56 protein-coding genes (1 of these 56 cut by a window edge) are annotated in these 55,006 nt (G+C 69.7%); 21 read left to right on the plus strand and 35 right to left on the minus strand.

The features are described 5' to 3' along the window. Window positions 1–203 precede the first annotated feature (203 nt). From VNJ48_RS19100 to VNJ48_RS19110, 3 genes are read right to left on the minus strand one after another with little or no spacing between them, the layout of a single operon-like run. Window positions 204–2,894 carry an FtsX-like permease family protein gene (locus VNJ48_RS19100; RefSeq protein WP_325605063.1) on the minus strand — a complete coding sequence of 897 codons (2,691 nt, stop codon included), beginning with the start codon at window positions 2,892–2,894 and terminating at the stop codon, window positions 204–206. Continuing rightward, on the minus strand, window positions 2,891–3,619 hold the full coding sequence (locus VNJ48_RS19105; RefSeq protein ID WP_325605065.1) for an ABC transporter ATP-binding protein: 729 nt from the start codon (window positions 3,617–3,619) through the stop codon (window positions 2,891–2,893). The genes VNJ48_RS19100 and VNJ48_RS19105 overlap by 4 nt, the downstream gene beginning before the upstream one ends. Further along, a complete protein-coding gene (locus VNJ48_RS19110; RefSeq protein ID WP_325605067.1) occupies window positions 3,616–4,245 on the minus strand; it encodes a PadR family transcriptional regulator in 630 nt (209 codons plus the stop codon). The genes VNJ48_RS19105 and VNJ48_RS19110 overlap by 4 nt, the downstream gene beginning before the upstream one ends. Before the next feature lie 215 nt (window positions 4,246–4,460). On the opposite strand from VNJ48_RS19110, the gene VNJ48_RS19115 reads away from it, so the two are divergent. Further along, window positions 4,461–5,090, plus strand: coding sequence for an RDD family protein (locus tag VNJ48_RS19115; RefSeq protein WP_325605069.1), 630 nt, complete (start codon window positions 4,461–4,463; stop codon window positions 5,088–5,090). Between the two features lie 4 nt (window positions 5,091–5,094). Continuing rightward, window positions 5,095–5,661 (plus strand): hypothetical protein, encoded by a 567-nt coding sequence (locus VNJ48_RS19120; protein ID WP_325605071.1) that lies wholly within the window; start codon window positions 5,095–5,097, stop codon window positions 5,659–5,661. 20 nt (window positions 5,662–5,681) lie between these two features. Here the strand turns inward: VNJ48_RS19120 and VNJ48_RS19125 are convergent, their stop codons facing one another. From VNJ48_RS19125 to VNJ48_RS19140, 4 genes are all read right to left on the minus strand, one after another. Continuing rightward, window positions 5,682–7,190, minus strand: a complete 1,509-nt coding sequence (locus VNJ48_RS19125; protein WP_325605073.1) for a hypothetical protein — start codon at window positions 7,188–7,190, stop codon at window positions 5,682–5,684. Further along, window positions 7,165–7,869: an ABC transporter ATP-binding protein gene (locus tag VNJ48_RS19130; RefSeq protein ID WP_325605075.1), complete on the minus strand. Its 705-nt coding sequence runs from the start codon at window positions 7,867–7,869 to the stop codon at window positions 7,165–7,167. The genes VNJ48_RS19125 and VNJ48_RS19130 overlap by 26 nt, the downstream gene beginning before the upstream one ends. A 127-nt stretch (window positions 7,870–7,996) precedes the next feature. After that, entirely contained in the window at window positions 7,997–10,216 is a 2,220-nt protein-coding gene (locus VNJ48_RS19135) for a 3-hydroxyacyl-CoA dehydrogenase NAD-binding domain-containing protein (protein WP_325605076.1), read from the minus strand. Between the two features lie 173 nt (window positions 10,217–10,389). After that, window positions 10,390–11,601 carry an acetyl-CoA C-acetyltransferase gene (locus tag VNJ48_RS19140; RefSeq protein ID WP_325605078.1) on the minus strand — a complete coding sequence of 404 codons (1,212 nt, stop codon included), beginning with the start codon at window positions 11,599–11,601 and terminating at the stop codon, window positions 10,390–10,392. Window positions 11,602–11,698: 97 nt separating this feature from the next. Between VNJ48_RS19140 and VNJ48_RS19145 the strand changes: the two genes are divergently transcribed. Further along, window positions 11,699–12,310, plus strand: a complete 612-nt coding sequence (locus tag VNJ48_RS19145) for a MerR family transcriptional regulator (protein WP_325605080.1) — start codon at window positions 11,699–11,701, stop codon at window positions 12,308–12,310. A 133-nt stretch (window positions 12,311–12,443) separates the two neighbouring features. After that, window positions 12,444–13,529 (plus strand): hypothetical protein, encoded by a 1,086-nt coding sequence (locus tag VNJ48_RS19150; RefSeq protein WP_325605082.1) that lies wholly within the window; start codon window positions 12,444–12,446, stop codon window positions 13,527–13,529. Between the two features lie 10 nt (window positions 13,530–13,539). Here the strand turns inward: VNJ48_RS19150 and VNJ48_RS19155 are convergent, their stop codons facing one another. The 7 genes from VNJ48_RS19155 to VNJ48_RS19185 form a co-directional block, all read right to left on the minus strand. Beyond that, complete coding sequence (locus VNJ48_RS19155; protein ID WP_325605084.1) at window positions 13,540–14,229, minus strand: CPBP family intramembrane glutamic endopeptidase; 690 nt, start codon at window positions 14,227–14,229, stop codon at window positions 13,540–13,542. A 117-nt stretch (window positions 14,230–14,346) separates the two neighbouring features. Next, the gene (locus tag VNJ48_RS19160) at window positions 14,347–15,879 is read right to left on the minus strand and encodes a DEAD/DEAH box helicase (protein WP_325605086.1); all 1,533 of its coding nucleotides are present in this window, start codon (window positions 15,877–15,879) and stop codon (window positions 14,347–14,349) included. Window positions 15,880–16,075: 196 nt separating this feature from the next. Then, window positions 16,076–17,107, minus strand: coding sequence for a LacI family DNA-binding transcriptional regulator (locus VNJ48_RS19165; protein WP_325605088.1), 1,032 nt, complete (start codon window positions 17,105–17,107; stop codon window positions 16,076–16,078). Between the two features lie 10 nt (window positions 17,108–17,117). Beyond that, window positions 17,118–18,575, minus strand: a complete 1,458-nt coding sequence (locus VNJ48_RS19170; protein ID WP_325605090.1) for a GH1 family beta-glucosidase — start codon at window positions 18,573–18,575, stop codon at window positions 17,118–17,120. Continuing rightward, the gene (locus tag VNJ48_RS19175; protein WP_325605092.1) at window positions 18,572–19,390 is read right to left on the minus strand and encodes a carbohydrate ABC transporter permease; all 819 of its coding nucleotides are present in this window, start codon (window positions 19,388–19,390) and stop codon (window positions 18,572–18,574) included. Before VNJ48_RS19175 ends, VNJ48_RS19170 begins: the two co-directional genes overlap by 4 nt. Beyond that, on the minus strand, window positions 19,387–20,412 hold the full coding sequence (locus tag VNJ48_RS19180; protein WP_325605094.1) for a sugar ABC transporter permease: 1,026 nt from the start codon (window positions 20,410–20,412) through the stop codon (window positions 19,387–19,389). Before VNJ48_RS19180 ends, VNJ48_RS19175 begins: the two co-directional genes overlap by 4 nt. Window positions 20,413–20,423: 11 nt before the next feature. Continuing rightward, the gene (locus VNJ48_RS19185; RefSeq protein WP_325605096.1) at window positions 20,424–21,737 is read right to left on the minus strand and encodes an ABC transporter substrate-binding protein; all 1,314 of its coding nucleotides are present in this window, start codon (window positions 21,735–21,737) and stop codon (window positions 20,424–20,426) included. Window positions 21,738–22,015: 278 nt separating this feature from the next. On the opposite strand from VNJ48_RS19185, the gene VNJ48_RS19190 reads away from it, so the two are divergent. After that, window positions 22,016–23,134 (plus strand): sn-glycerol-3-phosphate ABC transporter ATP-binding protein UgpC, encoded by a 1,119-nt coding sequence (locus VNJ48_RS19190; protein WP_325605098.1) that lies wholly within the window; start codon window positions 22,016–22,018, stop codon window positions 23,132–23,134. A gap of 159 nt (window positions 23,135–23,293) precedes the next feature. Here the strand turns inward: VNJ48_RS19190 and VNJ48_RS19195 are convergent, their stop codons facing one another. The 3 genes from VNJ48_RS19195 to VNJ48_RS19205 are packed head-to-tail and all read right to left on the minus strand — an operon-like array spanning window position 23,294 to window position 25,716. After that, on the minus strand, window positions 23,294–24,034 hold the full coding sequence (locus VNJ48_RS19195; RefSeq protein ID WP_325605100.1) for a glutamine amidotransferase: 741 nt from the start codon (window positions 24,032–24,034) through the stop codon (window positions 23,294–23,296). Continuing rightward, window positions 24,031–25,179 carry a CaiB/BaiF CoA-transferase family protein gene (locus tag VNJ48_RS19200; protein WP_325605102.1) on the minus strand — a complete coding sequence of 383 codons (1,149 nt, stop codon included), beginning with the start codon at window positions 25,177–25,179 and terminating at the stop codon, window positions 24,031–24,033. The genes VNJ48_RS19195 and VNJ48_RS19200 overlap by 4 nt, the downstream gene beginning before the upstream one ends. 36 nt (window positions 25,180–25,215) lie before the next feature. Then, complete coding sequence (locus VNJ48_RS19205; protein ID WP_325605104.1) at window positions 25,216–25,716, minus strand: Lrp/AsnC family transcriptional regulator; 501 nt, start codon at window positions 25,714–25,716, stop codon at window positions 25,216–25,218. Window positions 25,717–25,854: 138 nt separating this feature from the next. Here VNJ48_RS19205 and ald point away from each other — a divergent pair, with 138 nt between their 5' ends. The 3 genes from ald to VNJ48_RS19220 are packed head-to-tail and all read left to right on the plus strand — an operon-like array spanning window position 25,855 to window position 28,274. Next, on the plus strand, window positions 25,855–27,009 hold the full coding sequence (ald, locus tag VNJ48_RS19210; RefSeq protein WP_325605106.1) for an alanine dehydrogenase: 1,155 nt from the start codon (window positions 25,855–25,857) through the stop codon (window positions 27,007–27,009). Continuing rightward, window positions 27,006–27,353, plus strand: coding sequence for a hypothetical protein (locus tag VNJ48_RS19215; RefSeq protein WP_325605108.1), 348 nt, complete (start codon window positions 27,006–27,008; stop codon window positions 27,351–27,353). Before ald ends, VNJ48_RS19215 begins: the two co-directional genes overlap by 4 nt. Before the next feature lie 12 nt (window positions 27,354–27,365). Then, on the plus strand, window positions 27,366–28,274 hold the full coding sequence (locus VNJ48_RS19220; RefSeq protein WP_325605110.1) for a glutaminase: 909 nt from the start codon (window positions 27,366–27,368) through the stop codon (window positions 28,272–28,274). 23 nt (window positions 28,275–28,297) lie between these two features. Here the strand turns inward: VNJ48_RS19220 and VNJ48_RS19225 are convergent, their stop codons facing one another. Then, window positions 28,298–28,933 carry a hypothetical protein gene (locus tag VNJ48_RS19225; RefSeq protein ID WP_325605112.1) on the minus strand — a complete coding sequence of 212 codons (636 nt, stop codon included), beginning with the start codon at window positions 28,931–28,933 and terminating at the stop codon, window positions 28,298–28,300. 217 nt (window positions 28,934–29,150) lie between these two features. Between VNJ48_RS19225 and VNJ48_RS19230 the strand changes: the two genes are divergently transcribed. Beyond that, on the plus strand, window positions 29,151–29,990 hold the full coding sequence (locus VNJ48_RS19230) for a hypothetical protein (RefSeq protein ID WP_325605114.1): 840 nt from the start codon (window positions 29,151–29,153) through the stop codon (window positions 29,988–29,990). Between the two features lie 22 nt (window positions 29,991–30,012). On the opposite strand, the gene VNJ48_RS19235 is transcribed toward VNJ48_RS19230, so the two are convergent. Then, window positions 30,013–31,182, minus strand: coding sequence for a PLP-dependent aspartate aminotransferase family protein (locus tag VNJ48_RS19235; protein WP_325605116.1), 1,170 nt, complete (start codon window positions 31,180–31,182; stop codon window positions 30,013–30,015). Between the two features lie 95 nt (window positions 31,183–31,277). Here VNJ48_RS19235 and VNJ48_RS19240 point away from each other — a divergent pair, with 95 nt between their 5' ends. From VNJ48_RS19240 to VNJ48_RS19250, 3 genes are read left to right on the plus strand one after another with little or no spacing between them, the layout of a single operon-like run. Next, the gene (locus VNJ48_RS19240; protein WP_325605118.1) at window positions 31,278–31,760 is read left to right on the plus strand and encodes an Lrp/AsnC family transcriptional regulator; all 483 of its coding nucleotides are present in this window, start codon (window positions 31,278–31,280) and stop codon (window positions 31,758–31,760) included. A 47-nt stretch (window positions 31,761–31,807) separates the two neighbouring features. Continuing rightward, the gene (locus tag VNJ48_RS19245; RefSeq protein ID WP_325605120.1) at window positions 31,808–32,350 is read left to right on the plus strand and encodes a PadR family transcriptional regulator; all 543 of its coding nucleotides are present in this window, start codon (window positions 31,808–31,810) and stop codon (window positions 32,348–32,350) included. Beyond that, window positions 32,347–34,410, plus strand: a complete 2,064-nt coding sequence (locus tag VNJ48_RS19250) for an NADPH-dependent 2,4-dienoyl-CoA reductase (RefSeq protein ID WP_325605122.1) — start codon at window positions 32,347–32,349, stop codon at window positions 34,408–34,410. The genes VNJ48_RS19245 and VNJ48_RS19250 overlap by 4 nt, the downstream gene beginning before the upstream one ends. Before the next feature lie 18 nt (window positions 34,411–34,428). Here the strand turns inward: VNJ48_RS19250 and VNJ48_RS19255 are convergent, their stop codons facing one another. Further along, a complete protein-coding gene (locus tag VNJ48_RS19255; RefSeq protein WP_325605124.1) occupies window positions 34,429–35,376 on the minus strand; it encodes an alpha/beta hydrolase in 948 nt (315 codons plus the stop codon). A gap of 81 nt (window positions 35,377–35,457) precedes the next feature. Here VNJ48_RS19255 and VNJ48_RS19260 point away from each other — a divergent pair, with 81 nt between their 5' ends. Beyond that, window positions 35,458–35,853, plus strand: coding sequence for a pyridoxamine 5'-phosphate oxidase family protein (locus VNJ48_RS19260; protein WP_325605126.1), 396 nt, complete (start codon window positions 35,458–35,460; stop codon window positions 35,851–35,853). Window positions 35,854–35,937: 84 nt separating this feature from the next. Here the strand turns inward: VNJ48_RS19260 and VNJ48_RS19265 are convergent, their stop codons facing one another. Further along, window positions 35,938–36,495 carry a GNAT family protein gene (locus VNJ48_RS19265; RefSeq protein WP_325605128.1) on the minus strand — a complete coding sequence of 186 codons (558 nt, stop codon included), beginning with the start codon at window positions 36,493–36,495 and terminating at the stop codon, window positions 35,938–35,940. Window positions 36,496–36,543: 48 nt separating this feature from the next. Beyond that, entirely contained in the window at window positions 36,544–36,717 is a 174-nt protein-coding gene (locus tag VNJ48_RS19270; protein ID WP_325605129.1) for a hypothetical protein, read from the minus strand. Between the two features lie 288 nt (window positions 36,718–37,005). Here VNJ48_RS19270 and VNJ48_RS19275 point away from each other — a divergent pair, with 288 nt between their 5' ends. The 3 genes from VNJ48_RS19275 to VNJ48_RS19285 all read left to right on the plus strand — a co-directional run bounded on the left by VNJ48_RS19275 (window position 37,006) and on the right by VNJ48_RS19285 (window position 39,174). Further along, entirely contained in the window at window positions 37,006–37,509 is a 504-nt protein-coding gene (locus VNJ48_RS19275; protein ID WP_325605131.1) for a SigE family RNA polymerase sigma factor, read from the plus strand. Then, window positions 37,509–38,672: a hypothetical protein gene (locus VNJ48_RS19280; protein ID WP_325605133.1), complete on the plus strand. Its 1,164-nt coding sequence runs from the start codon at window positions 37,509–37,511 to the stop codon at window positions 38,670–38,672. Before VNJ48_RS19275 ends, VNJ48_RS19280 begins: the two co-directional genes overlap by 1 nt. 91 nt (window positions 38,673–38,763) lie before the next feature. After that, on the plus strand, window positions 38,764–39,174 hold the full coding sequence (locus VNJ48_RS19285) for an NUDIX domain-containing protein (protein ID WP_325605135.1): 411 nt from the start codon (window positions 38,764–38,766) through the stop codon (window positions 39,172–39,174). 17 nt (window positions 39,175–39,191) lie between these two features. Here VNJ48_RS19285 and VNJ48_RS19290 read toward each other — a convergent pair whose 3' ends face one another. From VNJ48_RS19290 to VNJ48_RS19315, 6 genes are all read right to left on the minus strand, one after another. Next, window positions 39,192–39,596: a DUF2752 domain-containing protein gene (locus VNJ48_RS19290; RefSeq protein WP_325605137.1), complete on the minus strand. Its 405-nt coding sequence runs from the start codon at window positions 39,594–39,596 to the stop codon at window positions 39,192–39,194. A gap of 5 nt (window positions 39,597–39,601) precedes the next feature. Next, window positions 39,602–40,003: an NINE protein gene (locus VNJ48_RS19295; protein ID WP_325605139.1), complete on the minus strand. Its 402-nt coding sequence runs from the start codon at window positions 40,001–40,003 to the stop codon at window positions 39,602–39,604. An 81-nt stretch (window positions 40,004–40,084) separates the two neighbouring features. Then, a complete protein-coding gene (locus VNJ48_RS19300) occupies window positions 40,085–40,975 on the minus strand; it encodes a hypothetical protein (protein ID WP_325605141.1) in 891 nt (296 codons plus the stop codon). A gap of 15 nt (window positions 40,976–40,990) precedes the next feature. Continuing rightward, on the minus strand, window positions 40,991–41,821 hold the full coding sequence (locus VNJ48_RS19305; RefSeq protein ID WP_325605143.1) for a L,D-transpeptidase: 831 nt from the start codon (window positions 41,819–41,821) through the stop codon (window positions 40,991–40,993). 113 nt (window positions 41,822–41,934) lie between these two features. After that, entirely contained in the window at window positions 41,935–42,921 is a 987-nt protein-coding gene (locus VNJ48_RS19310; protein ID WP_325605145.1) for an alcohol dehydrogenase catalytic domain-containing protein, read from the minus strand. Window positions 42,922–42,988: 67 nt separating this feature from the next. Next, window positions 42,989–44,548, minus strand: coding sequence for a gamma-glutamyltransferase (locus VNJ48_RS19315; protein ID WP_325605147.1), 1,560 nt, complete (start codon window positions 44,546–44,548; stop codon window positions 42,989–42,991). Window positions 44,549–44,661: 113 nt separating this feature from the next. Between VNJ48_RS19315 and VNJ48_RS19320 the strand changes: the two genes are divergently transcribed. Next, complete coding sequence (locus VNJ48_RS19320; RefSeq protein WP_325605149.1) at window positions 44,662–45,663, plus strand: RNA polymerase subunit sigma-70; 1,002 nt, start codon at window positions 44,662–44,664, stop codon at window positions 45,661–45,663. After that, window positions 45,660–46,112, plus strand: coding sequence for a DUF6069 family protein (locus VNJ48_RS19325; protein WP_325605151.1), 453 nt, complete (start codon window positions 45,660–45,662; stop codon window positions 46,110–46,112). Before VNJ48_RS19320 ends, VNJ48_RS19325 begins: the two co-directional genes overlap by 4 nt. Before the next feature lie 33 nt (window positions 46,113–46,145). Here the strand turns inward: VNJ48_RS19325 and VNJ48_RS19330 are convergent, their stop codons facing one another. Continuing rightward, window positions 46,146–46,976 (minus strand): resuscitation-promoting factor, encoded by an 831-nt coding sequence (locus VNJ48_RS19330; protein ID WP_325605153.1) that lies wholly within the window; start codon window positions 46,974–46,976, stop codon window positions 46,146–46,148. 227 nt (window positions 46,977–47,203) lie between these two features. Between VNJ48_RS19330 and VNJ48_RS19335 the strand changes: the two genes are divergently transcribed. The 3 genes from VNJ48_RS19335 (at window position 47,204) to VNJ48_RS19345 (ending at window position 50,020) form a co-directional block, all read left to right on the plus strand. Beyond that, window positions 47,204–47,935, plus strand: coding sequence for a serine hydrolase domain-containing protein (locus tag VNJ48_RS19335; protein ID WP_325605154.1), 732 nt, complete (start codon window positions 47,204–47,206; stop codon window positions 47,933–47,935). A gap of 80 nt (window positions 47,936–48,015) precedes the next feature. Then, window positions 48,016–49,356 carry a TrkH family potassium uptake protein gene (locus VNJ48_RS19340; RefSeq protein ID WP_325605156.1) on the plus strand — a complete coding sequence of 447 codons (1,341 nt, stop codon included), beginning with the start codon at window positions 48,016–48,018 and terminating at the stop codon, window positions 49,354–49,356. A 25-nt stretch (window positions 49,357–49,381) separates the two neighbouring features. Then, window positions 49,382–50,020 carry a TrkA family potassium uptake protein gene (locus tag VNJ48_RS19345; protein ID WP_325605404.1) on the plus strand — a complete coding sequence of 213 codons (639 nt, stop codon included), beginning with the start codon at window positions 49,382–49,384 and terminating at the stop codon, window positions 50,018–50,020. Between the two features lie 50 nt (window positions 50,021–50,070). Here VNJ48_RS19345 and VNJ48_RS19350 read toward each other — a convergent pair whose 3' ends face one another. The 6 genes from VNJ48_RS19350 to VNJ48_RS19370 form a co-directional block, all read right to left on the minus strand. Then, window positions 50,071–50,781, minus strand: a complete 711-nt coding sequence (locus VNJ48_RS19350) for a hypothetical protein (protein WP_325605158.1) — start codon at window positions 50,779–50,781, stop codon at window positions 50,071–50,073. 4 nt (window positions 50,782–50,785) lie between these two features. After that, window positions 50,786–51,292 carry a SigE family RNA polymerase sigma factor gene (locus tag VNJ48_RS19355; protein WP_325605160.1) on the minus strand — a complete coding sequence of 169 codons (507 nt, stop codon included), beginning with the start codon at window positions 51,290–51,292 and terminating at the stop codon, window positions 50,786–50,788. A 141-nt stretch (window positions 51,293–51,433) separates the two neighbouring features. Then, window positions 51,434–53,866, minus strand: coding sequence for an aminopeptidase N (pepN, locus tag VNJ48_RS19360; protein ID WP_325605162.1), 2,433 nt, complete (start codon window positions 53,864–53,866; stop codon window positions 51,434–51,436). A 30-nt stretch (window positions 53,867–53,896) separates the two neighbouring features. Beyond that, entirely contained in the window at window positions 53,897–54,238 is a 342-nt protein-coding gene (locus VNJ48_RS22715; RefSeq protein ID WP_414689970.1) for a TfoX/Sxy family protein, read from the minus strand. A gap of 62 nt (window positions 54,239–54,300) precedes the next feature. Next, window positions 54,301–54,693, minus strand: a complete 393-nt coding sequence (locus VNJ48_RS19365) for a nuclear transport factor 2 family protein (protein ID WP_325605164.1) — start codon at window positions 54,691–54,693, stop codon at window positions 54,301–54,303. Then, window positions 54,683–55,006, minus strand: partial view of a TetR/AcrR family transcriptional regulator gene (locus VNJ48_RS19370; protein ID WP_325605166.1) — the 3' portion only. It continues 279 nt past the right edge of the window; only the last 324 of its 603 coding nucleotides appear in the window; the start codon falls outside the window, past its right edge — the gene reads right to left on this strand; the stop codon is at window positions 54,683–54,685. Before VNJ48_RS19370 ends, VNJ48_RS19365 begins: the two co-directional genes overlap by 11 nt.

Here is a 55,006-nt window from a genome sequence, read left to right on the forward strand (position 1 = left end):
ACGCCAGACCAATCAGCGGCATGCGTGATCGGCGCACCCCCACACACCAGATCGAAGAACTCCTCCTGCATCTCGAACGAGATCCACTTCGGCATCACAACGCTCCTCAGTCAGCGTTGCTTAGACCGATGGACTCCGCCCCGTTGCAAAGGCCATGAAGTGCAGGAGTCCCCGGTTAGCCGGGGACTCCTGCACACCTCCAGTCAGGTCAGGCGCGCCGCCAGCGGCAGGCGCGACCGAGCGGTCGCCCCGACGATCAGGGCCGTGAGCAGCGGCAAGGCGACCACGAGCCCGAGGATCATCGGCCACGGGATGTCCAGGTAGGGACCCTCGAAGTCGCACATCAACGGGCCGCCGTTCCTCCCGATGCACACGTTTTCGCGCACAGAGGTCAACGGGAACGTGATCGCCACGCCCGGGATGAAGCCGACGAGCGCACCGAGCACGGCGCCGACGAAGCCGACCACCAGGGCGTACGACGCAGCGACCCCTCGCCTCGACCGTGGAGCCGCGCCGACCGCGGCCAAGGTGGCGAGGTCCGGCCGCGCGTCTGACAGCGCCAGGAAGGTTGCCGTCAAGGTGCCGCCGAGCATCAGCACTCCCCCGAGGGTGAAGAGGACCAGCAGCAGGATGAAGACATCATCGGGAGCCACATATCCGCGCTCGACGTAGAGCGAGGCTCCTTCGTCGATGCCGGCCAGCGTCTCGGTGAGGTCCTGCTGCACGCCTTCGCCGAGGTCCGCGTCGTCGAGGTAGTAGCCCACCGTGGTGACCGGCGCACTGGTCTCCTCAGCCAGCGTGGAGGGCAGGATGAGCTGCACGGGCACCGGTCCCGATGCCTGGACGAAGACGGCAGGCCAGGTGAACCTGGTGGTCTCGGGCGGACTGCCGTCACCGACGGTCTCGTAGAGCAACTCCTTCACGGTCACTTCGGTCGCGCCGAACGCCTCCTCGGTGAAGACCACGGCCTTGCCGGCCTTCAGCGCCGTCGAGATCCGGGCCCGCTCGGCCTCGCTGACGTCGATCAGGCCGGGAACCGGCCCGTCGCTGACGAAGGTCGGAGCATTGCTGGGGCCGCCGCCCCACGATCCGTAGAACGGCTCGCCGTCTTCGCCCAGCACCTCGGGGTAGAAGCTTCCACCGTCAGGAAGCTCGGAGCGCTGGCCTCGGATCACCTCGGGTTCGGCGTCGGGCAGCCGCTCGGCGATGACGGCGTCGACGCGATCCCACACGTCGTCCGGCGGCAGGATGGCTTCGCCGGAGTTGGGCTCGTACGTCGAGGTCACGCCGACGATGGCTGCCCCCATCGCCAGGGTGGGCGTGTAGCTCTCGCGGTTCTGCTCCTCGTCGCTGCTGGCGCCGATGCCGAGCGCCACGACCCCGGCCACCGTGGCCGCGACGGCGGCAACCGCGGGGACCGTGCGCGTGCGGTGCCGTGCGGCGTCGCGGACGGCGTACCTCATCACCAGCGGCAGCCGGGCGGACCATCGGGCCAGGACCGAGACGACCAGCGGCACGATGAAGATCATCCCGAAGACGGCGACGACGGCCCCCAGGGCGATCGCGGTCTCGCCGCCCTTGACACCGACCACCGAGAGGGCGATCCCGACACCCAGCAGGACGACGCCGATGATCGGCGTGCGCGCCGACGGCGGCGCATCACCACGACGTCCTGCGAGTACGGCGACCACGTCCTGTTTCGACGCCAGCCAGGCCGGCACCACCGCAGCCAGGAACGCGCTCAACAGCCCGAACGCAGCGACGACCGCGACCACCAGCCACCTGACGTCGACCGGCCCGAACCACGCGTCGCTGAACTGCTGGACCACCGGGACCAGCGCCCAACCGATGAGAACACCCAGCACGGCTCCGATGAGAGCGGCGACTGCACCGAGGACGACACCCGAGGCCAACACGACCCGTCTGGCCTGACGAGGCGTGCCGCCACAGGCCGCCATCAGGGCCAGGGTGCGCGCCTGCCGGCGGGCGCCCACGGCGAAGGCCGGGCCGGCCAACAGGACGACCTCAAGCAGAGCCATGGCGATGATCAGCGAGACGATCGTGACGTAGGCGCCGTAGTTGTTGGCCTGGCCCAGCCGCGCGGCCACCTCAGGCGGCAGCGCCGGGGGGTCCTGCACGACGGCGCGGGAGTGGACAAGAGCGCCGATCGCGTTGAGCTCCTGGACGTCGGTCCAGGTCACCGCTTCGCCGCCGATCAGCCATTCGACGCCGTCCGCGTCACCGCCACCACCACCGCCACCGCCACCACCGGCGAAGTCGGTGCCGAAACTGCCGGGCAGCGCCGTGATCGTGGGTGTGTCACGCCAGGCCGCGTCCCGGCCGATGCCGACGACCGTGATCTGCTCGCCGAGCACGTCGATGCTGTCGCCGACCGTGAGTCCGCGGTCGGCAAGGGCTTCGTTGACCACCCCCTCGCCCGGCATCGCCGGCAGGTCCCCCGTGCGCAGCTCGAACAAGCCCTCGGCGAGCGGGTCCCGGAGGTCGACCTCGGAGGGGATCGTCTCGACGCGCCGGTCGCCGATCGCGACATCGGCACGTCCCGCGCGGATCGTGGTGACTGCTCGGTCTCCCAGGACCTCCATCACGTCGTCGAGGGTCGGCGCCCCTCCGCCCGACGTCGTGGTGAACATCCCGTTGGCCGGGTCCGGGGTCTGCAGGACGGTACCGGTCAAGGGCACGATCCGGGCCTCCGCCGCCCCCATGGTGCGCGGGATCGCCTCGACCCCGTCGACGTCGGCCGTGGCCTGCACCACGGCCGCTGCGGTGACCGCGAGGACCGGCAGGGCGATCATCACGAGCACCAGGATGCTTCGAGCCTTGGCCTGCCACGCGTCCCGCCAGGCAAGGCGCAGGGCGGGGCGCCAACCCCTCACGTGGTGGCTCCGAGGAGCACGCTGGCGGAGTCGGCTCCCGACTCGTCGACGATCAGACCGTCGCGGATGAAGACGACCCGATCGGCCCAGGCGGCGTGCCGGGCCTCGTGCGTCACCAGCACGCCGGCCGCGCCCGCGTCGCAGCGGTTGCGCAGCAGCCGCAGGATCTCCTCGCCCGTGTCGGTGTCGAGCGCGCCGGTCGGCTCGTCGGCCAGGATCAGCCGCCGCTCTCCGACGATGGCGCGAGCGATCGCGACCCGCTGCTGCTGTCCACCCGACATCTCGTCGGGGAACCGGTCCGCCAGGTCGACGATGCCGACCTCCTCGAGGGCCGCGAGGGCCAGCACCCGGGCGGCCTTGGTGCGCTCGCCGTCGAGCTCGCGCGGGAGGGCGACGTTCTCCGCAGCGGTGAGGGCAGGGATGAGGTTGAAGTCCTGGAAGACATAGCCGATCGACGTACGCCGCATGCGGGCCCGCCCGGCGTTGCCGAGCTCGCCGAGCACCGCGCCCTCGACGCTGACCGTCCCGCTCGTCGCCTCGTCGAGGCCGCCGGCGATGGTGAGCAAGGTGGACTTGCCGGAGCCGGAGGGACCCATGACGGCGACGAGCTCGCCGGCGCGGGCCGTGAAGCTCACGCCTCGCAGGGCGTGGACCTCGGTGGGACCGTGCCCGTGCACGCGAGTGACGTTGTCGAGGTGGAGCACGGCGTTGTCTGGGAGTGTCATCGGCGGGCTTCCTCGGGGTCGTCCGTGGCCACGCTCGACCGCGTCGGTCGGGCGGGTGTGTGCAGCTGCCCTTCCAGGGCGGCGCGGCGCAGGCGCGCTTCGCAGTGGTCGAGCCAGCGGATCTCGGCCTCGGCGTCGAAGACGAGGGAGTCGAGGACCAGCGACCAGGCGAGGTCCTCGGGTTGGTCGGGCCGCGAGGCGCGGCCGGTTCGCTTGAGGCGGGTGTAGTCCTGGAGCGCCGACATCGTCGCGGTCCGCTGCTGCTGGACCAGCGCCGCGACGTCGACGCCGGGCAGGGTCACGGCGATGGCCAGCTTGATGGCCAGCTCGTCGCGGGGTGGCTGGGTCCGAGGCACCGGAGTGGTGAACCACTCCGACACCTCGACCCGGCCGGAGTCGGTGACGCGATACATCACCTGGCCGTTCTGGTCGGGCGCGTCCTCGGCCCCCGCGCCGCTGACGTGCTCGACCAGTCCGTCGCGCTCGAGCCGGGACAAGGTCGTGTAGACCTGCCCGACGTTGAGCGGCCAGGTGGCCCCGGTGCGTTGCTCGAACTCTGCCCGGAGCTGGTAGCCGTGCATCGGCCCCTGCTCCAGCAGCGCCAGCATTGCTGCTCGGATCGACATCGCGTCCCCGCTCCTCGGCCGCCAGCCCCCGTGACCGGCATGGAAGAAGGTATACCACGTATGCATACCGCGTATCCACCTCCGAAAGGCCCACCCATCGGGGCGCGGAAGACCCTAGGTTTCAGTTCCTCCGGCCAGGGGCAGGCTCCCCGACGGCCGCTCTCAGTAGGGTGTGGGCCGTTCGACGTACAAGACGTCTTTACGAGGGGATCACCATGTCCAACTACGGCAACCCACCATCTGACCCGTACGGCCAGAACCCGCAGGACCCGACGGGTTCCGGCGCCCAGCCGCAGGACCCGTACGGCCAGCCCACGCAGAACCCGTATGGCGACCAGCACGGCCAGGGCTACGGCGCTCCGCAGGGCGCGAACTTCGCCCACTGGGGCAAGCGGGTGGGGGCCACCCTCATCGACAGCCTGATCATGGGGCTCGCGATGATCCCCTACTACATCGGCCTGGGCATGACGACAGCTGGCGCCTCGACGGAGGTCGACCCGATCACCGGCCAGACCACCACCACCATGGGGGAGACGAGCGGTCTCGGTCTCGCACTCATGGGCCTGGGCTTCCTGCTGTACCTCGCCGTCTTCATCTGGAACATCTGCATCAAGCAGGGCAAGACGGGCTACTCCATCGGCAAGGGCGTCATGGGCATCAAGCTCGTCAAGGCCGACACTGGTCAGCCGATCGGCGCCGGCATGTCGTTCGTCCGCCAGCTCGCCCACATCATCGACTACATCCCGTGCTTGATCGGCTACCTGTGGCCGCTGTGGGACGCGAAGCGTCAGACGTTCGCCGACAAGATCCTGAGCACGTACGTCATCGACCAGCCGAAGGGCTGACCGCGTGACGAGGTCCGGCCGGCGGGTGCCACGCGGGAGAGCCTTCCTCGTGGCGCTGGCATGCTGGCCGGCCCTCGTCGGGTGCAGTGAGGCGTCCTCCTCGAAAGAGGATGCGGCCGGCCCGGATGTCGACGCCGTTCGGGCCGAGCTCGTGGCCCTATTCGCCGGGGATCACCCGGGCAAGGACAGCACGGAGGCCGCCGAGTGCTTCGCCGACGAGCTGCTCGACGACGTGACGCCGGCACAGCTGCGCGCGGGCGGCGTCCTGGATGAGGAGTTCGACGTCAACCGCGAGGTCACGGCGCTGGACCGGACCGTCGCCGAGGCGTGGACCGACGCCCAGCTGGCCTGCACCGACTTCGTCGCCGAGTCGACCAAGGCCCAGGACGACCTGACCAACGGCAAGCTCGACACCACCAAGTACGCCGCCTGCCTGGACGTGCGCCTCGACCAGGAGACCATCCGCACCGCGACCATCGCCGCGTTGATGGCCGACTGGTCCGACGAGGCACTCAAGGACCTCAGCGTCGCCCAGTCCGTCTGCTCCAAGACCTCGCTCCAGCAGAGCTGAACGGTCCCCGACCAGGACAGCTAGCCCGCGACGGTCATCACCACGGCCGCCCGCGGCGCGGGTGCCACCCACTGCTGCTCGGCTCGGCGCAGCGTGCGCAGCGACCAGATCAGCAACGGCACGGCCAGGACCGGCGAGAGCCACAACCAGCCGCCCCCGGACGCCGTGGAGAAGATCAGCGCCGTGAGGGTCGTGGTGACAGCCAATCGCGACGAGTAGCCCACCATCACCAGGGGCGGGGCGGGCGTCGCCCGGGCCGAGCGCAGGTTCACGCTGAACGGCCGCCGGCCCGACCACAACATGCACACCGCCACGACCTGCAGCGTCACCACCACCAGCAGTGTCGCCATCGAGATCGCCTGGTTGACCGTCGGCACCCCAGCACGGATCGATGCCAGGGTGACCGTGATCGCGGACGCGCCGATCAGCCACTCCGCCAGCACTCGCGCCCGGGCACGGAAGACCATCTGCGGCGACACCGGCAGGCTCTCGCGCCACAGGACTCCGCGACCGTCGAGGCACCAGGCGTTGACGCCGAACAACAGCGCACCGCCACTGATGACGAGGCCCGGCAGCACCATCACCGATCCCCAGCTCATCGCGCCGACCAGAGCCACCAGCCCGGGACCGAGCGCCAGCACGATCAGGCCGCGGCGCATCGGCACCGAGCGCCATACGGCTGCGCGATCCATCCGGAGGAGCATGGCCGCGTCACTGGACGGGAACGCCCGGGCGGGGTGGATGCCGCTCTCGACCTTCAGCTCATCTCGAGGAGCACGGCGCAGCGCGGCCCTGGCCGGGATCACACCGATCAGGACCATCAGCACGGTGAGGACGAGCAGCACCGGCACAGCGAGCCAGGCGTCGTCACGCGTGCCAGCCATCAAGGAGGCCAGCCGCCGGGTCGGGCCCCCTTCCAGCAGGGGGACGAACCGGCCGCTGAGATGGAGCGCCACCGCCGCCAGCGCCCCCACGACTGCGATGGTGCGGACGATCGCCACCCCGCGCTCCCCCCGACGCACGATCTCGATCGTCCAGCCGACCGCCTGCGCCAGCGCGGTCGCGAAGGCGATCCAGAGCAGCACGAGCAACTGGCCGACGAGCCAGCCGTCGCCGCCGGTCACGAGCGACGTCGCTCCCAGCAGCAGCCAGACCTGGAGGAGGAAGGCGAGGTTGAGCGGGCTGAGCACCAATGCTCCGAGGTGCTCGGTGGTCGTCGTGATCGGGTGGATCGCCGCCTGGTCGCGCGGCAACAGCTCGCGCCCGCCCCCGCTCGAGATGGCCGAGACGATGCTCAGGACCAGGAAGCCACTCAGCATGGACGGCAGGTAGCCGACCACCTGCTCCGGTCCTCCGACCTTCGCCACGGCGCCGACATGGGGTGGGACGAGCATGGCAGCCAAGGTGAACCCCGCGAGCACGACGGAGGCGACAGCAGCGGCTCGTGGTCGGCGTACGGTCTGGGTGCGGAACCGCAGCAGGTGCCAGAGATCCGCGACCGAGTCAGTCCAGGAGCGCGCGGTAGGCATCGGCGCCGGCCTCTCCCTCGAGCTCGCAGGACGCCATCGAGGCGACGCGCGCCCCGCCGCGCAGCACCACAGCGGTGGTGCACGCCTGCATCGCCAGGTCGCGCAGGTGCGTCGAGATGAGCACGCAGGCGCCGCGGGCGCGGGCGTCGGCGATCACGTCCAGCGTCGCGTCCACGCCGATGGGGTCGACACCGTCGAAGGGTTCGTCGAGGAGCAGCACGTCGGGCTGGTGGAAGGCCGCGAGCACGACGGACAGTCGTCGACTCATGCCGTGGCTGAAGCCGCTCGTGACCCGGTGCGAGACGTCCCCGAGCTCGAAGCGCTCCAGCAGGTCGCGGCTGCGCGTCTCCCAGTCGTCGATGCGCCGCAGCCGGGCGATGAGCTGGAGGTGCTCCCACGGCGTGGCGAGCGGGACGAGCCCACCGACGTCGGGGCAGTAGCCCACCAACCTCTTCACCGAGATTGCGTCGCGTGCCACGTCGAGACCGCCGACGAGGACGGTTCCTTCGGTCGGAGGCACCACCCCGGCCAGGACCCGCATCGTGGTCGACTTGCCGGCTCCGTTGCGACCCAGCAGGGCGGTGGCCTGACCGGCCTCCGCGGACAGGTCGATGCCTGCGACGGCCTCGACCTCGCCGAAGCGGACATGGAGGTCTCGGACGTCGATCACGGGGGGCACCGGTCAAGTGTGCCGTTGCTTCCCCATGGGATGTAGCCGAATGAGCACTTCCCTTGGTCAATTGACCCGGGGAAGTGGCGCCTTGGCCGACATCCCATGGTGAACAGTCGGCGGGGAGCCGAGGCGATCAGGCCGGGAAGGTCTCGCCCCGCTCGGCGAGGCCGCGGAGGTAGGCCGTCGGTCGGAACCGGTCGCCGTACGCCGCAGCGAGCTCGTCGGCTCGTGCGATGAACGCCGTGAGACCCAGGTCGCCGTCGCGCTCATAGCCCACCATGAACTGGGCCGCACCGCCGGTGCTGGGCGGGAACCCGATGCCCATGATCGAGCCGATGTTGGCGGCGGCGGACGAGGTGATGACGGCCTCCTCGAAGCACTTCGCCGTCTCGAGCGCCTCGACGAACAGGAGCCGGTCCTTGATGTCCTGCAGCGGGATCTGGGTCTCGCTGGGAGGGAACTCCGTCGCCAGCCCCGGCCAGATCCGCGTGCGCCGGCCGGACTCGTCGTACTCGTAGAACCCGGCGCCCTTGAGGCGTGAGGGGCGACCCAGCTCGATCATGCGGGTGACGACGGTGTCCGCAGGGTGCGCGGGGACCTCGCTGCCGTCGCGCTCGGCGGAGTCGAGGTAGGCCTTACGGATCTTGGCCATCAGCTCCATGTTGAGCTCGTCGGAGAGCTGCAGCGTCCCGACGGGATAACCCGCCTGGGTGGCCGCTCGCTCCAGCGAGACCGGGTGGACGCCTTCGGAGAGCATGGCCAGGCCCTCGTTGACCATCGTGCCGATGACGCGGGAGGTGTAGAAGCCGCGGCTGTCGTTGACCACGATCGGGGTCTTCTTGATCTGCTGGACGACGTCATAGGCCTTGGCGAGCGCCGCGTCGGAGGTCTCCTTGCCGCGGATGATCTCGACGAGCGGCATCTTGTCGACGGGGCTGAAGAAGTGCAGACCGATGAAGTCGGCCGGTCGGGTGACCCCACCCGCGAGCTCGCTGATCGGCAGCGTCGAGGTGTTGGAGCAGAGCAAGGCATCGTCGTTGACGAAGGGAATCACCTCGGCGAAGACCTTGGCCTTCAGGCTGGGATCCTCGAAGACGGCCTCGATCACCAGGTCGCAGCCGGCGAGATCGGCCGGGTCGGCGGTCGCGGTGATCCGGCCCCGCAGCTCGTCGGCCTTCTCCTGTGAGAGCTTGCCGCGCTCGATCCCCTTGGCGTTGAGCTTGGCGGTGTAGGCCTTGCCCTTCTCGGCGTTGTCGACCGAGACGTCCTTGAGGACGACCTGCATCCCGGCGCGGGCACACGCGTAGGCGATTCCCGCGCCCATCATCCCGGCGCCCAGCACGCCGACCTTGGTCGCCTTGAATCGTTCGATGCCCTCGGGGCGTAGGGACCCGGAGTTGATGGCCTGCAGGTCGAAGAAGAAGGCCTGGATCATGTTCTTGGAGCCCTGATCGACGATCAGGCTGGTGAGGTAGCGCGACTCGATCCTGGACGCAGTCTCGAAGTCGACCTGCGCCCCTTCGACGGCGGCACTGAGGATCGCCCGCGGCGCGGGATAGACCGCACCCTTGGTCTGCTTGCGGAGCAGCGACGGGAAGGCGGGCAGGAAGGCGGCCAGGCTCGGTGACTTGGGGGTCCCGCCGGGCATCTTGTAGCCGGCCCGGTCCCAGGGGTTCTGCGCGGCCTCCGCGTCGTCCTTGACGTTGGTGATCCAGGCCCTGGCGGCCGGGAGGAGCTCCTCCTGGGTGGCGACGACCTCGTCGATCAGCCCCTTGGCGAGAGCACCCTGCGGGTCGAACTGCGTGCCCGGCAACAAGACGTCCATCAGCGCCGACTGGAGGCCGAGCATGCGGACGACGCGGGTGACGCCGCCCCCGCCGGGCAGCAGGCCCAGCGTCGACTCGGGCAGGCCCAGCTTGATCGACCGGTCGTCGACGGCGATGCGGTGGTTGGCAGCGAGGGCGATCTCGAGTCCGCCCCCGAGGGCCGCTCCGTTGATGGCCGCGACGACCGGGCGCGGGAACGTCTCCAACTTGCGCAGGCTCGCCTTGATGGCTTCGCCCATCTCGAAGATCCGCTCCGCGTCGGCCTTCGTCGCCTGGACCATGGCGGTGAGGTTGCCGCCGGCGAAGAACGTCTTCTTGGCGCTGGCCAGCACGACGCCGGTCACCCCGGCGTCGGCGTCGTCGAGGTCGGCGTACAACCGCTCGACGGCTCGCTCCATCGAGTCCTTGTAGAGCTCGGTCATCGTGTTGGCGCTGGCCGTGGGGTCGTCCAGGGTCAAAGTGACGATGCCGTCGACGTCGCGGTCGTAACTGACCGCGCTTCGGGTCTCAGTGGTGGTCTCAGTCATGAGGTAGATCCGTTCGTTAGGTCAAAGGAGACGAGCGAAGCGAGGCTCGGCACGCGACCTCGTCTGGACTGACGAGCGAGGCGAGCGGAGCGAGCGAGTCGAGGAGGGAAGACGAGGTCTCAAGCGTGCCGAGCACAGGCGAGCGGAGCGAGCCCATCAATGGAGCGAGCCCATCAGCACAGCTCGACGATGGTGGCGATGCCCATGCCGCCGCCGACGCAGAGCGTGGCCAGCCCGCGCCGTTGGTCGCGGCGGGCGAGCTCGTCGACCAGGGTGCCGAGGATGATGGCGCCGGTGGCGCCGAGCGGGTGGCCCATCGCGATGGCGCCGCCGTTGACGTTGGTGATCTCGTCGCTGATGCCCATGTCGCGCATGAACCGCATGGCGACGGCGGCGAAGGCCTCGTTGATCTCGAACAGGTCGATGTCCTCGACGCCCAGCCCGGCCTTGGCGAGCGCCTTGCGGGCGGCCGGCGCCGGGCCGGTCAGCATGATCGTCGGGTCGGCGCCGCTGACTGCGGTGGCGATGATCCGGGCGCGCGGGGTGAGCCCCAGGTCGCGGCCGACCTGCTCGTTGCCGATCGCCATGATGGCCGCGCCGTCGACGATGCCCGAGCTGTTGCCGGCGTGGTGGACGTGGTCGATCCTCTCGACCCAGTGGTACTTCTCCAGGGCCACGTCGTCGAAGCCGGCGTCCTTGCCCATCTGCGCGAAGGACGGTCGGAGACCGGCCAGCCCCTCGACGCTCGTGTCAGGGCGGATGAGCTCGTCGTGGTCGAGGATGATGACGCCGTTGAGGTCCCTGACGGGTACGACCGCGTTGGAGTAGTAGCCGTTGGCCCACGCCTTCGCCGCCCGGTGGTGGGACTGCGCCGCGAACGTGTCGACGTCCTCGCGGTTCCAGCCCTCGATGGTGGCGATGAGGTCGGCGCCGATGCCCTGAGGCACGAAGCCGGTGGCCAGCGCGGTTGCGGGGTCCATCGCCCAGGCGCCGCCGTCGCTGCCCATCGGCACCCGGCTCATCGACTCGACGCCGCCGGCGAGGATCAGGTCCTCGAAGCCACCGCGCACCCGGCTCGCAGCCTGGTTGACCGCCTCGAGCCCGGAGGCGCAGAAGCGGTTGAGCTGCACTCCCGCCACGGTCTCCGGGTAGCCCGCCTTCAGCGCCGCGGTCTTGGCGATGTCACCGCCCTGGTCGCCGATGGGGGTGACGACGCCGAGCACGACGTCGTCGACACGGTGGGGGTCGAAGTCCGGGTTGCGCACCAGGACCTCGTCGAGCAGGCCGACGACGAGGTCGACCGGCTTCACTTCGTGCAGCGCCCCGGCCGCCTTGCCCTTGCCACGGGGAGTGCGGATGTGGTCGTAGATGTATGCCTCTGCCATGACCCGATTGTGACACCATCACTGTCAGAATGGCGAAGAGGTGTGGTCCGCGTCACGATCCTTCGCCGACCGATCAGTCCCGAGGAGGTACGTCCGCATGGCACCCGCCACTCGAGAAGCGCTCGAGCAACCGGCGCTGCTCACCCTCGACGAGCTGACCGAGCGCGTGGACATGAGCGTGCGCAACGTCCGGTTCTACACCAGCAAGGGCCTCGTGCCGCCGCCTCTGCGCCAGGGTCGCTCCGGCTACTACTCGGCCGATCACATCGCGCGCCTCGAACTCGTCCGCGCCCTCCAGGACCACGGCTTCACCCTGTCCGCGATCAAGGGCTACCTCGACCGCATCCCCGGTGACGCCACTCCCTCCGACATCGCGCTGCACCTCTCCCTGCTCGCCCCGTTGACCGCGGACCGCGACGTCGACGTGGCCGAGGGCCTCGCCGCTCTGGGCGTCGCGCCCGAAGCGGCGGCCGCCGTCGCCGAGATCTACGCCCGGCACGGGCAGGAGGTGGCCGAGGAGCTCTCCGAGATCGTGCGTACGCACGTGTGGCCCGCCGTCCGCGACGCAGGCGGCAGCGTCGAGGACCTCCACCACCTCGTCCGCCGGCTCAAGCCGCTGACGATCGCCGGGCTGGTCACGGCCTACGAGCAGGCGATGGACGCCTCGGCCGACTCCTACGAGCGCCGCGGAGCGGGTCCGCGCCCATAGCTCCGTCCAGCCCTGTGCGGGAGACGCGATCCGTGGCACCGTCGGCCCCGGTGTCACCAACGACGGGGAGCGTTGCATGCGAGCAGGGAGCACGGTCGGATGAGCGCTGCGGGCGAGGTGCGCGCTCACGACGATGCTGCTCGTCCTGGCGGGATGTGGAGACCGCGACGGCGCCGACGCGAGGCCGGAGGAGTCCGCGCAGCTGACGCCGCGGGCAGTTGCGGCGGTGATGCTCGACCACCTCGCCGACGACACGACGCATCGCCAGGCGACCTACGTCGACGAGCACTCGCCACCTGGCCTGGTGGGAGCCGAGCTGCGCTACAACGGCGACGGTGAGTACGACGGAGACCTGGTCGAGGTGACGGTCGTCCGTGGCGAGCCGGAGCTGGCACCGTGCGCCTCGGATGCCCAGTGCGTCGAGCTTGAGGTCGGCGTCCTGCTCGCCTGGGACCTGGCCACCCCGGAGGAGGACCCAGGGGTGGTCGCACTGCAGCTGCGGCGAGACGGTGAGGTGGTCACCGTGATGATGGCGGGCCCCACCATCACCGGCGATCCTCGAGAGCTCGAGCTGGAGCCGACGGTCGCCACCATGACAGAACTCGTGCAGGACCCCCGGTTGCGGCTGCAGACGGACGCCGCCACGGTCGCGGCCGGTGAGGACGTCACGGACTGGAGAGGCGGCGAGGTCGATCCCGCGAGCCTCGAGCAGGTCCCGAACACCGACGCGACCGTCGTCATCGGCTGGATCTACGCCTACGGCGACGCCTGGAAGTACGACGGCCCGTCGGCGTACAAGGGCGAGTTCGGCGCCGACGCGATCGGCGGACGGGTCCGCATCACCGGCGACATGCAGCTCCTGCAGTCCGGTTTCCTCGACGCCCTGGCCGCACCTGAGCCGCCCGAGTGGCTGGAGTCGGGCTGTCTGGACGGGTATCGATGCGGGACCGTGCAAGGCGTGCGGGTGGTTTGGCGGCCGGCCGACGGCGACGACTCCGGCGACGCCTTCCTCGTGGTCGTCCGGCCCGGTGGCGAGACCGTGGCGATCCACACGGTCGGCAACCGGATCCCTGAGGACATGGTCGATGCGGCGTACGCCGCGGGCTTGGGATTGTGGGGTTCCGACCTCACCGATCCCAGGAGCGAGACCTCGATCGACGTCACGACCACTCGCGCGAAGTTCCAGAACGCGGAGGAGCTGGTCGAGGGTCCCAACTAGCTTCTCGGAGTCAGCCGAAGAGCTGCGGCAGCGCGAAGAGCATCACCGTCGACCACGTCACGTGCGTCAGGATCGGGGCGAGGACACCACCGCTCGCACGGCGCTGGAGGCCGCACACAGTTCCGAGCACGATCGCGGCGAAGGACAGCATCACGTTCCCGGTGGCCATCGTCGCGAGCACGTAGGCGACCGTCGTCCACAGCAGCGGGTGACGGGGAATCGCTGCGTAGGCGGCACCACGGAAGAAGAGCTCCTCAGCGATCCCGTTGACCATGGCGACGACGAGCAGCAGGGTCATTGATCCCTGGTCGGCGTACTCCAGGACCGAGCGCACGTAGCGGGCGAGCGGCTCGATCTCGCGCACCACCAACGCACCGAGGACGAAGACGGCCGACAGGGCCAGGCCCAGGACGATCGGCTGCAGGACCGGTCGGCTGCCCGTGACCAGCCTGCCGAGGTGGAGCCGCCCACTGGCGAAGGCGCCGACGACCCACACGCCGGCCAGCGTCATGGTGCCGACGTAGAAGGCCGGGCTGCCCGGGTCGATGCGCAGCGAGTAGCCGAGGATCCCTGCGCCGGCCAGCACCACCGCGACCGTGACGAGCTGGCGACGCCGCAGACCCGCGCGGGTGTCGCGCTGGTCCCGCGGGACGACGTTCCACAGAGTGTCGCGCACCGAGTCCAGCAGCCACCCACGCATGTGGATCAGCCTAGGTGGGGGGTGTGAGACGCGCGGACATTGGTCGGTGTGACCTCGGGGCTCGCTCGGAGTGACCCGTGGTCGACCAGATGTCCGCGCGCCGGTCGCGGGGGGGGATCAGCGGGAGGAGAAGTTGGCCGCCGAGTGTGAACGGCCGCCGGCCTGACCACCCTGCGGCGCAGCGCCACGGCTTCCGCCGCCACTGCGACGCGAGCGGTTGCCGCCGGGAGCCTGTCCACCTTGGCCGCCCTGGCCGCCCTGGCCGCCCTGGCCGCCACCGGAACGGCGACGCTGGCCGCCGCCTCCACTGGTCGAGGTGCCGCCACCGCTCTCGCTGGTGTAGGTGGTCGGGTTGCCCCGACGCGACTGGCCGTTGGTCTGGCCGGTGCTGCGGGCCCGCTTGCGCTGGGCGTTGGCACCGTTGGAGCGACCGCCGCCGCCGCCGCCACCGGACGACGTGGGAACCTCGGCGACGAGGCCACCGGGCGTGGCGCGCACACCCGGAGCGAGCTGGACGAGCATCGGGTGGTCGGTGCCGTTGACCTTGGTGGTCGTGGGCTTGATGCCGGCCAGACGCGTCAGGTCGCGCACGTCGCGGACCTGCTCGTCGGTCATCAGCGTGATGACCGTGCCGGCGGCACCGGCTCGCGCCGTACGACCCGAGCGGTGCAGGTAGGCCTTGTGCTCGGTCGGCGGGTCGGCGTGGACCACGAGGGCCACGTCGTCGACGTGGATGCCGCGGGCGGCGATGTCGGTCGCGACGAGGGTGGTTGCCTCGCCGGAGTGGAACATCGCCATGTTGCGGGTGCGCGCGTTCTGCGACAGGTTGCCGTGCAGGTCGACCGCCGGGATGCCCATCTTGTTGAGCTGGCGAGCCAGCGCCTTGGCGCCGTGCTTGGTGCGGGTGAAGACGACGGTACGACCGGGCGCGCTGGTGAGGTCCGCGAGGATCGGCACCCGCTGGTCGCGGCTCACGTGCAGCACGTGGTGGGCCATCGTGGAGATGGGCGACTGGGCGGAGTCGGCCTGGTGGGTGACCGGGTTGGTCAGGAAGCGCTTGACCAGGACGTCGATCGCCTTGTCCAGCGTCGCGGAGAACAGCAGGCGCTGACCCGTCTGCGGGGTCTTGTCCATGATCCGGCGCACGCCAGGCAGGAAGCCGAGGTCGGCCATGTGGTCGGCCTCGTCGAGGATCGTGATCTCGACGGCCGACAGGTCGGCGTACTTCTGCTGCATCAGGTCCTCGAGGCGACCGGGGCAGGCGATGACGATGTCGACGCCCTTCTTCAGCGCGGTGGTCTGCGCGCCCTGGCCGACGCCGCCGTAGATGACGACGGTCGACAGGCCGGCGGACTTGGCGAGCGGGAGCAGCTCGGCGTGGATCTGGCCCACGAGCTCGCGGGTCGGCGCGAGGATGACCGCTCGGGGCTTGCGCGACATCGCCGGGAGCTTGGAGGCGTCGAGGCGTGCGACCAGCGGCAGGAGGAAGGCGAAGGTCTTGCCGGAGCCGGTGCGGCCGCGGCCGAGCACGTCGCGACCGGCGAGGCTGTCCGGCAGCGTGGCCGCCTGGATGGGAGTGGGGGAGGTGATGCCCTGCTTCTCGAGGATGTCGATGAGCGCGGTGGGCACGCCGAAGTCGGCGAAAGTCATGGTTGAACCTTTTCGTTGGCGTCTCGCCAACACTTCGCGCACGATGCGCGGCGTGGCCTCGATGAGTTCGAGGTGAGCGGGCGCCGTTGCGGGCCCCCACTGCGTCCCGGGGCAAGACTGGCCGGGGCGACTTCGGGGCAACCCTAGCGGGACGCGTGGTGAAGGTGTGAATCCCCGTGGAAGTCGCGCCCGACGCTCAGGCGCTGTCGCGGCGGATCAGCGTCGGCGGGATGATCACGCGCATGGGGCGCCCGGCGCTGCGACCGTCGATCTGCTCGAGCAGCAGGCGGGTGGCGCGTTCGGTCATCTCCTCGACGGGCTGCCGCACGGTCGTCAGCGCCGGAGTCGTGCGCTCGGCGACGCCCAGGTCGTCGTAACCCACCACCGCCACGTCGTCAGGCACCCGGCGACCCGACGCCGCAAGCACCTTGAGCGCACCGGAGGCCATCAGGTCCGAGGCGACCACCAGGCCGTCGAGGTCGGGATGGGCAGCCATCAGCGCCTCGGCGGCTCGCTGGCCGCCGTCCTCGGTGAAGTCGCCGTGCTCGACCGCGTCGTCGCGCATCCCGGCAGCCGACATGGCCTCCCGCCAGCCGGCCAGGCGGTCCTCGGCGGCCGTCATGTCGCTCGGGCCGGCGATGGTGCCGATGCGCTGACAACCCCGGTCGATGAGCACCTGCGTGGCCTCGCGCTCGCCGGCGGTGTTGTCGATGTCGACGTAGGTGACCCGGTCGCCCCCCGACCACGGACGGCCGCCGAAGACACACGGCAGGTCGAGCCGGGTCAGCTGCTCCGCCAGCCCGTCGTCGCGGTGGTGCGAGACGACGATCGCGCCGTCGACGTGCCGATTGGTGAGGTAGCGCAGGGTGCGTTCGCTCGAGGCACCGGGACGCGCGAGGAGCAGCACGAGCTGGATGTCACTCTCCCCCAGCACCCGGTTGACCCCGCGCAGCGTGCGCGCGAAGAAGGGGTCGGAGAACACCCGGTCGTCAGGCTCGGGGACGACCACCGCGATGGAGTCGGTCCGCCGGGTGACCAGGCTGCGAGCGGCCGGGTTGGGGACGTAGCCGAGCGAGCGGACTGCCGCGTCCACCGAGGACTGCGCGTGGGCACTGACCCGCTGGCCGCCGTTGATCGCACGGGACGCGGTGGCACGCGAGACACCGGCGACCCGGGCGACCTCGTCGAGGGTCGGCGACCCCCCGGCGCGCACCCCGTTGCTCGTCACCGCGGCGCCCTCACGGGGTCGGACCGCCCCGAGCGAGCCGTCCGGTCCGGGCCACCTCGGCATAGAACAGCGCGCTGCTCTTGGGCGTGCGGACCTGGGTGTCGTAGTCGACGTGGACGATGCCGAAGCGCTTGCCGTAGCCGTAGGCCCACTCGTAGTTGTCGAGCAGCGACCACTGGAAGAAGCCGCGGACGTCGACGCCCTGCTCGATGGCGGCGTGTACGGCGCGCAGGTGGTCCTCGACGTACGCCACCCGATCCGGGTCGTCGACCGTGCCGTCGGCTGCCACGGTGTCAGCGTAGGCCGCCCCGTTCTCCGTGACGTACATGACCGGCGCGTCGTAGTCGTCATGAATGCGCTTGAGCAGGCGCGTCAGGCCCTCGGGCTGGACCTCCCAGCCCATGTCGGTGACCGGCAGGCCGCGCGAGGGGAAGGTGACGTCCTCACACCCGACGAAAGGGGTGCTGGTGGGGCGTTCGGCGTGGTCCCCGGCAAAGCCGGTGACGTCCTCGTGCTGGCGACCGGACACGGCGTCACCCTTGTAGTAGTTGACGCCGAGCACGTCGATCGGCGCGCTGATCGTGGCCAGGTCGCCGTGGCGTACGACGTCCGCCCACGGGCGTCCCTGCCACATCAGGTCGGCCGTGTCCTGGAGGAGGTCGGCCGGATAGGTCCCGCGCAGGATCGGGTCGAGGAAGACCCGGTTGTGCAGGGCGTCGATGCGGCGGGCGGCGTCGCGGTCGAGCTCATCGGTGGGGTCGTGCGGGTCCGCGACGGTGAGGTTCAAGGTGATGCCCAGGTCGGCGGTCGCGGTGCGTCGACGCAACTCCTCGACGACGAGCCCGTGCCCCAGCATCAGGTGGTGCGCGGCCACCAGCCCGGCCACGCCCTCCTGGCGGCCCGGGGCATGCTGGCCACCGGTGTAGCCGAGGAAGGCCGTGCACCACGGCTCGTTGAGGGTGGTCCACGTCGGCGCGCGGTCCCCGATCGCGTCGTGGACCGACAAGGCGTACTCCGCGAACCGGTAGGACGTGTCGCGGTTCGTCCAGCCACCGGCGTCCTCGAGCGTCTGCGGGAGGTCCCAGTGGTAGAGCGTCACCCACGGCCGGATGCCGGCCCCGAGGAGCTCGTCGACCAGTCGGCGGTAGAAGTCGAGGCCCGCCTGATTGGCGGGTCCCACGTCTGGCCGCACCCGCGGCCAGGCGACCGAGAAGCGATAGGCGTTGAGGTTGAGATCGCGCATCAGCGCGACGTCCTGCGGCATCCGGCGGTAGTGGTCGCACGCGACGTCGCCGGTGTCACCGTTGACGACGGCACCGGGGATCCGGGCGAAGGTGTCCCAGATCGACGGCGTACGCCCGTCCTCGGCTGTGGCGCCCTCGATCTGGAAGGCCGCTGTTGCGGCACCCCACAGGAACTCGGGCGGGAAGGTCAGCTCCTCGACGGTTCGGGTCTGGACGTCGGTCATCCCTTGACAGCTCCTTGCATGATGCCGGCAACCAGTTGGCGGCCGGTGAGGACGAACAGGACCAGCAGCGGGATGGTCGACAACACGGCGCCCGCAAGGACGAGGCTGTAGTCGACGTAGTAGCCACTCTGCAGCTGCTGTAGTGCGATCTGGACGGTCGGGTTGGTGGCCGGCAGGGCGATCATCGGCCAGAAGAAGTCGGTCCAGACAGTCATGAACGTGAAGAGCCACAAGATGGCTGCCGCCGGGCGGGCCGCCGGGACGGCGACGTTCCAGAACGTACGGATCATCGAGCAGCCATCGACGCGCGCAGCCTCGATGAGCTCGTCGGGGATGGCGTCGACGAGGTACTGACGCATGAAGAACACGCCGAATGCCGTCACCAGCATCGGCACCATGATGGCCCACAGGTGGCCTGTCCAGCCGAGCTTGGCCATCTGGATGAAGAGTGGGATCACGCCGAGCTGGGTCGGCACCGCGAGGGTCGCGACGACGAAGATCATCAGCGGCGCGGAGCCACGGAAGCGGAGCTTGGCGAAGGCATAGCCGGCAAGGGTGCAGAAGAAGACCACAGAGGTCGCACAGACGGTCGAGACGAGCAGGCTGTTGCCGAGCGCCTTCCAGAACTCGACCGTCTCGAAGACGCGCTGGGCGTTGTCGAAGAAGTGACCGCCGGGCAGCAGCGGCGGAACGTCGCGGGTGACGACATCCTTCGTGTGCGAGCCGACGAGCAACGACCAGTAGAGCGGTGCGGTCGAGCCGATGATGAACGCGGTCAGCAGGCCGTAGACCAGGAACCCGGGTCGACGCGTCATCGCGAGCCACCCCCGATACGACGGGTCAGCACCAGGTTGAGAAGCGCGACGGCGACGATGAACAGGAACAGCAGCCACGCCACGGCCGAGGCCATGCCAAGGTTGCGCACGCGCCAGCCGATCTCCCACAGGTAGAGCGTGACCGTCTGCCATTGGCGGTCCGACCCGCCGAGGCCGACGTTGTCGAAGAGCCTGGCCTCGGTGAAGATCTGCAGGCCGCCGATCGTGGTGGTGATGATGACGAAGATGATGGTGGGCCGGATCATCGGCACCGTCACCGACAGGAACTGGCGGATCTTGCCGGCGCCGTCGATGGCGGCCGACTCGTAGAGGTCACGGGGCACCGCCTGCATCGCGGCGAGCAGGATCAGGGCGTTGTAGCCGGTCCAGCGCCAGTTGACCATCGAGGCGATCGCGATGTGGCTGGCGAAGGTGTCGACATGCCAGGCAATGGCGTCGATGCCGACGAGGCCGAGCGCGTCGTTGACGAGCCCGTAGCGGTCACCGAACAGGTTGCCGAAGATGAGGGTGACGGCGGCCGGGGCGACCACGAAGGGCACCAGGATGCCCATCCGCCAGAAGGTACGTCCGCGCAGCTGCGTGTCGAGGAGGCCGGCCAGAACCATCGCGATGCAGACCTGAGGCACCGACGACAGGACGAAGATGCTGAACGTGTTGCGCAGGGCCCGCCAGAAGTAGCGGTCCTCGAAGACGGCGCGGTAGTTCTCGAGGCCGACGAACTCGCCCTGCCCACCGATCAGGCTCCACTGGTGGACCGAGACGTAGCCGGTGTAGATGAGGGGGAAGAGCCCGACGACCAGGAAGAGGATGAAGAACGGGGAGATGTAGAGGTACGGCGAGAGCTGGACGTCCAGCCGGGAGAGCCGGTGGCGCAGCGTACGGCGACGCGGCTCCCGGGGGACGGGGACTTCGGTCGTCGATCGAGGTGCAGTGGTGGCCCCTGCCGGGGACGTCGTCGAGACGACGTCCCCGGCAGGTGCGACTGGATGGTCGAGGCTCATCGGGTGGTCGATCAGCCGATGCGCTCGACGTCGGCGGCGAAGGACTCCCACGCCTCGTCCGGTGACTCCTGGCCCTGGTCGACTCGCAGGATGGCGGCCTGGAAGGCGGTGATGATGTCGCCGTACTTCGGGCCCTTGTAAGGCTGGACCTCGACGGCCGCTGCGCGCTCGGAGTAGATCTCGCCGGTGGGGGCGTCGTTGAAGAACGCGTTGACGGAGTCGGTGAGCTGGGGGTCACCCAGCGCCTCTTCCTGGCTCGGGAACGGTCCCTTGGCCTCGTACGCCTTGATCTGCTGCTCGGGCGCCGTCAGCCAGTTGGCCAGGGCCATGGCCTCCTCCGGGTGCTCGGACTGCGCAGGCACGGTGAGGTACGAACCGCCCCAGTTGCCGCCGCCGCCGGGGAAGGCATTGGCCAGGTCCCAACCCTCGACGCCGTCCGCGTTGCCCTCGATGACACCGAGCATCCACGGCGGGCAGGCCATGGTCGCGAAGCCGTCGTTCTGGAAGGCGGCCACCCAGTCGTCGGACCACTGGTCGAGGTCGGTGGCGAGGCCGGCCGCCTGCATCTCGGTGACCTTGTCGAAGACCGCCTTCACCTCGGGGTTCTCCAGCGCGACGACATTGTTGTCCGCGTCCTCGAAGGGGAACTCGAGCTGGTTGATCATCGCCTGGCTGGTGCCCTTGGAGGAGTCGTACCATGCGACGTCGGGCATCTTCTCGACGAACTCCTTGCCCGTCGCGAAGTAGGTGTCCCAGTCGGTGAAGAGGGCCTCGACCTCTTCACGATCAGTCGGCAGCCCGGCCTGCTCGAACAGGTCGGCGCGGTAGCAGATGCCTTCGGGTCCGGCGTCGGTGCCGTAGCCGATGAGCTGGCCGTCGGTGCTCGTGCCCCCCTCGGTCTTCCAGTCCAGCCAGCGACCCTCGACCTCGGGATCAGTCAGGTCGGTGAATGCGTCGGCCTCCTCGAGGATCGCAGCCATGCCGTCACCCTCGATGGCCTCGATGTCAGAGAGTCCGGACCCGGCGGCGAGCTTGGTGTAGAGGTTGTCGCGGTGCTCCTCCCACGTGCCGGTCTTCTTCTGCACGACCTTGATGTCGGGGTTCTCCTCCATGTACTGCTCGATGAGCTCCTCGTAGCCGAACTCGTTGAAGGTGGCGACGGTCAAGGTGACCTTGCCGTCTGCCTCGCTACCCGAGTCGTCGCCACCGCACGCGGAGGCCAGGCCCATGAAGAGGACGCCGACGGCGCCGATGGCCGCTCCGCGGCGCAGGCGCGCGGCCCGGGGTCGGGACCGGCCTACCGGTCCGGTGGTGGTGTTCTGCACGTCGCTTGCTCCTGATCTGAGTCAGGCCCAACATCGGGCCTGGAGGGAGAGCCGTGAGAAGTTGTGAGAGCGCTTCCACGGAGATGACGCCTAGAAGGTGACACGGGTCACAAGGAAGTGTCAAGGGTTCTGTGGCACCGGCTCGCCATCTGAACACTCCACTGTGGAAGCGCTTTCATGATCACTGGACGAAAAGTCCGCCCCACCGTAGGGTGCGTGGCTCCCACTCACTACGGATCGTCCGGCACGTTCCTGCCGGTTGGAGGGATTGACCCGTCATGGCATCAGTTCGATTTGTCAACGCACAACGCATCTACCCCGGGGCCACGAGCCCCGCTGTGTCCGACCTGAACCTCGAGATCGAGGACGGCGAGTTCATGGTGCTGGTCGGCCCCTCGGGGTGCGGCAAGTCCACGTCCCTGCGCATGCTGGCTGGCCTCGAGGAGTGCACGGGGGGCTCGATCATGATCGGCGACCGTGACGTCACCGACGACGTGCCGAAGGATCGCGACATCGCGATGGTCTTCCAGAACTACGCGCTCTATCCCCACATGACCGTCGCGGAGAACATGGGCTTCGCCCTCAAGGTGGCCAAGGTCGGCAAGGACGAGCGGGACCGTCGCGTCCGCGAGGCTGCCAAGCTGCTCGACCTCGAGGAATACCTCGACCGCAAGCCCAAGGCCCTCTCGGGCGGCCAGCGCCAACGCGTCGCCATGGGTCGGGCCATCGTGCGTCAGCCTGCGGTGTTCCTGATGGACGAGCCGCTGTCCAACCTCGACGCGAAGCTCCGGGTCTCGACCCGCACCCAGATCGCGGCCCTGCAGCAGCGGCTGGGGACCACCACCGTCTACGTCACCCACGACCAGGTCGAGGCCATGACAATGGGCGACCGGGTCGCAGTCATGAAGGACGGCCACCTCCAACAGGTCGACACCCCGCTGGCCCTCTACGACCGCCCCGCCAACCTCTTCGTCGCCGGCTTCATCGGCTCGCCGGCGATGAACCTCCTGCCCGCCAAGGTGCGCGACGGCAAGGCCTGGATCGGTGACCACGCGGTCCCCCTCGAGCGTGATGTCGCCTCGCGTGCCGGCAGCGAGGTCACCCTCGGCGTGCGTCCCCACGCGTGGCACATCGGCTCCTCGGAGTCCGACGGCTTCGCCGTCACCGTGACCGTCGTCGAGGAGCTCGGGGCCGACGCTTTCCTCTACGCCACGCCCGACGACCCGTCGCTGGCCGAGGTCGCCACCCAAGCGGTGGTGCGCCTCGAGGGCAGGCGGCAGCTGCAGAAAGGCGAGAAGGTCCGCCTGGAGATCGACCCCGCTGCGCTGCACGTCTTCGACACCGCCTCTGGTGAGCGGCTGACCGCTGGCACCCCTCAGGTGACCGGCGTCAGCTGACGCGCTCCGGCCCGCCGCCGCCGGTCGCGCTGACTGTTCACCAAGGTATGCAGCCCAATGGGCACTTCCCTCGGTCAATTGACCGAGGGAAGTGCCCATTTACCGACATCCCATGGTGGAGCGGCAGCGAGTGCGGCCGCGGCTCGCGTGACTCACGTGCTACGTCCGGGCGTACAGCTCGACGAAGCGCGCCAACAGGCGGACGGGCTCGATGACCATCGCCTCGCGGGCAGCGGCCTTCAACGACTCCAGCTCGTGCGGCTCGTAGTAGCCGTGAGCGCTGTACGCGTCGAGCCGGTCGCAGAGGGCAGCGGCGTCGAGCTCGGGGTGGAACTGGGTCGCGTAGACGTTGCGACCGATCCGGAAGGCATGGACCGGGCAGGTGTCGGTCGAGGCCAGCAGCACGCCGCCCTCGGGCAGGCGCGAGACCGCCTCCTTGTGGCCGAGGAAGGCGCTGAACACCTCCGGGAGGCGACCGAAGAGCGGGTCGTCGAGCCCCGCGGGGGTCAGCCGGACCGGCAGGGCACCCACCGGTTCGCCGTACGTCCGGTCGACGACACCACCGGCGCGGGTGCCGAGCACGCCGATGCCGTAGCAGGCGCCGAGGAACGGGTGGTCGGTCGCGACCACGCGTTCGGCGAGGTCGTGGAGCTCGGCCTCGACCCGGTGCTGGACCGGTGCCTTGTCCTCGTCGGGGTCCGACATGTTGAAGGGACCACCGCCCAGGATGATCCCGGACCAGTCGTCGAGATTGACCTCGCCGAGCGGGCCTGCCTCGAGCCGGACGCGGACCAGCTCGTCGGGGCGGAGCCCGGTGCCGGCCAGCACGGCGTCGTACTCCTGCTGGGCGACCTCGTCCTCCGCGCGGGTGCCGAGGAAGAGGAAGGGACGCATCGTCATGCCTGGACCGCCGCCCCGGAGTGGATCAGGGCGTCGACGTCCTCGATGCCCCAGACGGTGAGCGCTTCGCGGGTCTGCGCGCCCGGGCCGCCCGGCGCCATCGAGAGGGTGCTCGGGGTGCGGCTGAATCGGGGCGCAGGAGCCGGCTGGACGACGCCCTCCTGCTCGACGAACGTGCCCCGGGCAGCCAGGTGCGGATGGGTCGGCGCCTGCGTCAGCGAGACGACGCCCGCCACGCACGCGTCGGTCCCCTCGAAGACTGCCGACCACTCCGCCTGGGTCTTCTCCTTGAAGCGTGCGCTGAGCGCGACGCGGATCGCAGGGAAGTTGGCGGGGTCGTCGCGGTCAGGGAGGTCGAGCTCCAGTCGGCGTACGAGCTCGGCATAGAACTGCGGCTCCAGCGCCGCGACGCTCATGTGTTCGCCGTCGGCCGTCTCGTAGAGCTCGTAGTAGGGGGCGCCGCCGTCGAGGAGTCCCGACGCCCGCCGGTCCGACGCCAGGCCCAGGGCAGCGAAGGTGGACGAGATCGCGTTGAGGTGGGCGGTGCCGTCGACGATCGCCGCGTCGACCACCTGCCCCTGCCCGCTCAGCCGGGCCTCGAGCAGCGCGGCGAGGACGCCGATGACGAGATAGGTCGAACCACCGCCGAAGTCACCGAGGAGGTTGCCCGGGAAGTGCGGGCGGGCGGAGTCCTGCCCGAGACCGTGCAGGGCGCCGGTGATGGCGATGTAGTTCATGTCGTGCCCGGCGGTCTGGCTCCACGGGCCGTCCTGGCCCCAGCCGGTCATCCGGCCGTAGACCAGCGCCGGGTTGCGCTCGTGGCACTGCTCTGGGCCCAGACCCAGGCGTTCGGCGGCGCCAGGGCGCATGCCCTCGACCAGGACGTCGGCACGGGCGACGAGGTCGAGCACCACCGCGACGGCCGCCGGCTGCTTGAGATCCATCGCCACACTCGGTCGGCCGCGGGTCAGCACGTCGCGGGTGCCGCTGTCGAAGGGCTGGCCACCTGGCCGGTCGATGCGGATCACGTCGGCGCCGAGGTCGGCCAGGATCATGCAGGCGTGCGGTCCCGGGCCGATGCCGGCGATCTCGACCACCTTCACGCCCCGCAGCGGTCCGGTCCCCCGCCCGAGTTGATAGCTCATGCGCCGATCATCACACCCACCCCGGTCAGCACCGACTCAGACGTCGCGCCGGCGACTGGGCACGAGGTGCTGGAAGATCAGGTTGGTCTCGGTGCCGGCGACCTCTGCCATCTCGCTCAGGTTTCCCACGACGAAGTCCCTCAGGTCGTTGCTGTCCCTCACCGCGACGTGCACTCCGAAGTCGTTGCCCCCGGCCAGGACGAAGACGTTGAGGACGCCTGGCAGATCTGCCAGATAGGTGGCGAACGTGCGGATCTTCGAGCGCGCGCTCCGGTGGAGTCGCACGAAGACGACCGCCTGGAGCGGCCGGCCCACCGCCCCGGGATCGATGTCGGCCCTGAAGCCGCGGATCACTCCGCTCTCACGGAGGTGGCGGATCCGGTTGAGGCACGTGGACGGGGCGATGCCGACCTCCTCGGCAAGGGCGCTGTTGGACATCCGACCGTCCCGGGCCAGGAGTCGAAGGATCGCCAGATCCGTGTCGTCGAGGGGTCGGCCTGCGGACGCGCTCTCGGAGGGGCGACGAACTTCCTTCATCGGGGGTCCTCAATCTCGATACCGAAATGAATTTCCGAGAAGAAACGTCGGGAATTTCGAACATCTAACTGTAGGGGTGGTGCGATGTCTATCACATATGCATCCTTGGGGTCCTTACTGCAACGTTCGAGGAGAGCAATGAAGGTCGGCGTCCCGAAGGAAGTCAAGAACCACGAATACCGCGTGGCCATCACGCCCGCCGGCGTGCACGAGCTCGTCGCGCACGGTCACGAGGTGCTCATCCAGGCCGGGGCCGGCCTCGGGTCGTCGATCAGCGACGAGGCCTACCGTGGAGCGGGCGCGACGGTCATCGCCACCGCCGACGACGTCTGGGGTACGGCCGACCTGCTGCTCAAGGTGAAGGAGCCGGTGGCTGAGGAATATCACCAGCTGCGCGAGGGCTTGACGCTCTTCACCTACCTCCACCTCGCCGCTGACAAGGCGCTGACGCAGGAGCTGCTCGCGCGACAGGTCACCGCCATCGCCTACGAGACCGTCCAGCTGCCCTCCGGCGGACTGCCGCTGCTCTACCCGATGTCCGAGGTGGCCGGCTGCCTGGCGCCCCAGGTCGGTGCTCACTCGCTGATGAAGGCCAACGGCGGCCGCGGCGTGCTGATGGGCGGTGTCGGCGGCGTGGACAGCGCCAAGGTCGTCATCATCGGGGCCGGGGTCTCGGGTCAGAACGCCGCCAACATCGCCCTCGGCATGGGCGCCGACGTCACCCTGCTCGACACCGACCTCGACAAGCTCCGGATGACCTTCTGGCGCTACGACAACCGGGTGCACGGCCTCGCGTCCTCGAAGCTCGCGATCGAGCAGCAGGTGATGGAGGCCGACATGGTCATCGGCGCCGTGCTGATCCCAGGTGCGGCGGCACCCAAGCTCGTGACCAACGACCTCGTCTCGCGGATGAAGCCCGGCTCCGTGCTCGTCGACATCGCGGTCGACCAGGGCGGCTGCTTCGAGGACACCCACGCCACGACCCACGCGGACCCGACGTACACCGTGCACAACTCGACGTTCTACTGCGTCGCCAACATGCCCGGCGCGGTCCCGAACACCTCGACCTACGCGTTGACCAACGCGACCATGCCGTACGCCGTCGCGCTTGCCAACAAGGGCTGGGCCCAGGCCTGCCGCGACGACCACAGCCTCGCGCTGGGCCTGAACACCCATGCCGGCCTGCTGACCAACGCGCCCGTCGGCGAGGCCGTCGGCATCGAGACCGTGGGCCTCGACGACGTCCTCGGCGAGGTCCCCCACCAGGTCACCGACGGGGTCCCCGCCGCATGACCGCTCAGGGCCGTTGCGCTGTCGACAACAGCGCTGCGGCTGCTGCTGCCTATGCCGCGGCCAGCATCGCCGACGCCGTGCCCTGCGGCGGGGACCTGCACCACTGGGCCCGGCTGGAGCAGGAGTTCGAGGGCGCCGACCCGGTCGCGCAGTGGGAGGCGATCGACACCATCCGGGCGATCTGCGGCCCCTGCCCGGCGCTCCAGGCGTGCGGAGCATGGGCGGCCGAGGACAAGTACACCGGCTTTGCCGCCGGCAGCTGGTTCTACTCGGGGTCGAGGCGCGTACGCCGGCCCAGCGTCAGGCCGCGGAGCGCCGTGCGGGAACCAGCGGTCACGACGTAGACAATGAGCCACATGATGGACGAGGTGCTCAGGGACGTCCACGATGTCGCGACGGGGTCGATGGGCCAAGGATCGGTGGCCGACTACATCCCGAGCCTCGCCGAAGTCGATCCCCGTCAGTTCGGCATGGCGGTGGCGATGAACGACGGCAGCGTGCACGTGGTGGGCGACTCCGACGTCCCATTCTCCGTACAGAGCATCTCCAAGGTGTTCAGCCTGGCGCTGGTGATGGCTCAGGACAACGAGCGCATCTGGACGCGGGTGTCGCGCGAACCTTCGGGCAACCCGTTCAACTCGCTGCTGCAGCTCGACCAAGAGGCGGGCAAGCCGCGCAACCCGTTCATCAACGCGGGCGCCCTGGTCGTCACCGACCAGCTGCACGCGCAGACGGGCAGCGCGACCTCGGCGATGCGCGAGCTCATCCGGAGCGGCAGCGGCAACCCGGACATCGATGGCGACCCGACCGTGGCCCAGTCGGAGCGGACCCACGGCAACCGCATCGCCGCGATGGCGCACCTGCTGGCCAGCTACGACAACCTCGAGTGCCCGGTGGAGACCGTGCTCGACGAGTACTTCTGGCAGTGCTCCCTGTCGATGACGTGTCGCGAGATCGCCCTGAGCGCGAGCTTCCTGTCGCGCAACGGCGTCCACGCAGACGGGAGCCGGATGCTCACTGCCAGCGAGACGAAGCGGATCAACGCGATCATGCTCACGTGCGGCACCTATGACGCCGCCGGCGAGTTCGCCTACCGGGTCGGGCTTCCTGGGAAGAGTGGAGTGGGCGGCGGCATCCTGGCCGTCATTCCGGGTCGGTGCACGATCTGCGTCTGGAGTCCGGCTCTGGGCGCCTCCGGCAACTCGGTTGCCGGCGTCGCCGCACTCGACCGGTTCACCACCATGACGGGCTGGTCGGTCTTCTAGCCCGTCATGGTGCTGCCCAGGTCTCAGCCGCGGTGGACCTTCGGTCCCATCCGCAGATCCTCGTCCTTGAACGGTCCGAGCGCATTGGCGTCATCGATGAACACCTCGAAGTTCTCAGGGTCCGCGGCCATCTCGCGGCGGTTCATCCCGAAAGCGCCCACACCCACGCTCACCCAGCGCGGGTCTTCGAGGCAGGACGTCGGCACGGTGAGCGCGATGCGATCCGTCGACGGGTCGACGGACGCGTCCATACCAACGCACCCCACCAGGTTTCCCCGCCCAGCCACGAGGAGAGGGAAGGCCGGCCCCCCGAGCCGCTCGACCATGATGTCGAACTTCTTGTCCGGCGTGCGCACCCGGACGAACTGGGTGTGGTGGAAGTTGCGACTCAGGTTGCGATAGCCCACCGTCACACGCAATCGCGCGGCACGGTGGTCGACCACGGTCCGGGTGATGTCGATCGCCTCGTGCTCCGGCGCCACGACGAACTCCGGCTCGACGGGCTCGGGCACCGCCAGGTCGCTCTCGACGAATCTGCTGGCGTCACCGGTGGCATCCCTGGACACCACGCGCTCGGCGTGGGCGGCAGGCAGCGCGACGAGCACGGCGGAGAGAGGGAGGATGGCGGAGAGGAGCCGGACTGCTGTGCGGTGGGACATGAGCGTCCGATCGGAGGCTGCACGGTGGCAGGAGCGAGTGTTGGGCGTGAGTATGTCGCGTGCTTCGCGAAGGCTGCGTCAGGCGTGCCAGCGAACGTCCTCGTGCTTGGCGAGCGCTGCCGAAAGCACCACGGCCCACGCCTCCTCGCTGCTACGGTGCCATCGCCGTTGGCTCACGTGAGTACATCCTCTGGGCGGCCTAGCTCAAGGGGTCCCCGTGTCGAAGGTTCTGCCATCCCTGCGCGCGCACGCGCCGCTGGTCAGCGCGCTCCTGTTGCTGACGGCCGGGGGTGCCTACGGCGTAGCCGGCCCAGGCGGCGATCAGGAGCGATCCGGTCCGGCACAGGTACATGCCTGCGTGGACGAGAAGACCAAGGTTCTGACGAAGACGACGGCGACGCGCTCCTGCCCCGAGGGGTCGCGGCCCATCACGTGGAACGTCGCTGGGCGACGAGGAGTCGCCGGACCTGCGGGTGCGGCCGGCCAGCCAGGAGCCGTGGGGTCCACCGGGGCTCCGGGCGCCAAGGGCGCTGCAGGTGCGGACGGGACGGTGGGTCCCCCCGGAGCACCCGGGCTACCTGGCCGAGACGGGGCGCCGGGCTTGCCGGGTCCTCCCGGAGCGCCCGGCGCGGACGCGGTCTCGGAGTACGCCGAGTTCTTCGCCCTGACGCCGCCTGACAACGCCAACCTCGTGGCCGCTGGCGCCGACGTGCCCTTCCCGCAGAACGGCCCAAGCAGCGACACGATCGTGCGGACCGGAACCAGTTCGTTCGTCCTTCCGGACATCGGCACCTATCGGGTGTCCGTCTCGGTCCCTGTCACGGAGCGGGGCCAGCTCGTCGTGGTCCTCAACGGCGCGGAGCTGGACTACACCGTCGTCGGCCACAACACCGGCTCGACCACGATCAGTGGTGACTCCCTTGTCGAGACCACGGTCGTCGACTCGGTGCTCACGATTCGCAATCCCGCCGAGAACAGCACCGCCCTCTCGATCACGCCGTTCGCCGGCGGCAGCCGTCCCGTGGCATCCACGCTCATCATCGAGCAGCTGGACTGAGTCGCCGCACCAAGGGAGTCGGTCAGCGAGCAGCAGCGAACGCCCGGGCCAGGTCGGCGCAGAGGTCCTCGGGGTCCTCGAGTCCGATCGAGAGCCGCAGCACGTCGTCGTGCGGCTTGGCCTCGTTGGCCACCGGGCGGTGGGTCAGCGCGGCCGGGTGCTGCACGAGGGAGTCGACGCCGCCGAGCGAGACAGCGTGCGTGAAGAGCGTGACCGCCTCGGTGAAGCGCGCGGCTGCGGCGTACCCGCCCTCGATCGAGAAGGCGACCATCGCGCCGGGGCCCCGCATCTGGCGTCCGACGATCTGCTGGGGGTCGCACTCGGGGAGACCGGGGAAGTAGACCTCGCCGACGCCACACTGGTCGGAGAGCCAACCGGCGACCTTGCCGGCGGCTTCCTGTTGCGCGCGCATCCGCAGCGGCAGCGTGGCCAGGCCGCGGTGGAGGAGGTAGGCACCCATCGGGTGCAGCAGTCCACCGGTGACAGCGCGCACCCGTCGCAACGCCTGCGCCCAGCGCTCGTCGCACGCGACGATGCCGCCCATGGCGTCGCCGTGGCCGCCGAGATACTTCGTCGCGCTGTGCAGGACCAGAGCCGCACCCAGCGCGGCCGGGTTCTGCAGGACCGGCGTCGCAAAGGTGTTGTCGACCAGCACGGGCACGTCGCCGGCGGCCGTCGTGACGGCCTTGATGTCGACCAGCTCGAGAGTCGGATTGGCTGGCGTCTCCAGGACGACCAGGACCGTGTCGGGTCGTATGGCGCCCGCCACCTCACCGGCGGCACAGAAGGTGGTCTCGACCCCGAGGGTCCCCGAGGCGAGGAGGTGGTCGGTGCCGCCGTAGACCGGACGAACCGCGACGACGTGGCGCCCGGAGCCGTGCTCGGCGACGGCCGCGAGCAGGGCCCCACTCAGGGCCGCCATCCCGGTCGAGAACGCCACGGCCGACTCGGTCCGCTCGAGGGTGGCGAGCCCTTCCTCGAAGCGAGCCACCGTCGGGTTCCACAGGCGCTGGTAGACCAGGCCGCCGTCGGTCGGACGACCGCCCGTAGCCATCGACTCGTAGGAGTCGCCGCCGAGCCCGATCGAGGGCAGGGGGTTGGTGGTCGAGAGATCGATCGGCAGAGCGTGGACGCCCAGCGCTGTGAGATCGTCGCGGCCGGCGTGGACGGCAAGGGTGTCGAAGCGGGTCATGTGCCCCACAATGGGAGAATCCGCGGCGAACGGCAACATGATCGAAGAAGCCAGCCCAGAAGGCGGATCACCCCGCAGAACCTGAGGAGACTCCCGTGCCGAACCCCGCCCCTGCGACGGATCCTGCGGCGCTCGACGCCGTGGATCTCCGCATCCTGCGCGAGCTCGCCGCGGACGGCCGGCTCACCAACGCCGCGCTGGCCGCCCGGGTCGGCGTGGCCGAGTCGACCTGCCTGACCCGGGTGCGCTCCCTGCGCGAACGAGACATCGTGCGCGGCATCCACGCCGACGTCGACCTGGCCGCCCTCGGCTATCCGATCCAGGCCGTCGTCAAGGTGCGGCTCGGCAGCCACAACCGCGACCACGTGGCGAGCTTCCACAAGATCCTTGCCACGGTGCCCGGCGCGCTCAGGATCCTCCACGTCGGCGGCGAGGACGACTACCTCATCCATGTCGCCGTCGCGTCCACCCAGCAGCTGCGCGACCTGGTGCTCGAGCACATCAACGTCCACCCGGTCGTGCGGCACACCGAGACCCAGCTGGTCTTCGAGGAGATCCCGGGCGCCGGCGTGCTGTGAGGCGCGACACCTTGCAACTCGTTGCATAGGGGTGACATCATCCCCGCATGGCCCTCGATCACGCTCTTCTCGTCGCACTGCGCGAGCAGCCCGCCTCGGGGCTCGAGCTGGCTCGGCGCTTCGAGAAGTCCATCGGCTTCTTCTGGCACGCGACCCACCAGCAGATCTACCGCGTCCTCGGCCGGATGGAGACCGACGGCTGGGTCAGTGTCGAGACCGTTCCCCAGACCGGCAAGCCCGACCGCCGCGTGCACACAGTGTCGGCTGCGGGGGCGAAGGCCCTCAGCGACTGGTTGGCCGAGCCGGTCGGGATGGAGTCCTTCCGCAGTGACCTCGCGGTGAAGCTGCGCGGTGCGTCGTACGGCGATCGCGCGACCCTGCTGCGACGCGTGCGCGAGACTCATGCCGACCACCAGACGCGCCTCGCGCACTACCTCGACCTCGAGCAGCGTGACTACCCGGAGCCGGCCGACCTGACCGGCGCCGCGCTCGACCAGTGGCTCGTCCTGCGCGGAGGCATCCGCCTGGAGGAGTACTGGATCGGCTGGCTCGACGAATACCTGACCGCCCACGAAGAGGACCCGACATGACGACCTACCCGCACCTCCTCGCCCCGCTGACGATCGGCGACCTCACCCTGCGCAACCGTGTGGTGATGGGCTCGATGCACACCGGGCTCGAGGACAAGCTGTGGGACATGGACAAGCTGGCGGCGTACTTCGCCGAGCGTGCCCGCGGCGAGGTCGGCCTGATCATCACCGGCGGCTACGCACCCAACAAGCGCGGCTGGCTCAAGCCCTTCGCCGCGGAGATGACCACCCGGCTCCAGGCGATGCGCCACCAGCGTGTCACCGCGGCGGTGCACGACGAGGGCGGCGCGATCGCGATGCAGATCCTGCACGCCGGTCGCTACGGCTACCACCCGCTCAGCGTCAGCGCCTCGGCGAAGAAGTCGCCGATCACGCCCTTCAAGCCCAGCGCCCTGTCGACCCGCGGTGTCGAACGGACTGCGACCGACTTCGCGAAGTCGGTGGCGCTCGCGAAGAAGGCTGGCTACGACGCGGTCGAGATCATGGGCTCCGAGGGCTACCTCATCAACCAGTTCCTCGCCGCGCGGACCAACGACCGCACCGACGCGTGGGGCGGGACCGCTGCCAAGCGGATGCGCCTCCCCGTCGAGATCGTGCGCCGGTCACGCGAGCTGGTCGGGGACGGCTTCCCGATCATCTACCGCATCTCCCTGCTCGACCTCGTCGAGGGCGGCCAGACCTGGGACGAGGTCGTCGAGCTCGCCGGTGAGCTGGAGGAGGCCGGCGTGACCGTGTTCAACACCGGCATCGGCTGGCACGAGGCCCGGGTCCCGACGATCATCACCCAGGTCCCGCGCGGTGCCTGGCGCTCGGCGACGGCCCGCCTCAAGGAGGTCGCCACCGTTCCCGTGTGCGCGTCCAACCGGATCAGCTCCCCCGAGATGGGCGAGGACATCCTGGCCTCCGGTGGGGCCGACCTCATCTCGATGGCCCGACCGCTCCTGGCCGACGCCGAGTTCGTCGCCAAGGCCGCCAGCGACCGGGCCGACGAGATCAACACCTGCATCGCCTGCAACCAGGCCTGCCTCGACCATGTCTTCGTGAACAAGAAGGCGTCCTGTCTCGTCAACCCGCGGGCGGGCCGCGAGACCGAGCTGATCCTGCTCCCGATCCGCACCTCACGACCGGGTCGTCGGACGCTGGGCGGGACGTCCGACGCAGTGGCCGCCCCGGCAGCCGGTCCGTCGGACGTCCCAACGGTGGCCGTCGTCGGCGCTGGACCCGCTGGGCTGGCGGCTGCAGTCAACGCCGCCGAGCGCGGCTTCGCGGTCACCCTGTTCGAGCAGGCGCCGACGCTGGGCGGACAGTTCCGCCTGGCGATGCAGATCCCCGGCAAGGAGGACTTCGCGGAGACCCTGCGCTACTACACCCGCCGCCTCGACGTGCTCGACGTCGAGGTCCAGCTGTCCACCCACGCGACGCCCGAGCTCCTGGCCGACTTCGACCACACGATCATCGCCACCGGTGTCGTCCCCCGCATGCCGGCGATCGACGGCATCGACCACGCCAAGTCCGTGTCGTACGCCGATGTGCTGAGCGGCAAGGTCACGGTCGGTCGCCGGGTCGCGGTCGTCGGAGCGGGTGGCATCGGCGTCGACGTGAGCCACTTCCTCACCCACGACCCCGGCGACACCGACGAGGACTTCTATGCCCACTGGGGAGTCGGCGACCCAGCGCTGCACCCCGGCGGCCTGACCGAGCGGAAGCCGCGCTCCACCGTGCGCGAGGTGACCCTGGTGCAGCGCAAGGCCACGCCGATCGGCATCGGCCTCGGCAAGACGTCGGGCTGGGCGCACCGTGCCGTGCTGAAGCAGTCGGGCGTGACGCAGATCAGCGGTGCGGCGTACGACCGGATCGATGACGCGGGATTGCACATCACCGTGGACGGCGAGCAGCGCCTGATCGAGTGCGACCACGTGGTGATCTGCGCCGGCCAGGAGTCGGTGCGCGACCTCTACGACGCCGTCGGCGGGCACCTCATCGGCGGGGCTGACGTCGCCGCGGAGCTGGACGCGAAGCGCGCGATCCTGCAGGCCACCGAGCTGGTCGCTGCGCTGTAGCTCCTGGGCGGGACGCGGTCACGACGCCTGGTGTGCCGCGACTCTCTCCTTCACCAGCTCGGCGAACTGTTCCGCGTCCTCGAGGTCGGGGAAGTGGCCGCAGTGGTCGAACGCGATGAGCTCGGCTCGAGGCAGGGTCTCGCGCAACGAGGTGGGGTCGGTATGCCTGTGGGACCGGTCCGAACCGCCCCAGACGAGGGTGCACGGCTGATCGACTGCTCCCAGCGCCCCTGACGGTTCGCGCGTCAACCCCTGCACCACGCCGGCGAGGCAGAAGCAGGCCCCCTGCTGCAGCGCTGTCTTCGCGACGTGCCGGAACGGAGCCGCATCCGTCGTGCGTGGCAGCGCCGCTGCGTACCACCCCAGGGCGGCCTTCTCCCGCAAGAACCATCCCAGGCCGTGACCCAGCACCGGAACACGCAGAGGCTTGGGAATCGTCCGGTCCGTCCACGCATGCATCGAGTCGATCGACGGGGTCTGGGACAGCACCAGGCCGGCGATCCGGTCCGGGGCGAGGGTGGCCGCTCGCAGGGCGTAGAAGCCGTTCGCGCAGCTGAAGGCCAGGGTGGCTCGCGGGATCTGCAGGTGGTCCAGGACGTCGAGCACCACCGCCGCACCGTCATCGAGGGAGTGCGTGTAGTGCTTGCTCGGTCGCGAGAAACCGAAGCCCGGCATGTCGAAGCAGACCACCCGGCACGACTCGCCCAGCTTCGGCACCAGGCCGTCGTAGTGCTCGATCACGTTAGGCCCGTCCGGCACGAGTACGACCACGGGTCCCACTGTTCGCGAGTCGAAGAGGCGGACGGTCCCACCGCTCGTCTCCACGAGATCGAAGTCGGCGGACGACGCCCCGCCACCCCGCCTTCGTGCCGTGCGGGCAGTCAGCCAGCTGTCCAGCCGGGAGCCCAGCACTTGTCCCCTCGGCATCCGGATCGCAGTGCGCGCGTTGTCGCTGTCGAACGCCATGGGGAGACCGTAGAGCACGCCATGCGGCGTACGACGGGATCGATCGCCGCGTGCGATCAGGGCCAGCGGTAGGTTCGGCTCGTGGCCGAACCCCGTAGCAGGCAAGAGCGGATCGCAGACACTCTGCGCCGCCTGGACGACGACACCGACGCCTGGGTGGCATCCACCGATGCCAAGCAGCCCTGGCTGGCGCCGTTGTCATTCCTGTGGCGTGATGGGGAACTGCTGCTCGCAACCGAGGCGACGACCCCCACGGCTACGAACGCCGTCACGATCCCCTACGTGCGCCTGGCGATCGGCCACACCCGCGACGTCGTCATCGTCCAGGGCCAAGCCCGGGTCCTGCCAGCCACGGACATCACTGACGAGGAGGCCGACGCCTATCAGACCAAGCACGGTTCGGACCCCCGCACGTGGGGCAGATGCGGCGATGCGGCTACGACCTTCGCGGATCCTGGCGTGGCGCGAATCAAATGAGCTGGCTGGGCGGCTTCTGATGCGAGACGGCGCCTGGCTCGGCTGACGCGCTGACCGCGAAGCTCCCCGACAACGTGCGTGGGCCTACGGCTGGCTGCTCACGTCCGAGGTGATCCTCCCGTAGACCGCGAGATCGACTCGCCCCAAGTGGACGACCCCCGCAGACCGGGCGACACCTTCGTGAGTGAACCCCGCTGCCAACGCTGCCTTGTTCGAGGCCACGTTGCCCGTGGCAGATTGGATGACCACACGCGCCATCTCCTGATCAGTCAGCGCCCAGTCGGCAAGCAGCCGTGACGCCCTTCCCGCAAGCCCTTGACCCCGAGCCCACGGGGCAACCCAGAAGGCGATCTCGGTGACGCGCGCTTGCCAATCGGTCCTCTTGAGACCGACCACCCCGCACAGTCTTTCGTCGACCTCGATCCGGCGCACGAGGCCGGCTCCAGCCGCATGCATCGCGGGGATCTCCTCCTCGATGAATGCGAGGGCCATCTCGGGCGTATATGCCGTGGGGAGAGACAACCACCGCTGAGTACCTTCGTCGCGAAACCCTGCCGTCACGTCATCGGCGTCCCCTGGGTCCAGTCGATCGAGGCGAAAGCCTTCACCTCTGAGGACCTGGTCATCGAAGAGTCGGCTCACGCCGACAGGGTAGGAGCCGCCAAAATGCGCGTCATCATCACGGCTGGATCAGGGACTCACCCACCGGGCCGAACCGTCGAGCGCGACCTCGACACGTCGGGCACATCGCGCGCACGCCTGCGACTCCATCGACCCCAGCACGAAGTCGTCGAACTCCAGCCACACCCCGCAGCACTGGGCCCTGACCACGACCCGCACGGCCTCGGCTCGCTCAGCACTCATCGCTCACCTCGCCATCCCTCGTCGCGCTGCGCCCCAAGAACGCCTGCCTCCAGATGTACGCCTCGCGCGAGCATGGGTCAATACGAGTCAGCCTTCGACAGGCGACAAACTTCGCTGACGTCTGGGTCCCGGACGATGCCCGCCTCGTGGTGCAAGCCGCCTTGAGCCGCGCGTGAGCGTCGAAGATCGACCGTGGCGCCATGATCACCGCCCACGAGACAACCGATCGGGTCCGAGCGGGGTTATGTGTGCAGAATCAAACGTTGGAGGAAGAATGGGGCTCGACCAGTGACACGCAGCATCGACGACAGTTTCGTCGATTTCGTCGCCGCCAACCGCACGCGACTGTTCCGCACCGCCTACTTGCTCGTCGGTGACGCGCACCGCGCCGAGGACATCGTCCAGACCGCATTGACCAAGTTGTACGCCGCTTGGTCGCGCGTCTCCGCCGTCGACAACGTCGAGGCCTACGCCCGACGGGCGGTGATCAACGCCCATCTCAGCGAGCGTCGACGGCCCTGGCGCCGCGAACGGCTGATCCTCGACGCCCTTGAGCCACCGTCGGCCCATGACCCGGATCTCGGCGACGTGGACGCTCTGTGGACCGCCCTCCGGGGACTGCCCTTGGGCCAGCGGCGGATCGTTCTGCTCCGCCACTACTGGGGCCTCTCGGTCGCCGAGACCGCGGCAGATCTCGGGATCGCTGAAGGCACCGTCAAACGCCAGACCTGGACAGCGCTGAACAGCCTGCGGTCCGCGCTGGCCACCACTGATTCGTCTGGAGGAATCTGATGGAATTCACTGATCTTCGCTCCCTCGGCCTGGACGACGACGACCTGCGCCGTCACTTCGACACCATCGCTGCCCGCGCAGCCATGCCGGTTGTGGACCCCATCGCTGATCTCCGTCGAGCCCGCGAAGCACGTCGCCGGCGCCGGGTGACGCAGGCGGGCGGTGGTCTCCTCGCCGCCGCCGCAGTCTCGGCTCTAGTGATCGGCAATCTGTCTGGGGGCGACCCGGACGCCGGGAGCGAGATCGCTGACGACCCGACCTCCACGACGAACGCGAACGCGGAGATCGGAGTGGAGGAGGCACCCGAAGGGGAGGACGCGCCCGAAGGGAGGACCTTCCGCGCACAGGTCGGGCAGGTGCTGGAGCGGCCGGCTCCCTGGACCATGTTCTCAGGGGCGTTGTACGACTCTGGGGCGACGAGTCTCGTCTACTACGGGGTCCCGTGGAGCGACACCGTCTCCCTGGACATCCGCGCGGGGGTGAGTCGTGAGGTCCTTGAGTGGGGGCTCGCCACCGACACCAGCGAGGTGCCAGTCGGCGAGGGGATGGGGGAGACGGGCACGTGGCCAGGAGGCAGGAGCGCCTACCTCTTCGACCAGCCGGATGGTGACGTCGTCCTGGTCCTCGTCGAAGGACCGGCCGCGGACGCACCCCCCGACAAGGTCATCTTCGAGCTCCTGACTGATCTCGACGTGCCCGCGTCGACGCTGACGCCGGCCCAGGTCTGGTACGACACGATGCTGGACATGGGGCTCGACCACCTCTACACGGACGAGACCACCTTCGCGACCGAGTCGGACCTTCTGCTGCCCGACCTCCCCTCGGTGCGGGGTCGCGCCAGGCAGGGCAAGCGCCGGACCGGGCAGGTCGAGTGGCAGGCGCAGATCGTCACAGCCGACACCGTGGACTGCCCGCCCGGCTTCGCGAACTGCGGCACGCTGCAGATAGCCGGCGAGACCTTCCGCAGTCTGTACGTCGAGCGCGGCGAACGCGCAGGCTGGCTCTACCTCGAGCGGGATCACGGCGGCGTACGCGCCCGGATGATCCTGGAGCCCTACGAGGGCGGCTGGGCGCTTCCGCTCGATAGGGCCGCAGCGCTGTTGCTCGATGGTCGCTGGAGCGAGCTCGCCCCGGAGTCCTCGGTGCCCTATCCCGCCTCCTAGCGGGTCGATGAACCGCCTCGATCGGGAGCCTCGATCTCGTTGACGCTGAGCTGGTGGGTGACTTGTCGGATGGCCGTGCTCAGATCAGCCCATGCAGAGGGTCGTTGTCGGCGCGCTGGTGCGCGGGGGTCGAGTCCTGATGGTGCACCGGAGACCGGACAAGCGTGCATACCCGGACGTGTGGGACCTGCCCGGTGGCGTCATCGAGGCCGGTGAGTCAGAGCTGGACGCGCTCGTGCGGGAGCTGGACGAGGAGCTCGGCGTACAGGTGGCGACGGGCTCGGCGTCTCACCTCTTTCGGCTGACCGCCGGTGCTGCAGGCGAACCAGCGCTGCTCAGCGCTTGGCTGGTGCGCGAGTGGACGGGCTCGCCCGCGAACACTGCTCCTGAAGAACATGACGACATCGGGTGGTTCGGCCTGGCGAAGTTGCCCCCGCCCGCCGACGCACTCGTGCGCACGGCCCTGGTGGAAGCGTTTCGTGGCAGCCGCGCCGGCGAGTAGAGCCTGCGTCGCGAGCGTCAGGCAGCCAGCGCCATGCGTACGGCGCCGTACACGGCCCAGAGCGCGAAGGCTCCCATCACAGCCGGGCGGCGGAGGAGTGGTTCGAGCCGAGGGGTCGGCCGGTCGCGCACGCGCCACACGACCGCAACGATCGCTGCGACCACGGCGGCGATCAACAACGGCACGCCGAACGCATTCGCCGTCACCGCGTCAGTCCACTGCGTGTGCGTCGCGAAGACCCACGACCGCGTGAGGCCGCACGCCGGACACGGCAACCCGGTGAGCGAGCGGATCGGGCAGATGATCGGCCCGTCGGCGATCGTGGCGGGATTGAGCGCGGCCGCCGTACCGATGGCAAAGACCCCGCCGAGCGCAACCCATTCGAAGGGAGCGAGCGACGGGGCCTTTGCTGAGGACAACATGTCGATCAGGGCAGCGGGCGACCGTGGCTGTCAGGCACCTTGCGGACCGCGATCAGGATGAAGTCGATGATGGCCCAGATGCCACAACCGCCGAGGGTGACCAGCTTGGCGATGCCCAGGCCGGTGTAGCCGAGGTAGAAGCGGTCGATGCCGAGGCCGCCGAGGAAGAAGGAGATCAGGAGGGTGGTCATCCAGTCCTTGTCGGAGAAGATGCCGGGCACCTGCTTGGCCGGGAAGTACGCCTGGCTCTGGTCGCTGCGGACAGGCGTGTCGCCCTTGAGCTGGCCTGACCTGGCCATGTGGGCGAGCTGGCTGCCGTCGATGGGGCCCTGCTCCTGGCCCATGACTTGGATGTAGAACGGACCGGCGACGGGGCCACCGGACATGGGCATAGGTGTTTGGCTCATGGCGCGGAGAGTACGGCAGGCGCGGCTGCTCTGGCGGAGAAGGGCAAATTGTCGGTCATGGCGCGTCGAGAGCGTGCAGACTCAGCCGGTCACCGGAGCCGAGACCTGCGCCGGGGTCGGGACGGGCGCCGGCTTCGACTTCGGCTTCTTCTTGGCCGTTTCGCTCTTCACCTCCGGAGCGTGCGGCGCCGCCGCGCCGCAGGTCGTCGACGCGAGGACGGCGACCTCCTTGCCCTCCACCTCGATCCGCAGGCCCTGGACGGTGAAGTTCTCGCCGTCACGGATCTGGTGGTTCAGGGTGATCTTGGCAACGGGCGCGAGCTGCGCCGGCAGGAGCTGGGTCTCCGGGGCGACCTGCCCGACGAGCACCGGCTGCGGCGCCCCGAGGGTCTCGACGCCGGACAGGGTCACGGTGCCCGACTGGTCGTTGCACTCGGTCACCAGGGTCCCGATCTTGGCAAGGGACAGGATGTCTGCATCCAGAAGGCTGGTGCAGAACACGGTGGCGGCTTCGATCGTCGGCAGGTCGACGACCGTACCGACGCCCGGCACCTGGTTGAGGGCCTCGTTGAGCGGAGCGAGCGCCTGGTCGGCGGGAGCAGCCTGCTCCACGACGGTGCACGCCTGCGTGAGCTGCGCCAGCCCGTCCTTGAGCTGCTGCGGCAGCTCGGCCGCCTCAGCTCCGAGTGTGAGGTCGTTGATCGTCGCGGTGGCGCGGTCATTGCCGGCGCTCAGAGTCAGCCCGCCCCCGGCCGCCAACGGTCCGAGCTGGGCGGGCACCTGACCTCCGCCCTTCTGCTCCTGTGAGCCATCGGACTCGACCGCCGGCTGACCCGGAGATCCGCCGACTGAGGCGCCGTACGCCGAGGACCCCGACTGGTGCTCGCCGCTGGCGGTCGGGGCGGTCACGATCATGAGCGCGGCTGTTGCCAGCGCGATGCCAGCGACGCCGGCCTTGTTGGGGGTTCTCATGTCTTCCTCCGAGGGTTATTGCTGATCGACGATGACGAGGGTGCCGAGCGGCACCTGGCTGAGCTGTTCGAGGGCGTCAGCCGGCACGCGCACGCACCCATGGCTGACGGCGGTGCCGAACACCGAGGTGTCCGGCCAACCGTGCAGGGCGACGGTTCCGGGGCCGCCGCCGTAGGAGTCCAACGTGTCGCTGTGCGATCCCAACGGGAGGATCAGCGGCGAGTAGCCCTGGTCGGCGTCGACGATCGACGCGAGCAGGAACGTGCGCCCCACCGGGGTCGGGGTCTCCGGGGCGCCCACGGCGACGCTCCACGAACCGACTTCTGCTCCGTCGCGGAGGAGCTCGAGCTGGCGGGAGCCCGCGTGCACCCGGATGAGGTACGGCGATCGGCGCTGCTCGAGCTGCGCGGTCCTCAGCCACCCGGTCGACCCGTTCGGACGCGACGGGAGCAGCACCTGCGTCCAGCCGTCCCGCTGGTCGATGACCGGGAGCCACGTGTCGTTCATCATCTGCTTCGGCGCGACCTTCGCGAAGGGGCGGCGGTCGGGTGCGGCGTACACAGGAAGCGTGCGGAGAGGGTGGACGACCTCACCGTCGGTGGCCTCTGATGGATCGGTGTCCTTCGGAGCCCGGGGCAGCTTCGTCTCGGTCGTCGACGCGGCCAACGCACTCAGGTCGACCGGGGCGGCGCCGCGGGCCGACGCCTCGTCCTCGTCGGAGGCACCGCACGACGTGAGGGCCGCAACGAGGAGGGCAGCGATCGCGACGAAGGCCGCGCCGGACGACAGCCTGCTCACCGCGCTGCGCAGTCTGTCGGTCTTGCTGGTCAGATGTGTGTCTGGCACGAGGTCCCCTCCCGTCTGAAAATTCAACGAGGGAGCGTCTGGGGGGTTACGCGCGGGTAGTGAGACGCAGGTCACACATACGGGCCGTGACAGTCGCGCTCAGGTCCGTCGGTTCAGCGAGCCGGGTCCACCATGGTCATGCCTGCCAGGGTCGCCTGGTCGAACCCGGGCAGGAGCGCCGCCGCCTCGTCGAGGCCGATCGTGCGCTCGACCAGCCGCTGCGGCTCGAGCAGGCCCTGCTCGATGAGGGCCAACATGTCCGGGTAGTCGGCCGCTGCCATCCCGTGACTGCCCAGCACGTCGAGCTCCCAGCCGATCACGCGCTCCATCGGCACTCGCGGGTGACCGCCCATCGGCGGCAGTAGTCCCACCTGCACGTGCCGACCGCGTCGGCGGAGGCTCAGGATCGCGTCGGCGCAGGTCTGCTCGCTGCCCACGGCGTCCACCGCGACGTGGCTGCCGCCTCCGGTGAGGGCGGCGACCGCGGCTGGGACGTTCGAACTGTCGGCGAGCAGGACGTGCTCCGCGCCGAGGTCGGCGGCGACGGCCAGCGCCTCGGGGTTCCGGTCCACCGCGACCACCCGGCCTCCCAGCGCGCAGGCGATCATCACCGTGCTGAGTCCCACGCCGCCGGCGCCCACCACGGTCACCCACTCGCCCTCGAGGAGACGGGCGCGTCCGACGAGGGCGCGGTACGCCGTCGCGAACCGGCACCCCAGGCTGGCGGCGGTCGTGAAGTCGACCGACTCGGGGACGGCGACCAGGTTGGTGTCGGCGGCGTGCAGGGCGACGTACTCCGCGAACGACCCCCAGTGCGTGAAGCCCGGCTGCTGCTGGTCGAGGCACACCTGTGCGTTCCCGCCCAGGCACCACGCGCACCGACCGCACCCGCAGACGAAAGGGACCGTCACGCGGTCGCCGACCGTCCACCGGGCGACTCCGTCGCCGACCTCGACCACCACGCCGGCCAGCTCGTGACCCGGCACGTGCGGGAACGTGATCTCGTCGTGTCCGGCCCACGCGTGCCAGTCGCTCCGGCACACCCCGGTGGCCATCACGCGGACCACCACGCCGCCGGCCGGAGCTGTCGGTTCAGCCACCTCGCGCACCTCAGGACGTCCCCGGACGGCATCGACCACCACTGCTCGCACCTCGGCATCCTGTCACTCAGGAAGAAAGCGTGGCCCCGTCGCTGCGCGGGTCGGCGCCCGCGTCCAGCGTCCCGTCGACGTGCAGGGTGCACACCATCGCGTGGCCGACCTCTTCGTCGAGGTCGGTCCCTCGGCGTAGCGGCAGCCCGGCATGCCCGAGGTCGCCGAGCGTTGCGTCGCCGAGGCCCGGCTCGGCATGCACGCCGTACGCCCCGCCCCGATCCAGCGGAGCCAGGACGAACCTGGGCGCGGACACAGCGTCGGCGGCGGTGGCCCCGGCGAGACGGTGTCGCAGGACCTGGGTGTGGATCTGAGGCTGCTGCCGCCCGCCCATCGTGGCGTGGGCGGCCACCCAGCCGTCGGCGTGCTCCACGATCAGTGGCATCAGCGTGTGCGCCGGACGCTTGCCCGGCGCGAGGGAGTTGGGGCCCGAGCCGCTCGAGAACCCCGCAGCGCGGTTGTGGAAGGTGATGCCGGTCGCCGGGTCGTGCAGGCGCGCGCCGAAGGAGTGGAAGAGGGACTGAACCAGGGAGACCGCGGTGCCGTCCGCCCCGGCGGCGGTCACGGCCACCGTGTCGCCGTCCCGCGGCACTGCCGGCGTCATCGATCGGGGAGCGTCCGGCGCTTCGAGACGGGCCATGACAGCGGCGACATCACGCTCGACCTGAGCCGGGTCGATCAGCTCGACTCCTGTGGCGGGCATGTGGTCGGGGTCCGCCAGCTCTGCTTCGCGCTGAGCCGCCGTCAGCACGAACAGCTCGAGCAGCACCCGGTGGTCGACCTCGACCCCGCGCTCTGCCAGTCGGTCCGCGGCGAGCATCGTGCTGAGGAAGAGGTAGCCCTGGGAGCTCGGCGGGGCGGTGCTGAGCCGGCAGCCGGCGGCCTCTGCGGTGAGCACGTCTCCCAGCGCCGGGGTGTGCCGGCGCAGGTCGTCGCGGGTGGCCGACGCCCCCAGACCCTGCAACGCCACCGACAGATCGTCACCCAGGCGTCCGGCGTAGAAGCTGCGCAGGCCGTCCTCCGCAAGCATCGAGAGGGAGCGCGCGAGCGCCTCCTGCCGGAGGACCACGCCGGCGGCGAGGCGCCGGCCCTCAGCGTCAGTGACGAGCCCGCGGAGCCCGGGATCACCGTCGGTGTCGAGGTCGAGCGCGCTGATCGCTGCGGCCAGCCGCTCGGTCACCTGCACCCCCTCGGCAGCGAGGCGGATGGCTGGCTGCAGGAGCCGGGCCACCGGGAGCGTCCCGCCCAGCTCATGGAGGGCGTCCCAGCCCGACACCAGCCCGGGCACAGTGATCGAGAGGGGACCGCTGACCGGCACCTGGCCGTCGGCCGGTCGGCGGTGAGTCCCGTATCTCCCGCTCGCGTTGACGCTCGTCATCGAGCCGTCCGGCCGGCGGACGATCGCGATCAGGTCGCCCCCGATCGAGCACTGGTGGGGGTAGGTGACCGTCAGCGCCATTGCCGCGGCCAGCGCCGCGTCGACCGCACCGCCACCGGCGGCGATCACGTCGCGGGCAGCGTCGACCGCCAAGTGGTGAGGGGCTGCGACGGCGACCCGGGCGGGGGGCTCAGACACGTCGTGAGGCTACTGCGCCGAGCGCAGATCCACTTCGGCTTCCCTCCCGGTGATGACTTCTCCCTACGGCAGCCGTCATACCTACGACACGATGCGACGAGAGGAAGACGAAGATGAGCGTGGACACACAACGGGAGGACCGCTGCATGGGCGAGCTGAGCGACGTCGACCAGGGCGGCTTCTCCGCGCTGGCGGAACCGCACCGACGCGAGCTGCACGTCCACTGCTACCGGATGCTCGGATCGTTCGAGGACGCCGAGGACACCGTCCAGGAGACGTTCCTCCGCGCCTGGCGCCGACGCGAGACCTTCGAGGGACGATCGACCTTCCGCGCTTGGCTCTATCGCATCGCCACCAACGCGTGCCTCGACCTGCTTGCGAAGCATCGCCCGGACCCGGCGACCGGCGGTGAGGTCCGGTGGCTGCAGCCCTACCCGGACCAGCTCCTCGACGAGCTGCCTGCCTCCGATACGGACGAACCGGAGACCGTCGCCGTCGCGCGCGAGACGATCGAGCTGGCCTACGTGGTCGCGGTCCAGCACCTGGCGCCGCGGCCGCGCGCCGTACTGATCCTGCGGGACGTGCTCGGCTGGCCGGCGAAGGACGTGGCGGAGCTCCTCGGAGACACCGTGAACTCCGTGAACAGCGCCCTGCAGCGGGCGCGCGCCGGCATGCGCGAGCACCTGCCGACCGAGCGCCAGGACTGGGCCAGCGGCGAGGACGACACGGTGACGCGTGACGTGGTACGCCGCTTCATGGAGGCCACCGAGGCCACGGACGTCGGGGCGATTGCCGCCATGCTGCGAGCCGACGTCCGCTGCTCGATGCCGCCGACTCCGGGTCTCCACGTCGGACGCGCCGCAGTGGTCGACGACTGGATCCAGGACGGCTATCCGGAACTCACCGGCCTACGCGGGATTCCCACCCGGGTCAACCGCCAGCCCGCCGTCGCCTTCTATCTGTGGCACGACGCGGAGGGCGCCTACCTGCCGTTGACGATCGACGTCCTGCGCATCGCCGGCGGGGCCATCGCCGAGATCTTCACCTTCCACGCGGATCAGTTCCCGCGGCTCGGGCTGGCCGAGCGCCTGCTCGCGGACGGTAGCGGGTCATGACCAGCACGACCGACACCGTCATCGGGCCGGCGTCGCCGCGCGGAGGCCCAGCCACCCATCCGGTGCGGCGGTTCGTCGTCACCGGACTGGTGTCGACCCTCCTCGCCGTGGTGGTCACCACCTTCGCTGCTGCGCTGGCGCGGGCCGTCGGTGTCGACTTCGAGGTGCCTGACGGCGGCGAGACGATCCCGCTGTCCGGGATCGCCGTGGTGACCGGCTTCTTCTCCCTCGTCGGCGTCGTCATCGCCGCCGCACTGCGGCGGTGGAGCACCCGCCCGGGGGAGCGTTTCCTGTGGACGGCAGTGACGCTGACGGCGGTCTCGCTGGTGCCGCCGTTCCTGGTCGGGACCGACCCGGCGACCGTCGCCGCCCTCGTCGCGCTGCACCTTGTCGCAGCGATCGTGATGATCCCCTCGCTGGTGCGCAGCCTGCGCGGGCCGGACCGCTGAGGACCCGGACCTACCTCGACCGGGAGTCGTGGATCAGAGCAGGCGGCCGCAGTGCGGCCACGGGGAGCGGCCACGCGAGGCGTAGAGCAGCTTCGCGCGATAGGTCTGCTCGTCGGCGGATGCGTGGTGCGGCATACCGGACCCGCCGACGCTGTTCCAGGTCCCGACGCTGAACTGGTAGAGGCCGTAGTAGCCCGCCGGGTTGACCGCGCGGGGGTTGCCGCCCGACTCGCACCGCGCGAGGGCGGCCCAGTTGAGGCCGTCGGCCCCGGGGACGGACCACGGCTCGCGACCGACGAGGACCCGACGAGGCCGCGGTTCACGGACGATCTTGCGGGCGACGACGCGGAACGACTCCGGCTCACCGTTGTGGAGGGTGCGTACGGCGACGACCTGCGCGACACCGGGGCGGCCCTCGCGGACCACCTTGCGCCGTCCCGGGGCCAGCGTGGTGGTGAGGACCTCCACCGTGCCGGCGGGGACCTTCGAGCTGCTGGTCCTGCGCTGCTCGACGACATCGATCAGGCGCACGATGTCGCCGTCGCGGACCCGCTTGGCGCTCGCGTCGACGACCACGCGACCGTCACGGACGACCTCGACCAGGTCGTTGCCGTCGACCGGGACCCCGGCGCGCTCCACGAGGCGGGTCGGCCAGATGCGGGGGGCGACGGCGATTTCGACAGCGGGCTCGGTGGCCACCTTGAGGCGGACGGAGACGCGGCCGGCGGTCTCGGAGAAGTCCTCGGTCGGCTCGTTGGCGCCGGCAGCGCCGGGGGCGAGGGTGAGCGCCAGGACGGCCGCTGTGGTGCCGGCGGCGAGGTGGCGGAGACGGGCTGGGAGAACGCTGGTGGTTGCTGGGCGCACGTGCAAGGACCTCACGTAGTTCGGGGGACGCCGTCGGGGGCGCTCGGTCGCGACAGCCACGGGGGTGGACGTCGAGGCCGCAGGGTGCAACGCCACACATGGGGTAGGCGCCTCCCGGGGAGGACACTCCAACGACCCCTTCACCAGAACATGAGGTCAGCGCGGAAGTCGAATCGGGGGCCCCGACGGCGGTGGCGCTCGCACGCGGTGGCGCCTAACGTGGCGCGATGAGCGAGCTGCGCGACCAGGTCGACGAGACGGCGGAGAGGTCAGGCTTCGCAGGCGTCGTCCGGCTCGAGCAGGCGGGCGCTGTCCCCCTCGATGCGGCGTACGGACTGGCCGATCGACGGCACGAGATCGCGATGACCACCGACAGCCAGCTGGGCATGGCGAGTGGGTCCAAGACCTTCACCGCGTTGGTGGTCCTACGCCTCGTGGAGGAGGGACTTCTTGCGCTCTCGACCACCGCCCGTCAGGTCCTGGGCGCCGGCCTCCCGCTCATCGCTGACGACGTCACGATCGAGCACCTGCTCTCCCACCGGTCCGGGATCGGCGACTACCTCGACGAGGACGCGGTCGACAGCGAGGAGTACGAGCTGCCCGTCTCGGCGCACCGGCTGGTGACCACCGAGGACTTCCTCCCGATCCTCGATCGCCACCCGGCGAAGTTCCCTGCCGGTGAGCGCTTCTCCTACTGCAACGGCGCCTTCGTCGTGCTGCGCGAGGAGACTCTCGCCGACATGCGTACGGCGCGCAGCGAACCCGACCCGGGCGAGTCCCGCTGCTACGGGCTCGGCGTCTGGCTGCACGCCGGCACCCCTCAGATCACCATGTCAGGTGCCGATGCCGGGTGTCGTTCTGGTCGAGCCATTACCCCGACCAGAACGACGGCCACGGTCATCTCGACGACGATGAGCGGCGCCTGGCCGGTGGCCGAGATCGTCGACGCACACGCCTGATCGCGCCCCGTGCTCGTCCCGCCAGTTCGTGTCGCTACGGTGTCATGGTTTGGGCAAGGTGCCTGTGAAGGAGGAGCCGGGTGAGGAGCATCTGGAGCGGGGTGATGCATCCCGCGCGCATCGTGCCGCTCGCGTTCCTGGCCGCCGTCATTGTCGGCACCATCTTGTTGTCGCTCCCCTACTCGACACCTGGACCGACCCGGCCCCCTGTGCTGACCGCAGCGTTCACCACAGTCTCGGCCGTGTGCGTCACCGGGCTGACCACGGTCGACACGGCGACGTACTGGTCGCCGTTCGGGCAGGTCGTCATCATGGCGCTCATCCAGGTCGGCGGGTTCGGCATCATGACGCTCGCGACCCTGCTCGGGATGCTGGTCGGCGGCAAGCTGCGACTCAAGTCCTCGCTCATCGCTCAGGCGGAGACCCACACGCTCAACATCGGCGACGTGCGGCACGTCGTCCGCCGCGTTGCCGTCACCATGCTGGCGTTTGAGGCTGCGTTCGCGGCAGTGCTGACGGTGCGGTTCCGGCAGCGCTACGACGACTCGTGGGGCGAAGCGGCTTGGCACGGGGTGTTCCACTCCATCTCAGCCTTCAACAACGCCGGGTTCGCTCTCTACTCCGACAACCTCATCGGGTTCGTCGACGACGCCTGGATCATGTTCCCCATCTGCGTTGCGATCATCGCCGGCGGCATCGGGTTCCCGGTCCTGTTCGAGCTGCGCCGCCGCTGGAAGACCCCCGGCTTGTGGACCGTGCACACGCGGCTGACCGTGTGGGGATCCCTCATCCTCCTCGTGCTCGGGATCGGGGCGTTCCTGGCGCTGGAATGGAGCAACACCGGCACCATCGGTGGGCTGTCACCGTGGGGGAAGATCGTCGGCGGGGTCACTGGGGGTGTGGTTCCCCGGACGGCGGGGTTCAACAGCATCGACTACGGGCAGATCACTCCGGAGACGATGGCCGTGAACTACGTTCTCATGTTCATCGGCGGTGGGTCGGCCAGTACCGCTGGTGGCATCAAGGTCACCACGTTCTTCCTGCTCGCGTTCGTCATCTGGTCCGAAGTACGCGGCGAACGTGACACCAACATCGCGCACCGCAAGATCGGCGACTCAACCCTGCGCCAGGCCCTCACCGTCGTTCTGCTCGCACTGGCGGCCATCGCCATCGGCACCATGTCCATCTTGTTGGTCACCGACTTGTCGTTGGATGTGGTCCTGTTCGAGACCATCTCCGCGTTCGCCACCGTCGGACTCTCCACCGGCATCACCCCTGACCTGCCACCGTCGGCGCAGGGCATCCTCATGATGCTCATGTTCGTCGGACGCGTGGGCACCATCACGGTGGCGTCAGCGCTCGCGCTGAAGTCGCGTCACCGCCACTTCCACCTGCCCGAGGAGCGACCCGTCGTTGGCTAAGTTCAGGAATCCCGCATCCACGTCTGTGGTCGTCATCGGTCTGGGCCGGTTCGGTTCAGCCGTAGCCGACTCACTGGTCCGGATGGGCCAAGAGGTCCTCGCCATCGACGAGAACCAGGCACTGGTGGACAGGTGGGCTGACGAGCTGACCCACGTCGTGCAGGCCGACTGCACCGACGACCAGGCGCTGCACCAGCTCGGTGTCGCCGACTTCGACCGCGCCGTCGTCGCCATCGGCAGCGACATCGAAGCAAGTGTCCTCACCGTGCTCGCGCTCGCAGAGGCCGGCGTCCCCGACATCTGGGCCAAAGCCATCACGCGCAAGCACGGGCAGATCTTGGAACGCGTCGGTGCCCACCACGTCGTCTACCCCGAGTTCTCCATGGGTGAACGCGTCGCCCACATGCTCACCGGCGGGATGATGGACTACATCGAGTTCGACGACCAGTTCTCCATCGCCCGCACCCTCGCCCCGCCTTTCACGTGGGCCAAGACACTCGCCGACTCAGCACCCCGCACCAAGCACGGCGTCACCATCGTCGGCGTCAAGCGCTCCGGCGAAGACTTCACCTACGCCCGCCCCGAGACCACCGTGGAACGCCACGACCACCTGATCGTCTCCGGGCCCACGCGCAAGGTCGAAAAGTTCTGCAACATCCGCTGAGCCCTCCCAGCTGGCTCGGACCTTCAGTTGTCGCCGTTGCGTAACCCCCGTCAGCGGATGAAGCCCTCCAGCTCCAACGACTGCTTGTTCTCCCCCGCGTCGGTCACCTCTTCACTGGCCAACGTGGCGTCCACCTCGAGCTCCAGGACGGGGGTCGGGTCACACGAGGCCTGCGTGACCCGCACGGTTCCGGTGCTGCCCGACGAGCTGACGACCTCGTTGCCGTCCGGGGCCCCCTCCGTGTCGGCGATGAAGACCGACAGGGGCAGGGACTCCGTGGAGCCGTCGGTGCTCTCGATCGGCAGCGAGAGCGTGCGTGGCTCGTCGAGCTTTGCAAGGTCGACCTCGATGAGCACGAACGGCTGGGTCACCTGCTCCCCGTCGACGACGAACGGGCTCGAGAGGTAGACCCGGCTCTTGTCACCCGTTCCCGCTTCGCCACCGGCTGGGGCGGGCGGGTCACAGCTGATCGTCAGGTCATCGAACGTGAAGGTGGACCCATCAGGTCGCGTCATCACCAGGCTGTACGGCGGCGGGTCGACCGCCACGAGACCCTCGCGACCGTCGTCGGAGCCGCCCATCGAGAGCGCGGCGTACCCCCCGACCGCGGCAACGACGGCGGCTGTGCCGGCGGCGACGCCGATCCGGCGGCTTCGGCGTCGCGCTCCTATGCGCCTCTCGACCCGGTCGAACGCGTCCTGCGGTGCGTGCAGGGCGGAGTCGAGCCGCTCGTACCCGTCCCTGATCTGTTCCTCGGTCATCGCGTCATCCTTCTCGTGTGGTCAGTAGTCCGCGGCCGCGTGCGTGCTCGCGCAGACGTTCAGTGCCTCGGGACAGGTGGCTCTTGACGGATCCCTCCGAGCAGCCCATCCGCTCGGCGATCCCGCGGACGTCGAGGTCCTCGACGTGCCGGAGTGCCAGCGCCGTGCGTTGGCGTGGGGAGAGAGTGGACAGCGCGTCGACGAGCCATGGCGCCATACCGTCGAGATCATCGGCAGGCACAGCGACCTCAGGTCCGGCTGTGGACCGGGGCAGCTCGCGGCGCAGCCGCCGGATTCGATCGATGTTGAGCCGGACCATCACCGTCCGGGCATAGGCCGCCGGTGTGTCGTACGTCGTCCGTCCCCAGCGCTCGCCCATCCGCGCCAACGTCTCCTGGGTGAGGTCCCAGGCGTCGTGCGGATCGGCAGTCAGCGCATGGGCGAAGCCCAGCAGCGGCCGCACCTGCACCGCCACGAAGTCTGCGAAATCAGCTCTGGTCGAGTCGTCCACCCCGTCCCCCTTTCCTGGTCGCAACCTTCCACCTACGCCCTAGTGACGAGGGGTGACCCAGAAACGTTGAGGGCAGCGTCGAACGAGGCCCACCGCCTCCCGCTGCCGTGCGCAACCTGCAGGTCCGCTCCGGCCGCAGTCTCACAACGCTCTGGCGCGCACCATCCGGAGCACTTCTTCGGATCGCTCGGTGAGTCCGCTGACCACCACGGGCGCTGCCTGGGCGGCCGCGATCTCGCGGGCGTGCCGCACCCACTTCTCGTCGATCCCGAACACCGGGAAGAGGACCTTTGAGAGCGCCAGGCCGGGGATCATCCCGCCTTCATGCAGGGTGGGCAGCGCCTCGAGGTAGCGCTCGGCGTACGGCACCAGCACGTCTTCCTGGCCAGGCCGCCAGAAGGCTGCCGCCGCCGGAGCCGCGGTCTCGATGGGCACGGCGCGCTGCACCAACGCGGTCCACGTCTCCTCCTTCGCCTCCGCGAAGGGTGAGTTGGCTCGCACGCAGAGTGCACGGACCCAGGCGTCGGGGTCGGGGTCGCGCTCCTGCAGGGCCTGCACAGCGTCGGCGTCCACCTCGCCGAGCTCGGCCCGGCGTTGCAGGACGTACCACTGCAGGTCGAGGTCGTCGCCGGCCTCTTCGCGCAAGATTGCGAGGTCGTCGTCGCCTGTCGCTGTCCGCGCCAGCACGCGCAGCGCCGAGTGCCTCGACACCGCTGCGTCCGCGAGGTGACGTGCAGCAGCCGTCACCTGTGCTTCGAGGCCGACCCGCTGCGACTCGGGAGCCCACCTCTGGGCGGCGGTGAGGGCGAGCTCGAGGCACGGCTCCGCGACCGTCTCCACCGTCTCCACCGACAGCACGTCGGTGAGCGCGCCCACTGCCTCGGCCGCCGTCGCCTCGGCGTTGGAGAGCATGTCCCACACGGTGGCCATCGCCACGGCGCGGCCCAGCGTCGTGGGCAGGCCCGACGGACGACCGATCAGGACCTCCCGTCCGGCCGCGTCGGGCCGGGTGGTGGCGAAGGTGGTGTCGTCGTGGTTCACCAGGTAGAGGTCCGCCTCGGGCAGGCCCTCGACGGGAGTGCGCTCACCGTCCACCTCCACCAGGACCGAACCCACCTCCTCGAGCTCCTCTCCGGCGCGGCGGTAGGCGCCCACACCCACCACCTGCGGGTGCGGGGCGCCGTGGGCGCCGACGGCCGTGAGCACCAGCCCATCGTCGGTGTGTTCGATGCCCAGCCGGTCGACGCCGGCGGTCTCCAGCCAGGCAGTGCGCCACGGCTGGAGGTCGCGGCCGCTGGCGTCCTCGAGGGAGCTGACGAGGTCGTCGAGGGCGGTGTTGCCCCAGGCGTGCTCGGCGAAGTAGGCCCTCATGCCCACGCAGAAGGTGTCCTCGCCGACGAAGTGCATCAGCTGCTTCAGCACCGCCGCACCCTTGGGGTAGGTGATGGCGTCAAAGATCGACTCGGCGTCGGCCACGCTGGGCACGGGCTGGCGGATCGGATGGGAGCTGGGTCCCTGGTCGGCGAGGTAGGCGCGGAGCTTGTCGCCCACGAGGTTGTTGGCTGCCGTGTCTCCGTAGGCGGTGGCGCGCTCGGCCGCCCACATGCAGGCGAACTCCGCGAAGGCCTCGTTGAGCCAGAGGTCGTCCCACCAGCGCATGGTCACGATGTTGCCGAACCACATGTGCGCCATCTCGTGCAGCAGCACGTTGGTGAACAGCTGCCACTCGCTGACGGTGGGCTCGTGGCGGCGCAGGATGTCGTCGGCCCAGGTGACGCACCCGTAGTTCTCCATCGCCCCGCCGAACTCCGGCAGGAACACCTGGTCGTACGAGCGCTGTGGGAAGGGCATGCCGAAGCGCTCGCCGAAGAACGCAAGGCCCTGCGTCGTGAGCGTGAACAGCTGTTCGGCATCGCGCTCGAGCGCGGGTTTCAGGGTCTGGCGCGCGTAGAGGCGGAGGTCGTAGCCACCGGCCTCCTGGCGCACCTCGACGAACGGGCCGGCCACCACCACGGGGTTGTAGGTGGAGAGCGGCGGCGTGGGCTCGAACGTCCACCGCCGCCCGCCCTCCACGTCCTCGACCACCGGGTCGCCTGAGTTGCTCACCACGGTCCAGGGCGCCGGCGCGGTGACCGTGAACGCGTGCGGTGCCTTGAGGTCGGGCTGGTCGAAACAGGCCCAGGCATAACGCGCCTCGTCGGGCTCGAAGGTGGTCCACAGGTAGACGTTGTCGTCGCCGGGGTCGACGGCACGGTGCACCCCCCGCCCGTGCGCGGTGTCGCTCTGCACCGTGGCCACCACCAGCACGTTGTCCTCGGCAAGGTCGGCCAACGCGATCCGCCCTTCCTCCGCAGCCGGCAACGGCTCGCCGTTGAGCGTGGCCGACTCGACCTCCGCACAGCAGTCGACGAACGTCGACGCTCCCGGAGTGGCGGCGAACCGCACCGTGCTCACCGCGCGGAAGGCCGGGCCGTCGACCAGGTCGGTGAGGTCGATGTCGATGTCGTAGGAGGTGACGGACAGCAGGGCCGCACGCTCGACGGCCTCCTCCTGTCGAAGGCTGCGGACGGCCACGGGCGTGATCCTCACTCGAGGTGGGTGCTGCTAGCCGCCCGAGACGAGCGACCTGTGCAGCCTAGGCCGAGGGCGTACGGCGGAACGTCGAGCGCGACGTGCCAGGGCGGTACGGTGCGCGCGGACCGCCCACAGGACCAACTGTTCCGGGTCCTCGTACACCGCGGCAGGTAGTCGGTGGTACGCCCGAACGGTCACTGTTCCGCGGGAGGTGCTGTAGGCAAACGCCTCACCACCAAGGCGTGCGAGGTCACGACGTGATTCATCGTCGACACTCAGGTAGAGCTCGCCGTTCATCACCACTGCAAACTGAGTGCCGCGACACCGCAGTCCGACGCCGCCGAAGAACGACGCCGTGGTGACGTGGCCCATCGCTTCGAGGTCCTCGGCTACGCCCGCCGCCACCTCCCAGGTGCGGTCGGTGCCCGCTCGGGTCACGCCCCGGCCGGCGGCTCGAAGAAGCCGGTGATGGCACCGAGCCGCCCGTCGTCTGCAAGCGCAGCGAAGCTGGTGCCGCGTTGGTGGACCGTTCCGGACGGATCGCACAAGCTCCACGCGGCGAGAGTCCGGTCGTGGTGCTGCAGAGTCGAATCGATCCGGAAGGCCATACCGGGGAAGGCCTGCTGGAACTGGCCCATGTAAGTGCTCAACGCCCCTCGACCGGCGACCATCTCCTGCGGGTCGCAGTAGGTCACATCCTCGCTCAGGCATGCGGCGAGCTCGGAGCTGCGGAGGGCATCTGGCAGCGACCAGGTCGCGGCGTAACGCGACCAGAGTGCGTCGATGGAGAGGGGATCGGAATTGGACGAACGCGAGTCAAGGGACATGAGGGCCTTCCAGAACATCGAAGTGGGCGGTGATGAGGTCGTGCAGCGACGTGCGGTCGTAGCCGGAGCGGATGAGGACGAGGAGGCCTTGATACAGCGCCAGCAAGTGCAGAGCGGCGGTGGCAGGGTCCACGGATGTGGGCAGAAGACCCTGCTCGTGGGCAGCTTGCAGGCGCTGGGTGAACACATCGCGCAGCACCGCCAGTGACTGCTGCACCAGGCCCGCGGGGCCTGGCCGGTCGGCCAGCTCCACTGCGGAGTTGGTGATCAAACAGCCGAAAGAGCCACCTCCCGGCTCATCCAGGAGCGTCGT

It is taken from the genome of Nocardioides sp., assembly GCF_035576065.1.
In the GTDB taxonomy this organism is placed as follows: Bacteria; Actinomycetota; Actinomycetes; order Propionibacteriales; family Nocardioidaceae; genus Nocardioides.

Bases quoted from the DNA above. Each gene is read 5' to 3' on its own strand.
- VNJ48_RS19115 (WP_325605069.1), top strand. From the start codon at position 4,461: ATGTCCAACTACGGCAACCCACCATCTGACCCGTACGGCCAGAACCCG.
- VNJ48_RS19220 (WP_325605110.1), top strand. From the start codon at position 27,366: ATGATGGACGAGGTGCTCAGGGACGTCCACGATGTCGCGACGGGGTCG.
- VNJ48_RS19335 (WP_325605154.1), top strand. From the start codon at position 47,204: ATGAGCGAGCTGCGCGACCAGGTCGACGAGACGGCGGAGAGGTCAGGC.
- VNJ48_RS19350 (WP_325605158.1), bottom strand. From the start codon at position 50,781: ATGACCGAGGAACAGATCAGGGACGGGTACGAGCGGCTCGACTCCGCC.
- VNJ48_RS19280 (WP_325605133.1), top strand. From the start codon at position 37,509: ATGGAATTCACTGATCTTCGCTCCCTCGGCCTGGACGACGACGACCTG.
- VNJ48_RS19170 (WP_325605090.1), bottom strand. From the start codon at position 18,575: ATGACCGACGTCCAGACCCGAACCGTCGAGGAGCTGACCTTCCCGCCC.
- VNJ48_RS19365 (WP_325605164.1), bottom strand. From the start codon at position 54,693: ATGTCCCTTGACTCGCGTTCGTCCAATTCCGATCCCCTCTCCATCGAC.
- VNJ48_RS19320 (WP_325605149.1), top strand. From the start codon at position 44,662: ATGAGCGTGGACACACAACGGGAGGACCGCTGCATGGGCGAGCTGAGC.
- VNJ48_RS19205 (WP_325605104.1), bottom strand. From the start codon at position 25,716: ATGAAGGAAGTTCGTCGCCCCTCCGAGAGCGCGTCCGCAGGCCGACCC.
- VNJ48_RS19110 (WP_325605067.1), bottom strand. From the start codon at position 4,245: ATGTCGATCCGAGCAGCAATGCTGGCGCTGCTGGAGCAGGGGCCGATG.
- VNJ48_RS19145 (WP_325605080.1), top strand. From the start codon at position 11,699: ATGGCACCCGCCACTCGAGAAGCGCTCGAGCAACCGGCGCTGCTCACC.
- VNJ48_RS19255 (WP_325605124.1), bottom strand. From the start codon at position 35,376: ATGGCGTTCGACAGCGACAACGCGCGCACTGCGATCCGGATGCCGAGG.
- VNJ48_RS19135 (WP_325605076.1), bottom strand. From the start codon at position 10,216: ATGACTGAGACCACCACTGAGACCCGAAGCGCGGTCAGTTACGACCGC.
- VNJ48_RS19300 (WP_325605141.1), bottom strand. From the start codon at position 40,975: ATGAGAACCCCCAACAAGGCCGGCGTCGCTGGCATCGCGCTGGCAACA.
- VNJ48_RS19190 (WP_325605098.1), top strand. From the start codon at position 22,016: ATGGCATCAGTTCGATTTGTCAACGCACAACGCATCTACCCCGGGGCC.
- VNJ48_RS19225 (WP_325605112.1), bottom strand. From the start codon at position 28,933: ATGTCCCACCGCACAGCAGTCCGGCTCCTCTCCGCCATCCTCCCTCTC.
- VNJ48_RS19290 (WP_325605137.1), bottom strand. From the start codon at position 39,596: ATGTTGTCCTCAGCAAAGGCCCCGTCGCTCGCTCCCTTCGAATGGGTT.
- VNJ48_RS19295 (WP_325605139.1), bottom strand. From the start codon at position 40,003: ATGAGCCAAACACCTATGCCCATGTCCGGTGGCCCCGTCGCCGGTCCG.
- VNJ48_RS19150 (WP_325605082.1), top strand. From the start codon at position 12,444: ATGCTGCTCGTCCTGGCGGGATGTGGAGACCGCGACGGCGCCGACGCG.
- VNJ48_RS19245 (WP_325605120.1), top strand. From the start codon at position 31,808: ATGGCCCTCGATCACGCTCTTCTCGTCGCACTGCGCGAGCAGCCCGCC.
- VNJ48_RS19175 (WP_325605092.1), bottom strand. From the start codon at position 19,390: ATGACGCGTCGACCCGGGTTCCTGGTCTACGGCCTGCTGACCGCGTTC.
- VNJ48_RS19215 (WP_325605108.1), top strand. From the start codon at position 27,006: ATGACCGCTCAGGGCCGTTGCGCTGTCGACAACAGCGCTGCGGCTGCT.
- VNJ48_RS19195 (WP_325605100.1), bottom strand. From the start codon at position 24,034: ATGACGATGCGTCCCTTCCTCTTCCTCGGCACCCGCGCGGAGGACGAG.
- VNJ48_RS19140 (WP_325605078.1), bottom strand. From the start codon at position 11,601: ATGGCAGAGGCATACATCTACGACCACATCCGCACTCCCCGTGGCAAG.
- VNJ48_RS19180 (WP_325605094.1), bottom strand. From the start codon at position 20,412: ATGAGCCTCGACCATCCAGTCGCACCTGCCGGGGACGTCGTCTCGACG.
- VNJ48_RS19250 (WP_325605122.1), top strand. From the start codon at position 32,347: ATGACGACCTACCCGCACCTCCTCGCCCCGCTGACGATCGGCGACCTC.
- ald (WP_325605106.1), top strand. From the start codon at position 25,855: ATGAAGGTCGGCGTCCCGAAGGAAGTCAAGAACCACGAATACCGCGTG.
- VNJ48_RS19325 (WP_325605151.1), top strand. From the start codon at position 45,660: ATGACCAGCACGACCGACACCGTCATCGGGCCGGCGTCGCCGCGCGGA.
- VNJ48_RS19285 (WP_325605135.1), top strand. From the start codon at position 38,764: ATGCAGAGGGTCGTTGTCGGCGCGCTGGTGCGCGGGGGTCGAGTCCTG.
- VNJ48_RS19155 (WP_325605084.1), bottom strand. From the start codon at position 14,229: ATGCGTGGGTGGCTGCTGGACTCGGTGCGCGACACTCTGTGGAACGTC.
- VNJ48_RS19125 (WP_325605073.1), bottom strand. From the start codon at position 7,190: ATGCCTACCGCGCGCTCCTGGACTGACTCGGTCGCGGATCTCTGGCAC.
- VNJ48_RS19235 (WP_325605116.1), bottom strand. From the start codon at position 31,182: ATGACCCGCTTCGACACCCTTGCCGTCCACGCCGGCCGCGACGATCTC.
- VNJ48_RS19200 (WP_325605102.1), bottom strand. From the start codon at position 25,179: ATGAGCTATCAACTCGGGCGGGGGACCGGACCGCTGCGGGGCGTGAAG.
- VNJ48_RS19160 (WP_325605086.1), bottom strand. From the start codon at position 15,879: ATGACTTTCGCCGACTTCGGCGTGCCCACCGCGCTCATCGACATCCTC.
- VNJ48_RS19105 (WP_325605065.1), bottom strand. From the start codon at position 3,619: ATGACACTCCCAGACAACGCCGTGCTCCACCTCGACAACGTCACTCGC.
- VNJ48_RS22715 (WP_414689970.1), bottom strand. From the start codon at position 54,238: ATGGGCCACGTCACCACGGCGTCGTTCTTCGGCGGCGTCGGACTGCGG.
- VNJ48_RS19270 (WP_325605129.1), bottom strand. From the start codon at position 36,717: ATGAGTGCTGAGCGAGCCGAGGCCGTGCGGGTCGTGGTCAGGGCCCAG.